Source organism: Acinetobacter sp. Tol 5 (assembly GCF_019702905.1).
Classification (GTDB): domain Bacteria; phylum Pseudomonadota; class Gammaproteobacteria; order Pseudomonadales; family Moraxellaceae; genus Acinetobacter; species Acinetobacter bereziniae.
In genome coordinates, this window is record NZ_AP024708.1 from 1,383,923 (window position 1) to 1,441,593 (window position 57,671).

At 37.3% G+C, this 57,671-nt stretch carries 46 protein-coding genes and 1 pseudogene (2 of these 47 running past the window's edge); 23 read left to right on the forward strand and 24 right to left on the reverse strand.

The window, feature by feature from the left end; all coding sequences use genetic code 11:
* The 3 genes from TOL5_RS06435 to TOL5_RS06445 all read right to left on the reverse strand — a co-directional run.
* On the reverse strand, nt 1-466 hold the 5' portion of the coding sequence (locus TOL5_RS06435; RefSeq protein WP_004829245.1) for an FKBP-type peptidyl-prolyl cis-trans isomerase. 17 nt of this gene lie to the left of the window's left edge; only the first 466 of its 483 coding nucleotides appear in the window; its start codon is at nt 464-466; its stop codon lies off the left edge, out of view.
* Between the two features lie 143 nt (nt 467-609).
* Nucleotides 610-1,896, reverse strand: coding sequence for an NAD(P)/FAD-dependent oxidoreductase (locus TOL5_RS06440; RefSeq protein WP_100885652.1), 1,287 nt, complete (start codon nt 1,894-1,896; stop codon nt 610-612).
* A gap of 125 nt (nt 1,897-2,021) precedes the next feature.
* On the reverse strand, nt 2,022-3,290 hold the full coding sequence (locus TOL5_RS06445) for a D-alanyl-D-alanine carboxypeptidase PBP6B (RefSeq protein WP_042087659.1): 1,269 nt from the start codon (nt 3,288-3,290) through the stop codon (nt 2,022-2,024).
* 178 nt (nt 3,291-3,468) lie between these two features.
* Here TOL5_RS06445 and TOL5_RS06450 point away from each other — a divergent pair, with 178 nt between their 5' ends.
* Nucleotides 3,469-5,172 (forward strand): M61 family metallopeptidase, encoded by a 1,704-nt coding sequence (locus tag TOL5_RS06450; protein ID WP_004829239.1) that lies wholly within the window; start codon nt 3,469-3,471, stop codon nt 5,170-5,172.
* Between the two features lie 79 nt (nt 5,173-5,251).
* Here TOL5_RS06450 and uraH read toward each other — a convergent pair whose 3' ends face one another.
* Entirely contained in the window at nt 5,252-5,653 is a 402-nt protein-coding gene (uraH, locus tag TOL5_RS06455) for a hydroxyisourate hydrolase (protein ID WP_100885649.1), read from the reverse strand.
* Between the two features lie 471 nt (nt 5,654-6,124).
* On the opposite strand from uraH, the gene TOL5_RS06460 reads away from it, so the two are divergent.
* Complete coding sequence (locus TOL5_RS06460) at nt 6,125-6,628, forward strand: hypothetical protein (RefSeq protein WP_004829234.1); 504 nt, start codon at nt 6,125-6,127, stop codon at nt 6,626-6,628.
* Between the two features lie 229 nt (nt 6,629-6,857).
* Complete coding sequence (locus TOL5_RS06465) at nt 6,858-7,277, forward strand: hypothetical protein (protein WP_004829233.1); 420 nt, start codon at nt 6,858-6,860, stop codon at nt 7,275-7,277.
* 63 nt (nt 7,278-7,340) lie between these two features.
* On the opposite strand, the gene lipA is transcribed toward TOL5_RS06465, so the two are convergent.
* On the reverse strand, nt 7,341-8,354 hold the full coding sequence (gene lipA / locus TOL5_RS06470) for a lipoyl synthase (RefSeq protein ID WP_221260681.1): 1,014 nt from the start codon (nt 8,352-8,354) through the stop codon (nt 7,341-7,343).
* 200 nt (nt 8,355-8,554) lie between these two features.
* Here lipA and sthA point away from each other — a divergent pair, with 200 nt between their 5' ends.
* On the forward strand, nt 8,555-9,970 hold the full coding sequence (gene sthA / locus TOL5_RS06475) for a Si-specific NAD(P)(+) transhydrogenase (RefSeq protein WP_004829228.1): 1,416 nt from the start codon (nt 8,555-8,557) through the stop codon (nt 9,968-9,970).
* Between the two features lie 104 nt (nt 9,971-10,074).
* On the opposite strand, the gene mgtA is transcribed toward sthA, so the two are convergent.
* Both mgtA and TOL5_RS06485 read right to left on the reverse strand, forming a co-directional pair.
* Nucleotides 10,075-12,831, reverse strand: coding sequence for a magnesium-translocating P-type ATPase (gene mgtA / locus TOL5_RS06480; RefSeq protein ID WP_221260682.1), 2,757 nt, complete (start codon nt 12,829-12,831; stop codon nt 10,075-10,077).
* 106 nt (nt 12,832-12,937) lie between these two features.
* Nucleotides 12,938-13,633 (reverse strand): hypothetical protein, encoded by a 696-nt coding sequence (locus TOL5_RS06485; protein ID WP_121774742.1) that lies wholly within the window; start codon nt 13,631-13,633, stop codon nt 12,938-12,940.
* A 555-nt stretch (nt 13,634-14,188) separates the two neighbouring features.
* Between TOL5_RS06485 and TOL5_RS06490 the strand changes: the two genes are divergently transcribed.
* The 3 genes from TOL5_RS06490 (at nt 14,189) to TOL5_RS06500 (ending at nt 17,623) form a co-directional block, all read left to right on the forward strand.
* A complete protein-coding gene (locus TOL5_RS06490) occupies nt 14,189-15,256 on the forward strand; it encodes a 4-phosphoerythronate dehydrogenase (RefSeq protein WP_121774743.1) in 1,068 nt (355 codons plus the stop codon).
* A complete protein-coding gene (gene epmA, locus TOL5_RS06495; RefSeq protein WP_058968814.1) occupies nt 15,253-16,227 on the forward strand; it encodes an EF-P lysine aminoacylase EpmA in 975 nt (324 codons plus the stop codon). The genes TOL5_RS06490 and epmA overlap by 4 nt, the downstream gene beginning before the upstream one ends.
* 88 nt (nt 16,228-16,315) lie before the next feature.
* Entirely contained in the window at nt 16,316-17,623 is a 1,308-nt protein-coding gene (locus tag TOL5_RS06500; protein ID WP_058968817.1) for a hypothetical protein, read from the forward strand.
* A 144-nt stretch (nt 17,624-17,767) separates the two neighbouring features.
* Here TOL5_RS06500 and TOL5_RS06505 read toward each other — a convergent pair whose 3' ends face one another.
* The 7 genes from TOL5_RS06505 to ahcY all read right to left on the reverse strand — a co-directional run bounded on the left by TOL5_RS06505 (nt 17,768) and on the right by ahcY (nt 28,125).
* The gene (locus TOL5_RS06505; protein WP_121774744.1) at nt 17,768-18,202 is read right to left on the reverse strand and encodes a hypothetical protein; all 435 of its coding nucleotides are present in this window, start codon (nt 18,200-18,202) and stop codon (nt 17,768-17,770) included.
* A gap of 70 nt (nt 18,203-18,272) precedes the next feature.
* On the reverse strand, nt 18,273-19,511 hold the full coding sequence (locus TOL5_RS06510) for a multifunctional CCA addition/repair protein (RefSeq protein WP_121774745.1): 1,239 nt from the start codon (nt 19,509-19,511) through the stop codon (nt 18,273-18,275).
* A gap of 108 nt (nt 19,512-19,619) precedes the next feature.
* Nucleotides 19,620-21,890 carry an NADP-dependent malic enzyme gene (locus TOL5_RS06515; RefSeq protein ID WP_009584199.1) on the reverse strand — a complete coding sequence of 757 codons (2,271 nt, stop codon included), beginning with the start codon at nt 21,888-21,890 and terminating at the stop codon, nt 19,620-19,622.
* Nucleotides 21,891-22,027: 137 nt separating this feature from the next.
* Nucleotides 22,028-24,886 carry an EAL and GGDEF domain-containing protein gene (locus TOL5_RS06520; RefSeq protein ID WP_121774746.1) on the reverse strand — a complete coding sequence of 953 codons (2,859 nt, stop codon included), beginning with the start codon at nt 24,884-24,886 and terminating at the stop codon, nt 22,028-22,030.
* A 143-nt stretch (nt 24,887-25,029) separates the two neighbouring features.
* On the reverse strand, nt 25,030-25,743 hold the full coding sequence (locus TOL5_RS06525; protein ID WP_121774747.1) for a 16S rRNA (uracil(1498)-N(3))-methyltransferase: 714 nt from the start codon (nt 25,741-25,743) through the stop codon (nt 25,030-25,032).
* 38 nt (nt 25,744-25,781) lie between these two features.
* Complete coding sequence (gene metF / locus TOL5_RS06530) at nt 25,782-26,618, reverse strand: methylenetetrahydrofolate reductase [NAD(P)H] (RefSeq protein WP_042087640.1); 837 nt, start codon at nt 26,616-26,618, stop codon at nt 25,782-25,784.
* 124 nt (nt 26,619-26,742) lie between these two features.
* Nucleotides 26,743-28,125 carry an adenosylhomocysteinase gene (gene ahcY, locus TOL5_RS06535; RefSeq protein ID WP_004829204.1) on the reverse strand — a complete coding sequence of 461 codons (1,383 nt, stop codon included), beginning with the start codon at nt 28,123-28,125 and terminating at the stop codon, nt 26,743-26,745.
* Between the two features lie 287 nt (nt 28,126-28,412).
* Here ahcY and TOL5_RS06540 point away from each other — a divergent pair, with 287 nt between their 5' ends.
* The 5 genes and pseudogenes from TOL5_RS06540 to TOL5_RS22405 form a co-directional block, all read left to right on the forward strand.
* Nucleotides 28,413-29,255: a hypothetical protein gene (locus tag TOL5_RS06540; RefSeq protein WP_121774749.1), complete on the forward strand. Its 843-nt coding sequence runs from the start codon at nt 28,413-28,415 to the stop codon at nt 29,253-29,255.
* Nucleotides 29,256-29,259: 4 nt separating this feature from the next.
* Nucleotides 29,260-29,820 (forward strand): hypothetical protein, encoded by a 561-nt coding sequence (locus TOL5_RS06545; protein ID WP_121774750.1) that lies wholly within the window; start codon nt 29,260-29,262, stop codon nt 29,818-29,820.
* Nucleotides 29,821-30,475: 655 nt separating this feature from the next.
* Nucleotides 30,476-30,658 (forward strand): hypothetical protein, encoded by a 183-nt coding sequence (locus TOL5_RS06550; RefSeq protein ID WP_005032729.1) that lies wholly within the window; start codon nt 30,476-30,478, stop codon nt 30,656-30,658.
* Nucleotides 30,648-32,066 carry an amidase gene (locus tag TOL5_RS06555; protein WP_121775827.1) on the forward strand — a complete coding sequence of 473 codons (1,419 nt, stop codon included), beginning with the start codon at nt 30,648-30,650 and terminating at the stop codon, nt 32,064-32,066. Before TOL5_RS06550 ends, TOL5_RS06555 begins: the two co-directional genes overlap by 11 nt.
* 78 nt (nt 32,067-32,144) lie before the next feature.
* A pseudogene (locus TOL5_RS22405) lies at nt 32,145-32,288 on the forward strand (DUF4424 family protein); the annotation flags it as partial.
* Between the two features lie 44 nt (nt 32,289-32,332).
* Here TOL5_RS22405 and TOL5_RS06560 read toward each other — a convergent pair.
* The 4 genes from TOL5_RS06560 to TOL5_RS06575 all read right to left on the reverse strand — a co-directional run bounded on the left by TOL5_RS06560 (nt 32,333) and on the right by TOL5_RS06575 (nt 35,372).
* Nucleotides 32,333-32,857, reverse strand: a complete 525-nt coding sequence (locus tag TOL5_RS06560) for a tetratricopeptide repeat protein (RefSeq protein ID WP_121775825.1) — start codon at nt 32,855-32,857, stop codon at nt 32,333-32,335.
* An 88-nt stretch (nt 32,858-32,945) separates the two neighbouring features.
* Nucleotides 32,946-33,284: a DUF3325 domain-containing protein gene (locus TOL5_RS06565; protein ID WP_121775824.1), complete on the reverse strand. Its 339-nt coding sequence runs from the start codon at nt 33,282-33,284 to the stop codon at nt 32,946-32,948.
* Nucleotides 33,281-35,017 carry a PepSY-associated TM helix domain-containing protein gene (locus TOL5_RS06570; protein WP_151780874.1) on the reverse strand — a complete coding sequence of 579 codons (1,737 nt, stop codon included), beginning with the start codon at nt 35,015-35,017 and terminating at the stop codon, nt 33,281-33,283. Before TOL5_RS06570 ends, TOL5_RS06565 begins: the two co-directional genes overlap by 4 nt.
* Nucleotide 35,018: 1 nt before the next feature.
* Nucleotides 35,019-35,372 (reverse strand): hypothetical protein, encoded by a 354-nt coding sequence (locus tag TOL5_RS06575; protein WP_042087625.1) that lies wholly within the window; start codon nt 35,370-35,372, stop codon nt 35,019-35,021.
* A gap of 294 nt (nt 35,373-35,666) precedes the next feature.
* On the opposite strand from TOL5_RS06575, the gene TOL5_RS06580 reads away from it, so the two are divergent.
* Nucleotides 35,667-35,921: a hypothetical protein gene (locus tag TOL5_RS06580; RefSeq protein ID WP_004829182.1), complete on the forward strand. Its 255-nt coding sequence runs from the start codon at nt 35,667-35,669 to the stop codon at nt 35,919-35,921.
* Between the two features lie 63 nt (nt 35,922-35,984).
* Here the strand turns inward: TOL5_RS06580 and TOL5_RS06585 are convergent, their stop codons facing one another.
* Together TOL5_RS06585 and TOL5_RS06590 are read right to left on the reverse strand one after the other, a co-directional pair.
* Nucleotides 35,985-36,374, reverse strand: a complete 390-nt coding sequence (locus tag TOL5_RS06585; protein WP_035300046.1) for a carboxymuconolactone decarboxylase family protein — start codon at nt 36,372-36,374, stop codon at nt 35,985-35,987.
* A gap of 151 nt (nt 36,375-36,525) precedes the next feature.
* Nucleotides 36,526-38,982 (reverse strand): acyl-CoA dehydrogenase, encoded by a 2,457-nt coding sequence (locus TOL5_RS06590; RefSeq protein ID WP_121775822.1) that lies wholly within the window; start codon nt 38,980-38,982, stop codon nt 36,526-36,528.
* Between the two features lie 598 nt (nt 38,983-39,580).
* On the opposite strand from TOL5_RS06590, the gene TOL5_RS06595 reads away from it, so the two are divergent.
* The gene (locus tag TOL5_RS06595) at nt 39,581-41,812 is read left to right on the forward strand and encodes an NADP-dependent isocitrate dehydrogenase (RefSeq protein ID WP_042087619.1); all 2,232 of its coding nucleotides are present in this window, start codon (nt 39,581-39,583) and stop codon (nt 41,810-41,812) included.
* Nucleotides 41,813-41,873: 61 nt separating this feature from the next.
* On the opposite strand, the gene TOL5_RS06600 is transcribed toward TOL5_RS06595, so the two are convergent.
* Both TOL5_RS06600 and TOL5_RS06605 read right to left on the reverse strand, forming a co-directional pair.
* Nucleotides 41,874-44,618 (reverse strand): SIR2 family protein, encoded by a 2,745-nt coding sequence (locus TOL5_RS06600; protein ID WP_221260683.1) that lies wholly within the window; start codon nt 44,616-44,618, stop codon nt 41,874-41,876.
* Between the two features lie 141 nt (nt 44,619-44,759).
* Complete coding sequence (locus TOL5_RS06605; RefSeq protein ID WP_004829176.1) at nt 44,760-45,548, reverse strand: rRNA large subunit pseudouridine synthase E; 789 nt, start codon at nt 45,546-45,548, stop codon at nt 44,760-44,762.
* 580 nt (nt 45,549-46,128) lie between these two features.
* On the opposite strand from TOL5_RS06605, the gene icd reads away from it, so the two are divergent.
* From icd to TOL5_RS06625, 4 genes are all read left to right on the forward strand, one after another.
* The gene (icd, locus tag TOL5_RS06610; RefSeq protein WP_005032709.1) at nt 46,129-47,385 is read left to right on the forward strand and encodes an NADP-dependent isocitrate dehydrogenase; all 1,257 of its coding nucleotides are present in this window, start codon (nt 46,129-46,131) and stop codon (nt 47,383-47,385) included.
* A 484-nt stretch (nt 47,386-47,869) separates the two neighbouring features.
* Complete coding sequence (locus TOL5_RS06615) at nt 47,870-48,352, forward strand: DUF2867 domain-containing protein (protein ID WP_005032707.1); 483 nt, start codon at nt 47,870-47,872, stop codon at nt 48,350-48,352.
* 173 nt (nt 48,353-48,525) lie between these two features.
* The gene (locus TOL5_RS06620) at nt 48,526-48,882 is read left to right on the forward strand and encodes a DUF4124 domain-containing protein (RefSeq protein WP_121775488.1); all 357 of its coding nucleotides are present in this window, start codon (nt 48,526-48,528) and stop codon (nt 48,880-48,882) included.
* A 202-nt stretch (nt 48,883-49,084) separates the two neighbouring features.
* Complete coding sequence (locus TOL5_RS06625) at nt 49,085-49,324, forward strand: hypothetical protein (RefSeq protein WP_121775489.1); 240 nt, start codon at nt 49,085-49,087, stop codon at nt 49,322-49,324.
* Between the two features lie 68 nt (nt 49,325-49,392).
* Here the strand turns inward: TOL5_RS06625 and argG are convergent, their stop codons facing one another.
* Nucleotides 49,393-50,736: an argininosuccinate synthase gene (gene argG / locus TOL5_RS06630; RefSeq protein ID WP_004829165.1), complete on the reverse strand. Its 1,344-nt coding sequence runs from the start codon at nt 50,734-50,736 to the stop codon at nt 49,393-49,395.
* A gap of 388 nt (nt 50,737-51,124) precedes the next feature.
* Nucleotides 51,125-51,976, reverse strand: coding sequence for a LysR family transcriptional regulator (locus TOL5_RS06635; protein WP_121775490.1), 852 nt, complete (start codon nt 51,974-51,976; stop codon nt 51,125-51,127).
* A gap of 150 nt (nt 51,977-52,126) precedes the next feature.
* Here TOL5_RS06635 and TOL5_RS06640 point away from each other — a divergent pair, with 150 nt between their 5' ends.
* The 5 genes from TOL5_RS06640 to dld all read left to right on the forward strand — a co-directional run.
* The gene (locus TOL5_RS06640; RefSeq protein ID WP_121775491.1) at nt 52,127-53,044 is read left to right on the forward strand and encodes a DMT family transporter; all 918 of its coding nucleotides are present in this window, start codon (nt 52,127-52,129) and stop codon (nt 53,042-53,044) included.
* A 519-nt stretch (nt 53,045-53,563) separates the two neighbouring features.
* The gene (gene lldP / locus TOL5_RS06645; RefSeq protein WP_171064853.1) at nt 53,564-55,234 is read left to right on the forward strand and encodes an L-lactate permease; all 1,671 of its coding nucleotides are present in this window, start codon (nt 53,564-53,566) and stop codon (nt 55,232-55,234) included.
* Between the two features lie 41 nt (nt 55,235-55,275).
* Nucleotides 55,276-56,019, forward strand: a complete 744-nt coding sequence (gene lldR, locus TOL5_RS06650) for a transcriptional regulator LldR (RefSeq protein WP_004829158.1) — start codon at nt 55,276-55,278, stop codon at nt 56,017-56,019.
* A 2-nt stretch (nt 56,020-56,021) separates the two neighbouring features.
* Complete coding sequence (gene lldD, locus TOL5_RS06655; RefSeq protein ID WP_121775492.1) at nt 56,022-57,176, forward strand: FMN-dependent L-lactate dehydrogenase LldD; 1,155 nt, start codon at nt 56,022-56,024, stop codon at nt 57,174-57,176.
* A gap of 285 nt (nt 57,177-57,461) precedes the next feature.
* On the forward strand, nt 57,462-57,671 hold the 5' portion of the coding sequence (gene dld / locus TOL5_RS06660; protein ID WP_121775493.1) for a D-lactate dehydrogenase. It continues 1,488 nt past the right edge of the window; the window shows 210 of its 1,698 coding nt (coding positions 1-210); the start codon lies at nt 57,462-57,464; the stop codon falls past the right edge of the window.

A 57,671-nucleotide genomic window follows, 5' to 3' on the forward strand; every position in this document is an offset into this window, starting at 1 on the left:
CTGCGCCATGTACATGACCGTGTTCTAATTCTTCAGGAGAAGCGTCACGTACTTCTACGATTTCTACTTCAAAAGTAAGATCTTGACCAGCCAATGGGAAGTTAGCATCAACGATTACGTTTTCGCCTTCAACTGCTTTAACTGTAACGATTTGAACGCCATCATCAGTTTGAGCTTGGAACTGCATACCCGCTTCAATGTTTTCAACGCCTTGGAACATTTGAGCAGGAACTTCTTGAACGAGGTCAGGATTATATTCACCATAACCTTCAGCAGCAGGGATAGTTACTGTAAATTTGTCACCTACAGTTTTACCTTCTAAAGCTTTTTCTAAACCAGGAATGATGTTACCTGCGCCATGTAAATATGCAAGTGGTTCACCTTGAGATTTATCAAGAGTTTCACCCTCAGCGTTAGTTAACGTATAGTGGAAAGAAACCACGTTGTTATTTGCAATAGCAGTCATGTTATTGATCCATTCGGTAATCGATAATTTTAAGGCTACATCATAAAGTGAAAAGCAATTTTTGTAGACTAAATTTAATAAAAAATTGCATTTTCAGCTGTATTTTGACCATTTTTTCATAGATTGGGACTAAAAATTAGATTTCAATGCAATTTAATTTTAGGTGCAATTTTTCGTGTAACAAAATCTTTGGCTGTTAATAGACCTGCATGTGCATAACCATAAATGGTGGCTTGATGGATACGGTATAAAGAGACATACATTGATTTTGCAACAAAGCCTTGCACATTGACTTGACCCAACAATTCACCCACAGCTTTATTTTCACTTAGAGAGACCAGTGAACCTTTGTCTGCAAATTGGAACATCGGCTGTTGGCGTCCTTTGATACGTGCATGCATGGCATCTACCAGAAAAGCGGCTTGTTGACTTGCTACTTGTGCACGTGGACCAAGCGGGGCTTCACGTGCATCTAAGATACAGTGTGCGCAATCTCCAAAAGCAAAGATATTTGGATCTGCTTGGGTTTGTAAGGTTGCATATACTTTCAAACGACCCATGCGGTCTTTTTCAAAACCTTCTAGGTTTGCAATTACTTTAGGTGTTTTGATACCCGCCGCCCAGACTTTTAATTGTGCTTCTACAGATGTACCATCATTGAAATAAACCGTTTCAGCATCGACTTTTTCAACACGCTTTCCAGTTAAGACATCAATTTTCATGCGTTTTAATTGCTGAGTTGCATGTTCAGCCATTTTTTCAGACAGTGCAGGCAAGATACGGTCAGCACCTTCAACCAAGGTGATTTTGACATTGTTAGGATTGATTTTATTCAAGCCGTATTTATAAAAGTTTTGTTTGGCTTGAACCAGCTCTGCGGAAAGTTCAACACCTGTTGCACCCGCACCAATGACAGCAATATGCAGTTCACGATCAATATTTTTATTTTGTGCGTCTAAGTACAAGTGGAGCAAGTCTTGTTGGAAAATTTCCGCTTGTTGTCGGCTATCCAAATAGTGACAAAACTCTTTAACGCCCGGTGTATTAAAATCATTGGAAACAGAACCAACAGCAAGAATCAAAGTGTCATAACTGAGCACTATTTTTTCTTGGTTGGATTCATACTTGCTGATTTGCGTCTTACTTAGCTCAATGGTTTTATGCTCACGATCGAGCTGTTCAAACCGCCCTAAAACAAACTCATAATGATGTTTAGCGGCATGTGCATAGTAGTTGGTTTCTTCATCGCTTGGATTCATGGTTCCTGCAGCGATTTCGTGGAGTAGCGGCTTCCAAATATGGGTAAGTTTTTGGTCAACAAGGGTGATTTTGGCTTTCTTACTTTTACCAAGCGTATCACCCAGTTGTGTCACCAGCTCTAAACCACCAGCACCACCACCAACAACCACAATATGATGTAGATTAGACATAAAAAACCTAAATAGTTGTTATAAAAAAGGATGGCTTAAATATGCCATCCTATTTAATTATTTAGGTTTTTTTTGTATTACAGGTTACATAATTACAATAAATCTAAGTGAATTGGTTGGTTTTATTAAATCCCAAAAATTGACTTGATCCACTCCATTAAACGTTCGAACCAAGAGGCTTGTTCAATATGAACCTCATCTTCAATGTCGAAGCTTTGGATAAGTTGATTGTCTTGATAAACATTCACTTTAGCCAAATGCATGATTTTTTCTAAAGGTGCGGTCAATGATGTTTCATTGAGTTGAACATTTAAACGCGTTTGTGTTGTTGTCAAAGGTTCTACAGCTGTTAATAATCCATTGCTGTCAGTTTTCATGACACGGCTATTGACTACATCAAAGGTGTTTAGATCAATTGGATTTACATCGTTATAAAGTGAGGTGGTAACCAACTGAGGCTTTCTTGCCTCAACTTTAAACATTTTTAATGTGGATTTGACCACAGGGAGTTCAGCAATTAATTGTTTGTCTTTGATTGCTACTTCGTCTCGTGTATAGGCATAGCCCAAATTTAACAGCTTATGGGCAATTTCAGCACGTTTAACGGCACTTTTAGCACCCATGACCACAACAATTAAACGACGGTCAGGAGACTCAGCAATAGCAGAAGGGCGGTGTGCTGTTAAAGCCAAATTATAACCTGCAGCTTTGGTAAAACCTGTTTTTAAACCATCAACACTTGGGTCTGTTTTTAAAACAAGATTGGTTGCGTGATGAAAATGTTGGTTATAACTGAAACTTGGCATGACTGAATAATGCATATATTCAGGGGTTTGTGAGGTTACAGCTTGACCCAAGATCGCCATGTCATGCGCAGAAGAAAAATGATCTGGCATGGTGATCCCTGGTGGATTGGCAAAATGAGTATCTTTCATTCCCAAAGCTTGTGCTTCTTGGTTCATACGCGCAACAAATGCGGGTACGCTACCAGAGATGCGCTCTGCCAAAGTCACTGCTGCATCATTGGCAGACATGACAATCAATCCAGCAAGAAGTTGATCAATCGAGATCTGCTCACCTTGTTTCAGGTACATCTGAGATTCATCCCACTGTACGACTTGAACCACAGGTGTCGCGGTAATAATCTCTTCTTTTTTAAGATGACCTGCTTTTATTTCTTTTAAGGCAATATATGCCACCATCATCTTGGTCATGGATGCAGGTGCACGCTGAACATGACTATTATATTCCGCAATGGTCTGACCTGATTGCGTATCTAATATTGTCCAAGCTTCAGCTTCAACAGATTGCGGGTTAATATTTAAGAGTGCGGCATTAACAAACGTGGAACAAACCAAGCCCGTTATTGCAATAAAAGAAGCAAGAATTTTCAACAGATTTACCTTTAAGCCAATCCAATGGCAAGAGTAGACAAACTGTGCGAATGCTATGCCTTTTTTGCATTCTACGCTAGTAAGAATTGCAGACAATTTCGACTAAAATCGCCCGACTTTGTAAAAAAATGCTAATCTAATTGGTAATTTCTCACTGTCTATTTTCGAATATATATTTATGTTGCATTATCAGATTGAATTTGACGATTATCGTCAACACCTCATCCATGTCACATTGCGCTTTCTTGCGAATCCAACTCAAGTGTTGTCACTGCCGACATGGATTCCAGGAAGTTATTTAATTCGCGAATTTTCAAAGCATATCGAATCGGTTAAAGCTTATGATGAAGCTGGTCGTCAACTTAAAATAAATAAATTTGAAAAAAATAAATGGCGTTTATATAACACAGATCATGAACTGATTACGGTTGAGTACGATGTTTATGCCTATGATCTTTCAGTGCGAGGTGCATATGTTGATCAAAGCCGTTTGTATGTGAATCCAGCTTGTGTATGTTTAGGGCTTCAAGATCAACAAGATTCTGCGATTGAAGTTGAAGTATTTTTACCCGAGGAGTTAAAGCATTTTCAACTTGCGACGGGTTTAGTATCGAAGAGTTTGGTGAAAGGTCGTTTTACCTTAAAAGCCGATCATTATGCTCAACTGATCGATGCACCATTTGAATTGGCAGAACAAACAAGATTTAGCTTCGAGGCGAATGGAATTCCACATGAGTTTGTGGTTTCTGGTCAACATGCAATGAATGCTGAACGTATGAAGCAAGATCTTGAAAAAATCTGTAGTACAGAAATTAGCATGTTTGGTTCAGCACCTTTCGAAGACTATACGTTCATGACAATGGCAACAGGCAATAGCTATGGCGGGTTAGAACACCCAAATAGCACGAGTCTGATTACTCCACGTAGTGACTTGCCAAAGTTGAACGAGCCTGAGGAACCATCGGCAGATTATCAACGATTCTTGGGGCTTTGCAGTCATGAGTATTTTCACTCATGGTTAGTTAAATTTATTCGACCAGAAAACTTTGCCAATTATGATTTAGATCAGGAAGGTTACACCTCTTTATTGTGGATTTTCGAAGGTTTCACTTCATATTATGATGATTTGATTTTGTACCGCAGCGGTGTGATTTCTCAAGCGTCATATTTGAGTTTGCTGAAAGGACAAATTGATCGTTATTTGCAAAATCCGGGACGTTTTATTCAGTCTGTTTCTGAATCAAGTTTTGATGCTTGGATTAAATTTTATCGTCAAGATGAAAACTCAAACAATGCTGGAACCAGTTACTATAACAAAGGCTGTTTAGTAGCACTAAGTTTGGATTTGGGATTACGTTTACGTGGCTCTAGTCTAGATGCTTTGATGCGCCGTTTGTATGAAAATACTCAAAAAGGTATTCAAGTCAATGAGCGCACAATTGTTGAATTATGTAATGAATTGACAGGCAGCAATTGGATTGAACAAATTAATCATTTGATCAATACCACTGATGAATTGCCACTGGATCAATTGTTCCCTGAATTTGGTTTGAGTTATCGTTTAAAAAATGAAAAGGCATTGCCATTTGGACTGAAATTGGTGGATAAACCTGAAGGGGTGCTTATTCAACAGGCGAGACGTGAAGGTACCGGTGCGATTGCAGGACTTTCAGCCAATGATGTCATAGTTGCGATTGATGGGTTAAAAGCCTCAGAAAAACTTTTATCCCAATATTCCAAACAACAAGATAGATTTACCGTGTATGCCTTCCGCCGAGATGAATTTATGCAGTTCGAGCTTCAAGGTGGGGAAATTGATTTAACTACAGTTGAATTGACTGTTTTAGATCAAGACAAAGCAGAAAAATGGCTCAACGTTTAAATTGGCTTGAACTGAAAACCGATGTTTGATACATCGGTTTTTTTAGGGCGGAATTTAAACTAGGGTTGATTATTTAAGTTTAATTACCACGATAAGTCGAATAACCATATGGGCTGATGAGTAATGGAATATGATAATGCTCAAGCGTACCATCGATTACAAAAACCACAGGGACTTCAGGAAAAAAGCTTCGTTGGTTCTTTTGTTTAAACCATTCACCTGTTTCAAAAGTAACTTTATAGACACCTTTGTCGAGCACTTTATTTTCAGGGTATAAGGCTAAAATTCTTCCATTGCTGTCAGTAGTGCCTTCATTAATTTTTATCCATTTATCTTTTTGCTGAGCTTCAAGAATGACTTTAACATTGCTTGATGGTAGACCACTTTCAAGATTTAGAACATGCACACTCAATGGATTTTGAGCAAAACAAAGCCCAGAAAAAAAAGTGGCGAACATTGATAAGGTTAGTTTTTTCATCATCATGTTTAGCTTAAATTAAAATCTCTATGTTAAAGTCAATGTACAATTGTGCCGCTAAAAAAATGTAAGATTATATTAACTGTTCAAATTTATTTTGCTTATTTTCTTTTATATCATTTATTAAACAATGATTTAGTTGAAGTTTTTTCATTTATTTAAAACTGTTCTTTTATTCATTTGATCTGCTGATTCAAGGCAAAGTACGATATTTTCTCAATACAAAGCAAATTTTCTCCTGTGTCTAATCATTACTTGGCATCATTTAGATTTTGTTTTGTATAGTAAAAAGAATGAGCAATTCGCTTTTTTGAATTTTCGATGGTATATTCAAATTTTATTGTTTAGTTTTATAAAAATAATATATTAATTAAATTTTACAGTAAATTATCAAACTTATATTGAGACAACGAGTTGGAAAAATAAAAAGTTGTTTGCAATATTTGATTAAATCAGAAAACAAGGAAATACAAAATGGGACAATTTCAGATGTATATTTTGCGTATCGTGCTGTGTTGCAGCCTTTTATTCACGGTATCAGTTACACGAGCAGATAATACCGGAAAACTACAGTTTTTATATACAGCATATTTGGATGTACCAGCACTCATTTCAAATGTGCTCAAGTCTTGCGAGCAATTCGATCCCTCGACCAGAAAAGAGTTGCAGAATATGTATGATGAATGGAATCAAAAACATGGGCGCTATCAAAATGAGTTACAACAACTTTTATTTAAATTTCTCAGTCAGCAGATGGGAACGGAGAAAGCACAGGAGTTGGTGACTTATCTCAAAGTAGAAGTTCAAAAAGAGCTAGGAAGTTTGCATTTTCCTCAGAATCATACATGGAAAGACAATTGGTACTGTACTCAAGGATTACCTGATGACTTAAGAGGTAAAGGTTTAATGCTGGATTATGCAGACTACGTAAAAGAGCTTAAGCAAAATTTGGATCAACTTAAACAGGAAGTAGAATAAGTTATTTTATTGATTTCAAATTTTAACTGATTTTGTCTTGGTGGCAATTCAGTCTTATTCATAAACATGTAAGCACAATTCAAATAAAAACAAATAGGTATTTTTGCTTACTTTTGATTAATAAATGACAACATATTTGTCATTCAACCCCTAAACGACATATTTTAAGATAGATAAATAATAAATTTAATTTTTAAATTTAAAATGAATAATTCACAGGGTTGTATCAATGAAAAAACTTTTCCTAAATACCATCATCATTTCATGTGGTTTAACGGCTGCGCAACTTGGATTTGCAGCAAATTGCACAGGTGCAATCAACAATAATGCGGTGTCGAATTTAACAGTACCCGCAGGTGCAACTTGTACCTTAAATAGTAGTTCTGTCGATGGTAATGTTAATGTACAAAATGGAGCCAGTTTGATTCTCAACAATTCTTCTGTTAGTGGTAGTGTCCAAGCCAATTCCGCCAAAGTGTTGAAGTTAGTCAACTCTTCAGTAGAGGGGGATGTGGCTGCATCTCAAGTTTCAACGACATTGAGCTTAAATAAGTCGATGGTTTCGGGAAATTTACATTGTTCAACATTAACAAAATTACAAAGCAATATGAGCAGTATCGAAGGTAAAACAATTGGAAAATGCCGTTAACAACTGCTGATACTAAAAAAGCACGCTTTAGAGCGTGCTTTTTGGTATATGTTTGAATCAGTTTTAAGCTTCGATCGCTTGGACTGCAATTTTCTTAGCAGGATCTACTTTACGACGAACTTGTGGAACAGGCTCTCCATAATATTGACGATCAGCAAAATAACTTGAACGAACCATCGGTGCTGCCCAAATATTTCTAAAACCTAGTTTTTGCCCATGCGCAGTATAACGTTCAAACTCTTCTGGCGTTACAAAACGATCAATTGGGGCATGTTCTTTTGATGGCTGTAAATATTGTCCAATAGTGACATAGTCAACACCATGAGCATGCAAGTCATCTAACAATGCAATCACTTCGTCTTCAGTTTCACCAATACCAACCATTAGACCACATTTGGTAGGGACATCAGGACAGTATTCTTTAAACATTTTCAATAGATTTAAAGAGTGCTGATAATCTGAACCTGGACGCATCGCCTTATATAAACGAGGTACTGTTTCAATGTTGTGGTTAAACACGTCAGGCGGACATTCAGTCATGATACGCAATGCAATGTCCATACGACCATGGAAGTCAGGCACTAAAATTTCCAGTAAAGTTTTTGGACTAAGCGCACGAGCTTCTTTAATACAGTCTACAAAATGCTGAGCTCCACCATCCAATAGATCATCACGGTCTACTGAAGTGATCACAGCATATTTCAAACCTAAGTTTGCAATCGTTTCAGCCATATGACGTGGTTCATCTGGGTCAAGCGCATTTGGTCGACCATGTGCAACATCACAGAAAGGGCAACGACGGGTACAGATATCACCCATAATCATAAAGGTTGCAGTACCACCACCAAAACACTCAGGAAGGTTTGGACAAGCAGCTTCTTCACAGACCGTATGTAATTTTTGCGCACGTAATGTGGTTTTGATACGTTGAACTTCATCAGGTGCAGCCATTTTCACACGAATCCAATCTGGCTTTCGTGGTGCTTCAACCGTGGGAATAACTTTTACAGGTATACGAGCAACTTTTTCCGCGCCACGTAATTTGACACCCTGTTCTGGTTTACGGTTCTCTGACATATTCAACTTTTCCACTGTTTTCTACGGGGGAGATAAACCATTATAGCGGAAATGCAAAACGATAGGGCAAAAACACTATTCATATACTAAATGTCGTTATCACAGAATATATGCATGTGAAATACAGAAAATTGTTTCGGTTTAGTTCATAATATCGCATGAGAAAAGATATAGACTGAATTTACTATAAGGAGCTTTGAATGCCACGTAAGAAAGAAGTCGTTAGTGGGAATTTTGTGAAATACGATGCAGTCGTACTTGGCTCTGGTCCTGCTGGTGAAGGCGCGGCAATGAAGCTTGCTAAATCGGGTAAGCGTGTTGCAATTGTAGATATTCGTGAGCAATTGGGTGGTAACTGTACGCATGTCGGTACTATTCCAAGTAAAGCTTTGCGTCAAACAGTTTCAAGTATTATCCGTTACCAACGTGATCCAATGTTTAAAAAAGTGGGGGATTGGAAACAATTCACCATGAAACAAGTATTGCGTAATGCACATAAAGTGATTCAACAGCAAGTTGATACACATTCACGTTTTTATGACCGTAATAATATTGATGTTTTTCATGGTCGTGCATATATCCAAGATAAAAATACCGTCATTATTTTTAGTGAAGATGGTATAAAAGAAACTTTGGGCTTCAAGCAACTCGTTGTTGCGACTGGTAGCCGACCGTATCATCCACAAGGTTTAGACTTTAATCATCCACGTGTATTTGATTCGGATAAAATTTTAGATCTCGATTTCACTATTCATAAAATTATTATCTATGGTGCAGGTGTTATCGGCTGTGAATATGCGTCTATTTTCATTGGCTTGGACCATAAAGTTGATTTGATTAATACTCAACATCAACTCTTAAGCTATTTAGATGACGAAATTGCAGATGCATTGTCATATCACTTACGTGAACAAGGGGTGTTGATCCGCCATAATGAACAAATTGATCATTTAGAGACTTTTGATGATCATGTTGTGCTTTATTTACAAAGTGGTAAGAAGATTAAAGCAGATGCCATTCTTTGGTGTAATGGTCGTTCAGGAAATACGGATGGCATGGGACTTGAAAACGTCGGTCTTACGCCAAACAGTCGCGGTCAACTTGCAGTCAACGATCAATATCAAACAGAAGTTGAAAATGTGTATGCTGCGGGTGATGTGGTAGGTTGGCCATCGCTTGCTTCGGCTGCATATGACCAAGGTCGTTGCGCAGGATCGAACATGGCTGGTGAAAAAGATGTCAAGCCTGTAAAAGATATCCCAACAGGAATCTACACGATTCCAGAAATTTCTTTCTTTGGTAAAACTGAAAGTCAGTTGACTGAGGAAAAAATTCCATATGAAGTGGGTCAAGCATCTTTCCGTCATTTGGCTCGTGCGCAAATTACGGGTGACACAGTGGGTGAACTTAAAATTTTATTCCATCGTGATACCTTGGAATTGTTAGGTGTCCATTGTTTCGGTAACAATGCTGCTGAAATTATTCATATTGGGCAAGCTGTGATGCAAAGCGGTAACAACACCATTAAGTATTTTGTTGAAACCACCTTCAACTATCCGACCATGGCGGAAGCTTATCGTGTTGCGACCTTGAATGGTATGAACCGATTATTTTAGTCAAAGCGGTTCATGTAAGTAAGTACTAGCACGATCATCGAATAAAAACGAAAGCCTTTCTCTTGAATAAGGGAAAGGCTTGTTAGTTTCAATGACGCTGGTTTTTATTGCCAACCATAACGGCGGATGTACATTGTTTTAACCCACTGTGTCAGACACATATAGGCAATTAAAATAAATGGCAAGTAGAAGAAATAACTCAGCGGTAATGCTTCCAGTTTTAAATAACTCGCCAATGGTCCCATAGGTAAGAATATACCAATACACATAATGATTGCGGTCATGACCAATAAAGGCGTTGCGGCACGGCTTTGAAAGAATGGTACTTTGGCTGTGCGAATCATATGTACGATCAGTGTTTGAGTGAGTAGTCCCACCACGAACCAGCCTGATTGGAATAAGGTTTGTTGTGCTGGCGTATTTGCTGAAAAAACAAACCACATTAAGGCAAAGGTTAAAATATCAAAAATTGAGCTGATTGGTCCAAACACAATCATAAAACGACCAACTTCACCCGGCTGCCAACGTTGTGGTTGAGCAATTAATTCTTCATCCACATGGTCAAATGGAATAGCGATCTGAGAAATATCGTAAAGTAGATTTTGAATCAATAGGTGAATGGGCAACATTGGTAAGAAAGGAATAAAGGCACTGGCAACCAATACTGAAAATACATTACCAAAATTGGAGCTTGCGGTCATTTTGATATACTTCAGCATATTGGCAAAAGTTCTACGACCTTCAATCACACCGTTTTCCAAGACCATCAAGCTTTTTTCGAGCAAAATTAAATCTGCGGATTCTTTGGCAATATCCACGGCTGTATCAACCGAAATCCCAATATCTGCAGCGCGAATTGCTACCGCATCGTTGATTCCATCGCCCAAGAAGCCGACCACATGCCCATTGGCTTTGAGTTGTTCAACAATACGTTCTTTATGAGCAGGACTAAGTTTTGCGAAGATACCATAGTGCTCAACGGCTTCTTTCAATTGTTTATCTGACAGTGTTTCAATAATTCCACCAAGTAAGATACGTTCACACTGAATACCAATTTCACGACATACTTTCTGTGTGACAAATTCATTATCTCCAGTCAGTACTTTGACAGTGACGCCATGCGCATGCAGGCTTTTTACAGCAGCCGTGGCTGATTCTTTCGGCGGATCTAAAAAGGCAACATAACCAATTAAAATCAAATCACTTTCATCGGCAACAGAAAAAACTTCTTGGTCAATTGAACATTCACGATAAGCCACAGCTACGACACGTAAACCATCTTGGTTATAACGTTGAGTCAGTGTTTCGATAGCCGTTTGCTTTTGTAGGGTTAAGGCTTCTACTTTGCCATCAATTTCAACATAACGGCAAACTTTGAGCATTTCCTCAACTGCGCCTTTGGTGATCATGCGGACTTTGTCTTGAGGGGTTTTGACTACCACTGACATGCGTCGACGATCAAAATCAAAAGGTACTTCATCTATTTTTTTATAACGTAACTTTTGTGTTTTGATCTCTGGGTCAACAGCGTCTAATACTGCAACATCAAGTAGATTTTTCAAACCAGTTTGATAATAACTGTTTAAAAATGCCTGCATTAAAACATAGTGTGAAGTTTGACCGTGTATATCGACATGTTGTGATAGAAAGATTTTGTCCTGAGTTAAGGTTCCGGTCTTATCCGTACATAACACATCCATTGCGCCAAAGTTCTGAATGGCGTCCAGACGTTTAACAATGACTTTCTTTTTAGATAAAAATACTGCACCTTTTGCTAAAGTTGAAGTGACAATCATCGGCAACATTTCTGGTGTTAAGCCGACAGCTACTGAAAGTGCGAATAAAAAAGCTTCTGTCCAATCACCTTTAGTGAATCCATTGATAAATAGCACAACAGGTACCATGACTAGCATAAAGCGAATCAGTAACCAGCTGACTTTGTTGACCCCCATTTGAAAAGCGGTTGTACCACGATCTGTTGCCGTTACACGATGAGCCAAAGCACCAAAATAAGTCTGTATTCCTGTGCTCACCACTATGGCATGTGCTGAACCTGAAACCACATTGGTTCCCATAAATACAATATTTTCTAGCTCCAAAGCATTGCTTTGCTCTAGATTTGACTGCACAGAGAATTTTTCTACAGGCATCGATTCGCCTGTCATGGCTGCTTGCGAGACAAATAGATCTTTAGCAGAAAGTATGCGGCAATCAGCAGGAATCATGTCTCCAGCGGAAAGTAGAATAATATCACCAGGAACCAGATATTGAATTGGCATTTCAAATTGGGAATTTTTTTGATGTTTAACATCAATTCCATAGCGTTGTTGCATCAGGACAAGATCGTCATAACTCAGCTGATCTCTTAAAACTGTTGCGGTATTACTCACCATCGCTTTTAAGGCATCGGCGGCTTGGCTGGATTTAGATTCCTGCCAGTAGCGAAGTAGGGTGGAAAGAATCACCATGACACTGATAATACATGTGCCTGTCAAATCATCCGTAAGAAATGCCACCAGCGCTAAAAGACTTAATAAAATATTGAAAGGATTGCGATAGCAATACCAAAGGTGTTGCCACCACATCAATGGCTTTTCATGGGAGACTTCATTTAAGCCGATAACCTTTTGTTGGGCATTTGCTTGTTGTTCGGTTAAGCCTGCTTCTAAACTGTTAAATTTGTGGAGCAGTTGCGCAGAGTCAAGTTTCGCAGCCTTCACTAATCGGGTAGATAATGTTTTGCTGATTTCTTGTGCATAACTGGATTGATGCAATTCTTTAAAAGATTGACTGCGCCCAAAGAAACGCATGAGGTGAAATCTTTTGAGAAAGGTTGTAAATAGCTTGTGCCAGAGTTTCATATCGAAGTCCTCTTTTTTTAGGCGTGCAAAGTCTCTGACCTTATTGTTAAAATAAAGCCGATTTAAAAAATATTTTATAAAATTAAGGGGTTAATTAAGCTTGTAATTAAGGTGTATAACTTAATCCAAGTCCAAACCATCGCTGTCGGAAAGCATTGAAACGATCACCGAAAGTAGCTTCAAGTGTTATGATATTTGGGATCAGGCTATAGTGCACAGCGGTCTGAAAGAAGGGCGCATCACGATCTTGATTATAAGTTTCTGCACTTAACGCCCAACGATCGTTAAGCGAATAATGCGTTGCAATTCCCCAACGAATTAAACGTGAATGATCAGGCGCATATTGGTAACCCAAGTTGGTATCAAGTTCTAAACGCGGAGCTAAATTAAAACTCATCGGTAGATTGAGAAACCAATCGAGATCAGAAGAATGCTGAGACTGTTCGTCTTGTGACAGCATCAGACTACTTGCAATTCCCCAGAACTGATTCATAGGTTTTAATACAGTTTTTGCTTGAGCTGAAAAACCATGGACATTATCAACATCTTTCGATGCATGATATCCTACTGAAATTTCTAGATTTTCAGAAAAGTTACATGCAGGAGTGACTTGGTATGACCATGTACCTGATGTAATATGTGAATAAGCACTTTCTAATTGGCAGCGGTGTGCTGCAGTAATGGATGCATCGTCAGTATTTAAAAGAGGATCAGCTTTACTCTTTTGAGCAAGCACAATAATCCCACAGAGTAAAAATACACTGATTGCACAATACCATTGAATGGAAGCATGTAAAAACATCGGCTTCTCCCCATTTTTAGGTGAGAAACTAAACGGGTTGTAGTCAACACATTAAATTTTTGCTGATATGTAAAAATTTTATAGGGGGGATTAAAGTATAATTTTTTCAAGGCTATCTCATTGCAAGATAGCCGACCTAATAGGCTATATTGCTCAGTATTCGCTTTGATTTAAAAGATAATTAAACCCGAACCTCGAACAACTTCCCATTTAGGATCTCCATTGAATAAACTCAACGGCATTATAGTGCAAGTGCTTAGATTAACAAGTCCTATTTGATGAATTTTTTATTATAAATTTAAAATTAACAATCAACGCTTTGTAAATAAAGGACTTGGCTGAGTTTTTTATTTTAAAATTGTGGGGCTTCATGATAATCCGATTTAATATTTAGATAATATTTGCATTTATAAGGGCTGAAAATTCTGAATAATGACACTGGATATGGCAGTTTGACTTAAGCGGCATACTTTTTAGAAAATTGATCTATGAACTACATAGTTTTAATAGGTTCAAAGGTTTATCATAGCGACAGCTTAATGTGTGGATAGTGTTATGAAAATTGTTGCAGATGAAAATCTAGCATTTACTGAATATTTCTTTTCAGAATTCGGAGAAATTCATCAAGCAGCAGGGCGCAATCTTAGCCACGACAATGTTAAAGATGCTGATGCTTTATTGATTCGATCGGTCACAAAGGTTAATCAACAATTAATCGCAAATACTGCATTAAAATTTGTAGGAAGTGCGACGATTGGTACAGATCACTTAGATATTGAAGCTTTAGAAAATCATCAAATTACATGGTCGAATGCAGCAGGATGTAATGCACAAGCTGTTGCAGAATACGTCATCACCGCTTTATTACATCTTCATCCAGAATTCTTGGACGCAGGAAAACAGTTTACTTTAGGCATTGTAGGTTTAGGTAATGTGGGAACACGTTTAGCTTACATGGCGCAATTATTGGGCTGGAATGTGATCGGTCATGATCCTTTTGTGCAACATGGCAGCATTAGACAAGTTGTACTTGAAGAATTACTTAAAAATTCCAACGCAGTGACCCTACATGTACCTTTAACACACACAGGGCAACATCCAACACATCATTTAATCAACGCTGAAACATTGTCGAAGATGCATCCAGAAACAATCCTCATTAATTCTGCACGTGGTGCAGTAATTGAAGAAGCGGCATTGATAGCAGATATTTTAACAACACGACGTCAAGTGGTGCTCGATGTATTTGAACATGAGCCTGAAATTTCGCAACGCTTACTTGATTTAATTACTCTCGTAACACCCCATATCGCAGGCTATAGTTTAGAGGGCAAGGCGAGAGGGACACAGATGATCTACGAGGCATTTTGCAAACGATTTGATTACTCAGCACACAAGAAATTTGAATCACAATTGCCTGCTTGTGAACAATATTTCTATGGCAATAGTATTAAACAGACACTGAAAAACTATTTGACTGAAATCTATAATATTCAGCGTGATGATGATAATTTGCGCGATTGTCTAAAAGATGGAAAGGTAGATCAAAAAGCGTTTGATTATCTCCGTAAAAGCTATCCTTTACGCCGTGAATGGTCTGCTCATGGAGGTCCAAAAGCATGATGACTAACTTTAAACCGACTTGTGATCTTCAGGCACTGAAAGTACGTGCAAAATTGTATCAGCAAATTCGTCAGTTTTTTGAACAACGGGATGTTTTGGAAGTTGAAACACCTATCTTGTCGCAAGCAGGTGTCACAGATGTTCATTTGGCTTCTATACAAGCTCAACGCCATCTACAAGGTAAAAAGCTGACGCATTATTTGCAGACTTCTCCTGAATTTGCGATGAAGCGTTTATTAGCAAGTGGCAGCGGGGCAATTTATCAAATATGTAAAGTATTCCGAGATGATGAGCATGGTCGCAAGCACAACAGTGAATTTACCATGTTGGAATGGTATCGTCCGCACTTTAGTTTAAAAGACTTGATGTTTGAAGTGACAGATCTATTAAATGTTGTTTTGGCTGAACGTTTTGGTGATGTTCGTCCAACAGTCTTGAGTTATAAACACGCATTTATTGATCGTTTAGATTTAAATCCGCTTAAGGCTACTTTGTCAGAACTTAAAGATGCAGCCCACCGAGTCGGGATAAATCTGGATTTGGGTGATGACCGTTTGGCATATATTGATTTGTTATTTTCACATATGGTTGAACCGAGTTTAGGCTTTGATACACCTGTATTTTTAACTGATTTCCCACCAGAATTGGCATCATTGGCGAAAACTAAAATTGATGAAGATGGTGAGTTAGTTGCTGCACGTTTTGAGCTTTATATCGAGGGACTTGAGCTTGCCAATGCCTATGATGAATTGATAGATGCAGCAGTTTTACGTAGTCGTTTTCAAGCGGATAATGCTGAGCGTGAAAAACTTGGTTTACATGTCATGCCTATCGATGAGTATTTATTGACGGCTTTGCCGAATATGTCGGAATGTGCAGGGATCGCTTTAGGAATCGATCGTCTATTGATGGTGGTGATGAACCAAATGAAGCTGGAAAAGGTGATTACATTTCCTGCGGATGTGTCTTAAAACATCATTTTCACCTATTATTCATATAGTCGGATAATAGGTGAATATATTGAATAAACATACTCGTTTTACGAGGAATAATAAGAATATGAATGATATAGAAATTTTATACAAATCCTTAAATGAGCGAAGACGACCAGAAGATATTGCTGAAATTATCAGAAAGTTGATTGGATCAGATTTAAATGCGCATGAACGTCAAATATTAGAAAGGGCGGCACGTTATGCACTCGTGCGTAAAAGTATTGCTTATACTTCAATGCCTGAACACTTTAGAGTTATCGTAGGCGCACAAAAGCAAGTAAATACGGCAAATACACTTTTTCATTTTCAGCCAATGGCTGAATTGGACTATTGTAAAACAGACGATATTAACCCTCTTTTACAGCAGATCGAAGCAACATTATTTAAAAAAGTCGGACACAATGATTTTGTTCAAGACAGGCTTAACAAAAATGAGCGCGATCATAGGCAGTTACAATTATCTAAGCGGCAATATAATAAAAAATGGCGTTTAGCTAAACGTATAGAAAAAAAGCAACAGACGATTCAAAAAGAACTGCAAAAGCTGGAATATGAGAAAATTGCTAAGCATGGTTTTGCACATCATTTAGGCTATAACGATTTTATTCAAGATCTCAATTCAGCATGTTTTATTGCATATTATACTGCTCGATGTAACTTACGTAGTGTTTTTACAAATACTTCACAAGAGCAACCATTTGATGAAATCTGTGAAATGCTTTTAACTCGCTGTAACGATTATCAAACTACCAATTGGTGGGCTATTGCTCAGGTATATATTACCCCTGAGGTGTTAGAAAAATTATCAGAAGTACAAAAAGGAAACTTGTTAGGGAAGTGGACCAGTGCTTTAGAAAATATCGCTCACTTTTTACGAGTACTTTGGCAAAATAATGATATTGACCGGCAAACCATGATCGTAAAGCGAGGCAATGATTCTTCAACTTGGAATCACGCAGCAGGTGCTTGGAATAAAGCACGAGATCAATGGATGCAATTGATTTATGCACTTGGGTTGGACTCAATTTTGGATGAGATCTGTTTTGGTAAAGTATTACGCCTTATGGCAGCAGATGTTGCTGCATGGCATTTTCAATCAGGTGGAAAGCTTGACCCAAATACACTGGTTTGGTCTCAATTGCCCTTACCTTGGGAGGTTATACAAGGACAAGCAGTATGTACCAAAACAAATGTGATCAAGCAATGTTTTGCGGTAAGTTTAGACCCCGAAAAATCGGGTTGGATTGCACCAAAGTTACATGGTATTGTAGCATTTAAGCCTACACCTGAATTGGTACATGGAGTAGCAATCAATCATCCTTTTTTAGCCAGTATTTTGAAAAGGTATAAATTTTTTTCTGGTAAATGGTAGGTTAGTTCAGTGGTAGAACGTTCGGCTCTAGGACCGAATGGACGCAGGTTCGAGCCCTGCACCTATCGTCCATTTTTAATGAATTGGTAATTAAATTGCAGCATTTACTTATATAGATAGTAAATAATTTAAGTATATGAAAATTTAATAAATTTTATATTTCTCTAATATGCTCAATAAAAAATTATCTTCTTGTTTCAAAAAAAGCTGGTTTTCAAAGTTGAATGAATACGCGATTAAAATATGATTTAAAGCAGATAAAACATGGTTTAGGGTTAAATATTTTGTTTGAATTAATATTGAAAATGCATTTGAAATTTCATTTAAACTAAACGAGTATTCGTTTTGTCCCATTTCGATATGATCTTTGATTCTGTTTTCAATTTGATCAATGCTGAACAATGGATTTTGAATAAAGTATTCTAAATAATCTGCAACCTCCTCTAAGATATCAAAGGGATAATTACGTTGATAGCGAATTGCATATTGAATCAATGGTTTGCGTAAAACTTCAAAATTTTTTCGTTGTGATGATGTAAGCAATTGAGCAGTTTTTGTTTTAATAATTAAATTCTGCAAGATCAATCCTTTCTTCTTTCTATATTTGAATAACAATCAAAACCTCTCAAATTTCTGAGAGGTTTTTTGCTTAAACCGTATGATGATGACCTAATTGATCTTTTAAATGCGCAATCGCCTCGATGCGTTTTTGAATCAGCATCTCACCAATATCAGCACCTTGAACTTCTGATGGTAAGTCTGAGGCTTTGATGCTACGTACAGTTTTCATCACCTCTAAAAGAAAATGAGCTTGAGGGTATTCACGATCTTCTAAACCTAAACGACCTTTTGCATCACATTCACAGGCTTGAACAAACGCTTCAACACGCTCTGGACGGCGCAATACGTCTAAACGTTGTAGTAAGCGCCATAATGTGCCTGCTTTTAAAGTAAAGGCTTGGTGGCATTTTAAATGCTCTTTACATACAGCAAGGGCAAGTTGTTTGGTTTGAGTTGGTACACGCAAACGATCACACACCGCCGTAACAGGTTGAATACCACGTTCTTCATGCATGATATGCCGTGGTAGCTCATCTTTTGGCGTAAGCGCTTTACCCAGATCATGTACCAGTACAGCAAAGCGCACATCTAAAGCATAATTGGCTTTACATGCTTGTTGCAGAGACATCAGGGTATGAATACCACAGTCAATTTCAGGATGATATTCAGGTCGTTGTGGTACACCAAACAGTGCATCAATTTCAGGGAATAAAACTTTTAAAGCACCACATTCACGTAATACTTCAAAATAAACATCAGCATGATCTTCCAATAATGCACGAGAAGTTTCTTTCCAAACTCGTTCTGGTGTTAAAGCTTGTAACTCACCAGACTCAGCCAATAGGTGCATTAAGCTGATGGTTTCATCAGCGATACGGAAACCATATTGGGCATAACGAGCAGCAAAACGTGCTACACGCAACACACGTAAAGGGTCTTCTGCAAAAGCACTAGAAACATGACGTAAAACTTTATGTTTAAGGTCATCTTGTCCGTGATAAGGGTCATAAACTTGACCAGCATCATCCATTGCCATGGCATTGATGGTGAGATCACGGCGAATCAAATCTTCTTCTAAAGTGACATCGGGATCAGTAAAAAACTCAAAGCCATGATACCCATGTCCTGACTTACGTTCAGTACGTGCGAGCGCATATTCTTCTTTTGTTTCTGGATGTAAAAACACAGGGAAATCTTTTCCCACAGGTTGATAACCTTGGGCAAGAAGTTGTTCTGGTGTAGCACCAACCACAACATAATCTTTTTCGTGATAGGGATGACCGAGTAAATGATCTCTAACGGCACCGCCTACTAAATAAACTTGCATGAAAAAACCTCTATTCTTGATGCCATCATGCAACAGAATAGAGGTTTTCTCAAGTACAGAACTTGAGTTGCTTGACTAAAGTTCTGCAGTATTTACAACTAAGCTGGGTTAGCCTTGAGCTTGTTGAATTTCAGCAACAGTTAAAGCAGTCATATTCACCAAACGACGTGTTGTTGCAGTTGGTGTTAAGATATGAACTGGCTTCGCAGCACCAAGCAAAATAGGACCAATCGTTACATTATTGCCTGATGTAGATTTTAACAAGTTGAATGAAATGTTTGCTGCATCAAGATTTGGCATGATCAACAAGTTTGCAGAACCTTTGAAGCGAGAATTTGGGAATGCAAAATGACGAATATTTTCGTCTAATGCCGCATCTGCGTGCATTTCGCCTTCCACTTCCAACTCTGGTGCAATCTCAGTCAAGATTTCAAACACTTTACGCATTTTCTGTGCGCTTGGATCGTTTTGGTCTGAACCAAAGCTTGAATGCGACAATAAAGCAACACGTGGCGTCATACCGAAACGACGGACTTCTTCAGCAGCTAAAATTGTCATTTCAGCAAGCTGTTCAGCCGTTGGGTTAGTGTTTACATAAGTATCGGCAATGAAAATATTGCGATCTTCAAGCATTAATGCGTTCAGAGTAAAGAATGTGCTACGACCATCTTTTAGACCAATCACATTTTTAACAAAGTCTAAATGAATGTCATAACTTGCATAAGTACCACATAACATACCGTCTGCTAAACCATGACGAACCAACATTGCAGCAATCAGCGTAGAACGACGACGTGACTCACGTTGAGCATACTCAGGCGTTACGCCTTTGCGTTGCATCAAGTTGTAATAGTCATCTGCAAACTTATCGTAATCAGGGTTTTTCTCTTGATCAACGATCGTGATGTTTACACCATGTTCTAGACGTAAGCCCAATTTCTTAATGTTGGTTTCGATGACAGAAGTACGACCCACAAGAATAGGTTGTGCTAAACCTTCATCAACTGCAATTTGTACTGCACGTAATACACGAAGATCTTCACCTTCAGCATAAGCAATACGTTTAGGTGCAGTTTTTGCTTGCGCAAAAATAGGTTTCATCATCAATGCTGAGTTATAGACAAACTCAGATAAACGTTGACGGTAAGCAGAGAAGTCAGCAATTGGACGACTCGCTACGCCTGAGTCCATCGCAGCTTGAGCGACAGCAGGTGCAATTTCCAAAATCAGACGTTGATCAAGTGGACGTGGAATTAAATAATCACGACCAAACGATGCAGATTTTTCACCATAAGATGCAGCATCTGCTTCAACATGTGCCATACGTGCAATTGCATGCACACAAGCAATTTTCATCTCTTCGTTAATTGTTGTTGCACCCACGTCAAGCGCACCACGGAAGATATAAGGGAAGCACAGCGCATTGTTGACTTGGTTTGGATAGTCTGAACGACCTGTCGCCATAATCACATCTGGACGTACTTCATGTGCATGTTCAGGCAAAATTTCAGGATCTGGGTTGGCTAAGGCAAAGATGATAGGATCTGCTGCCATCACTTTAACCATTTCTTTGGTCAAGATACCTGCTGCTGAAAGACCTAAGAACATATCAGCATCTGCAATCACATCTGCGATTTGAGAGCCTTCAATATCTTGTACATAACGCTTTTTCGACTCATCTAAGCCTTCACGTTTTGTGGTTAATAGACCACGTGAGTCTGCCACAATGATGTTTTCTTTTTTCGCACCAATCGCGCAAAGTAAATCTAAACATGAAAGTGCTGCAGCGCCAGCGCCAGAAGCGACAATTTTGATTTCATCAATTTTCTTACCGTTTAATTGTAAGGCATTGAGAAGTGCTGAACCAACAATGATAGAGGTACCGTGTTGATCATCATGGAACACAGGAATTTTCATGCGTTCACGAAGTTTTTGTTCAATATAGAAACATTCTGGTGCTTTAATGTCTTCGAGGTTGATTCCACCAAAAGTAGGTTCTAATGCTGCTACGATATCAACAATTTTATCAGGATCATTTTCAGCAATTTCGATATCGAAAACATCGACACCCGCGAATTTTTTAAATAATACGCCTTTACCTTCCATTACTGGCTTAGATGCCAATGGACCAATGTTACCCAGTCCTAAAACGGCTGTACCATTACTGACCACTGCGACCAAGTTACCACGCGCAGTATAAAGCGCAGCTTTAGAAGGGTCTTTTTCAATTTCTAAACAAGGTGCTGCGACGCCAGGAGAGTAGGCAAGTGCTAGATCATGTTGATTGACCAATTGCTTGCTTGGTGTAACGCTGATTTTTCCTGGTGTTGGAAATTCGTGATAGTAAAGGGCTTGCTGTTTTAAAGATTGATCATCCATCTGAATCTCGATTATTACATGTTCCAGCGAGGCTGGTGGTTTGACTAAATTTGATCGAATATAACATTTGTTGAACAATACCGACAGTCAAAAAGCAGTTATTTCCAACAAAGTTATAGATTTAAAGTCTAAAAAAATTAGCAAATCGTAATTAGCTTATGCTGTTCTAAATATTTTGTACTGTCTACTGAAGAAAGTGCTTTAGAAAAATAGAATCCTTGTAAAATATAGCATCCATGTTTTTCTAAAAATAATGCCTGTTCTTTGGTTTCTACACCTTCAGCAACAAGCGTAATCCCTATGGCATTTCCCATGGCAATAATTGCATTCACAATCGCTTCGTCTTTCTCTTGACCAATTTTTGAAATAAAGGCTTTATCTATTTTTAAAATATCAAATGGATAACTGGTAAGATAGGCGAGGGAAGAATAACCTGTACCGAAATCATCTAAAGAAATTGAAATATGGCGATCTTTCAGTTGTTTTAAAAGTAAATTGACTTGGTCTGATTTTTCAAATAAAGAAGATTCAGTTAATTCAAGTTCAAGCATATCACCAGAAATATTATATTTTTTAAGCGCATAATCAATATCTTCAATCAACTGACCACGATAGATTTGTTGGGCAACAATATTGATGGATACTCTAAAGTGATCAAAGCCAAGAGATTGCCAATACTGAATCTGTTTACAGGTTTCATGCAATACGATCAATCCAATATCAGAAATTAAACTGGTTTCTTCTGCCAGTGGAATAAAAATATCAGGCAAAATATAGCCAAGTGTAGGATGATGCCAACGCACTAAAGCTTCAAAACCATAAATACGTTGTGTTTTAACACAGATTTTAGGTTGATAGTGGACAGTCAACTCTTTATGTTTAATCGCTTTTCGAAGTTCGCTTTCTAAGTTTATACCTTGATTGAGTAAAGGTGTTTTCTTATCAGAATAAAAATAAACTGTATTGCCACCTAAGCGTTTGGCTTCTCTCAAAGCAGATTCTGCGTGACCATTTAAACTATCCAGTTGCAGCCCATGCTCTGGGTACAGGGCAATCCCAATTGAAAGCGTAATGGTTTGTTCTTGTGCATTGATTTCAAATGGCTGTTTAAATGCATCTAAGATGTTTTGTGCATGCTGATGAATATTGATATTACTGTTTAAATTATATATCACAGCAAAATCATCATTGTTCAAATAGGCAATAAGCGAGGCATTGCTACAACATAATCTTAAACGATGTGCCACTCGTTTGAGTAATTCATCACCTTCTTTATGGCTCATGAACTCATTAAACAGTTTAAAACGATCAATGTTAATGCGTAAAACCGCAAAGTTTTTAAATGTACTCGAATAATGGGTTAAATAATGATGAAGTCGTTGCTTGAAATAAAAGCGATTAGGCAGATCGGTGAGAATATCATAATGCTCTAGGTAAGAGAGTCGTTGTTCCTGCTTTTTGCGATCAGTTAAGTCCGTAATAATGCCCACATAGTTTGAAATTTTATTTTTTTCATCATAAATCGCATTAATATGTACCCAAAGCACCAACTTTTTCCCTGATGTGAAATCAATTTGTAATTCTGATTCAAATTCACCATGTTGGACTAAACTTTGGGTAATCACCGTATACATCTTTTGCGTACGTGCATTGTTGTTGAGTGTAATATCAAAGAGATGGCGACCAATCAAATCATTTTCGGTATATGCCAGAAGTTGTTCAAAATAGGGATTCACTTCTAAATAACACAAATTATTGTCTAAAATAAATACACCTTCAGCCACTTGTTCTAAAACATTCGCAGCCAGTTTTAATTTTTCTTGATCTGTTTTTTCTTTTTGAATATTGCGTTGAATACCCACCATTCTTAATGGTTTATTATTAAAGTTCTTTGAAACTACTTTACCAATATCCTGAATCCAGCACCATTGATCATCGCGCTTTACACGATAAATTGCTTCAAAACGTTCAGTCTTGCCTTTGAGATGTTGTTTAAGTAGCGTTTTATAATTTTCAATATCTTCAGGATGAATGAAATCATCTACACTGTTCTGTTTAAGATTTAATTGTCTAAATTCAGCATCACTCTTTGAGTCGGCGATTTCAAAGGTACGTTTCTCTATGTTCCAGACCCATGAATGAATTCCAGCGGTTTCATGTGCAAAGGTAAGATTGGCTTGATGATTCTCAAGACGATCATTCATTTGCTTAAAATCATATGTTCGCTCTTTAACTTTTTGTTCTAATAAATGATTATGCAGTTGCAACTCATTTTTCATGGTTTCAGTTTTGGAGATTTCATTTTTGAGTTGAAGCTGTAAACCTTTTGATTGTTCAAGTTGTTGCTGAGATTGTCTAATCAATACGCGATTTTTCAGATTTAAAATTTCCGAATTTAAGTAAATTTTATGTGAGATATACGCACTGAAAAATAACAATGCGAACCAAACAATAAATACTGTGCTATACACTTCATTGGTATTTTGTGGAAATAGTAATGGAATGCTGAAAACGGGAATCGAAGACGGAACAAACAAAGCGGTGAAATAACTGAATCGTTGATTCAGAAAGTTCATCGCCATGACATAAGAAAAACTCAACAAAAAACTGGATAAAAGAAAAGAATAAAAAGGGTTAAGTGTATCGGGTAATTTGGTCAATTCTAAATTGATAATATAGATGCCAATACCAAAGAGACTGCCTAAAATTAGACTAAAAAATTGAAAAAATACATGCATATGCTTAAAAGATTTTTTTTTCTTTTGATAAAGCATACAGGTTAGAAAAATACAGGTCGACAGGATAAATAAAACAGTGGCAGCAAACCAAGATGTCAGTAAATCGGTATGTGTCTTAAACAAATAAAGATAAATAAAGGCATCACAAATGCACGTAAATAATACCCAAATAAAAAAAATTCGGATATTTTTAACAGTCTTTCTGATGTTCGATGAATTCACATCATATGAAAGAAGCTCTTCCTGAACATCATTCATTAGCTGTTGCACCTCTGCTATTTTTAGAATGCGTAGGTTTAAGGGGAGCAACTATTGAAAATTTGTTAATTAATAGTCTCTTTGCTACTAAAATACTGTGAAATCACCAAATTTGCAATTGCTTTGTGTGATAGAAGTCACTTTTATGGGAAATAATAATTCAAAATAGACAGGGCAACGATAGGTGCAGTCTCGGTTCTTAATACACGTTGACCAATACACCAATTTTTAAAGCCATATTGGTTCGCTGTCAAGATTTCTGCTTCACTGAGTCCACCTTCTGGACCAATCAACAGTGCAAGATTTGAGGATGCATTTGCTAGAACATCGGTTTGCTCTTTTTCAGGAGCAAGAACAAAACGAGTCTCTGGTAATTTACTTTCCAGCCAGCTTTGTAAGCTCAAAGGAGCAAGAATTTCAGGCACAATATTCATCCCACACTGTTCACAAGCAGCAATCGCAATACCTTGCCAATGATCAAGCTTTTTTTGATCGCGGTCATATTTTAAACGCATTTCACAACGCTCAGAAGTCAGTAATTGAATTTTGGATACACCAAGTTCAACTGCTTTCTGTATGGCATAATCCATACGATCACCTTTACTCATGACTTGTCCTAGCAAAGCATTAAAAGCAGGCGTCCGATTATCGGAGTGAAATGATTGCACCGCAACAGAAGCTGACTTTTTAGCAACCTCTGTTAAGCGCACTTCATATTCTCCACCTTGTCCATTGAACAAAGTGGCTTGTTCACCGACTTGTGCACGTAATACCTTAACCCAATGATGAAATACGGTTTCAGTCAGTTCAACTGTCGTATCGACAGCCAGATACGTTTCAATATAAAAGCGAGGCATTCAGTTTAACTCACAAGTAAGGAATTCAATTTTTTGATTTAAGCTAAGCCAAGATCAAGGACAAGTTGACGGTTCGGTTCAGTGTGGTTCATTGTATAGAAGTGCAAACTCGGTGCACCACCTGCAATGAGGCGTTCACACAGCTTAATCACAACCTCATGACCAAAGGCTTTAATGCTGGCAGAGTCATCACCATAAGTGGCAAGTTGCTTACGAATCCATCGTGGGATTTCAGCACCCGTACCATCAGCAAAGCGAATTAAATTACTGGCATTGGTAATTGGCATAATGCCTGGTGCAACAGGAATATCAATTCCTGCTTTTTGGATACGATCTACAAAATAGAAATAGGCATCTGGATTAAAGAAAAATTGAGTAATGGCTGCATTTGCTCCAGCATTTACTTTTTCAATAAAGTGTTGAATATCTGCATCATAGCTTTCCGCTTGAGGATGCATTTCTGGGTATGCTGCGACTTCAATTTTAAAGTGGTCACCCGTATGTTCACGAATAAAACGAACCAAATCGGTCGCATAAGGGAGTTCACCTAGCCCAACTTGACCTGATGGTAAATCACCACGTAATGCAACGATACGATCAATACCCTGTGCCTTATAAATATCTAATAATTCAGCAATGCGTGCCTTATCATCGCCAATACATGAAAGATGTGGGGCAACAGGTGTACCTTTACCATTAAAATCATTAATTGCGGCTAAAGTACGTTCACGGGTAGAACCACCAGCACCATAAGTAATCGAAAAAAACTCTGGATTGAATTGTTGCAATTCTTGATGAACGATTTTAAGTTTTTCCGCACCTGCGTCGGTTTTGGTTGGGAAAAACTCAAACGAAATGGGAATACGTTTGCTCATGATTAAATCCTTTTTTATAAATGCTTTTTAATATCTTTCACTTTTACCCAATCCTCTCCCTAAAGAGAGGATATCCACTTTCAATATATAAACTTTAAAAGTGTAGGGTAGATAGGATGAAAACTTAGTATTTATAAGCTTCAGATTTAAACGGACCCTCAACTTGCACACCTAAGTAGTCTGCTTGTTCTTGAGTCAATTGTGTCAATACACCACCAAAACCAGCAACCATTGCAGCAGCAACTTCTTCATCCAGTTTTTTAGGAATTAATTCAACACGTATTTTTGCTGCTTTTTGATCTTCTGGAAGATCTGCAAATTTTTCAGCAAATAGATGCATTTGACCTAATACTTGGTTGGCAAAAGAACCATCCATTACACGAGAAGGGTGACCTGTTGCATTGCCTAAGTTAACCAAACGTCCTTCAGATAAAAGGATCAAATAATCGTTTTCATTTTCTGTACGATAAACTTGGTGTACTTGTGGTTTAACTTCAACCCATTTGTAGCCACGTAAATAGTTGGTATCAATTTCAGTATCGAAGTGACCGATGTTACACACCACTGATCCTGCTTTTAACGTATCCAACATTGCTGAGTCACACACGTGGTAGTTACCCGTTGTGGTCACAATGAGGTCAGTATTTTGAAGAAGGTCTAAGTTAATATCTTCTTTCTTGCCTGTTTGAACACCATTTTTGTATGGAGAAACGACTTCATAACCGTCCATACATGCTTGCATTGCACAGATTGGGTCAATTTCAGTTACGCGAACAATCATGCCTTCTTGACGAAGAGATTGAGCAGAACCTTTACCTACATCACCATAACCGATCACCAATGCACGACGTCCAGATAAAAGCATATCTGTACCACGTTTGATGGCATCATTCAGAGAATGGCGGCAACCGTATTTATTGTCATTTTTAGACTTGGTAATCGAGTCATTGACATTGATTGCTGGAACTTTCAATGTTCCATCACGGAACATTTCATGTAGACGTTGTACGCCTGTAGTTGTTTCTTCAGTGATACCATGAATTTTAGCGATGAGTTCAGGATATTTTTCATGAACAACAGCAGTTAAATCACCGCCATCATCTAAAATCATGTTGGCATCCCAAGGTTTGCCATTTACATTGATTTGCTGTTCAAGACACCACATGTATTCTTCTTCAGTCTCACCTTTCCAAGCAAATACTGGAATACCAGAAGCTGCAATAGCCGCAGCAGCATGATCTTGAGTCGAGAAGATGTTACATGAAGTCCAACGTACTTCTGCGCCAAGTTCAACCAATGTTTCAATCAAAACAGCGGTTTGAATGGTCATATGGATACAACCAAGAATTTTTGCACCAGCAAGTGGTTTTGCTGCTGAGTAACGCTTACGTAAACCCATCAATGCTGGCATTTCTGCTTCAGCAAGTTTGATTTCTTTACGACCGTAATCGGCTAGGGAAATATCAGCAACTTTATAATCTGTAAATGAAGCATTAACCGCGTTCATCACGATCTCCTTTATAAATAACAAATATTGATCATTCAGTTCGCGGATGCCGTTGTTGACCAGCACGAATGTCTGACCGAATCGTCGAGCCTAGCGATTTCACATTTATGTGCCTGTGAAAAAGTCGCAGCATCCCTCGACTGGCGACTATTGTACCTAGATTTTATTAGAGTTCAAATGTAGTTGGTTAATATTCAACTAAAAGATAAAATTAGTTTTTGGGCAAAATCTGTATGAAAAATAGTTCAGTATCAATAAAGCGATCAACATCATAATAAAGGCAAATAATGCATTTACATCAAATCAAACAATATTTAGGCGTTATATTTGTAGCTGTATTTGTGATTTTTGGCATATTTTTCTATTTTATTGCAGATGAAAATATTCACATTTTTCTCTATGTGTTCTTGTTCTATATCATTTTCTCTGTATTTCTAGGGCGCAAATTTTCTCTTTCCAAGCACAGCCATGTGCATGCTTTGGTGTTGATCTGTAGCTATTTTATTTTGCAGTGTGTTTATACCGCTTCACCACGTATACAATTTGAAGAATTTAAACTCTGGCATCCGACTTGGGAAAAAGTACAACACGTTCGTATCATTGATTACTCTGCTGAACAGTATCGAATCGGGCGCAGTACCAGTTTTGCTTATATGAATGTGATCTATGAGTATCGTTATCAACAAAAGATGTATACAGTCGAACAACCTGATATTGCTCGGCAGTATTATCTGTGGGTTACAGATCAATCTGATACTTTAAAGCAATCTTCACAGCAAAAGTTTGAACATTCAATAAACAAGCGTGAATTTGAGGTTTGGGTTAACCCAGCACAACCCCAAGACGCTTTTTTATTTTATTCTCAGAGGTGGTTTGATTTAAGAGGATCGTGGCTCGCTAAAATCTTTTTTATTGCCCAGTATTTTTTGGTTTTTGCCGTGGCTATTGCCGGTTCGATGTATGTAGTAGGACGATTAAGAAAGCATTTGTCAGGTTTTAGCCAAGCACTGAATCGTCAACCCGCTTGGTTGAGATATGTGCTGATCAGTGTGATATTTATTGTAAGTGTGATGACGTTACTTTTTCTTTGGATTGGTTTTATGGTTTTAAAAAGTCAGTATTGGGGCTGAAAAAATGATAGATATCGTTAAAATTATTGATTTACATACTTTTGCACTCAAACAAGCGATTGAACAAGCCTCAATTGAACAACGTAAAAGTTTGGTCAAAGCCCTTTTTAGTTTTTATGAGAAATTACCTCATTTTTATGTTTCTATTGAAAAAAATTATCAAATTACCATCAATAAATCCCAACTATTTAATGATATTGATCATGAGCTTTTGATTCACTATCAACAAAAGATTCAGCGCTCTAATGCGGCAATTGATGAATATGTAGATGATTATGAGGAACTGGATGAAATTGAAGTGATTTGTTTAGATGCTTTTGCAATGATGGTTTCAAAACAAGATAAATCTCAAGCATTGGTGGCTTTATTAAGTGGGGTCATCGAGCTACTAGACTACTATCAAAACTTTTCAGATCAACCTAAGTATTGGAACGCCATATTAGAAAAAGAAGTCCTTTTTCAAGAACAGATCATGAATGATATTTCGACTCACATTACTTTTGATGTCGATATTTACGCTCATCGTTATCAAAATATTGAATTTCCTGATTTGGATGGAATTTAATATTGTGATAAACAGAAATAGAATTATTCGTCAAAGTGGGTAGAACTGAGTGCTTAGATAGGGCAGATTATTTGTTTATAAACGATCCTTAATAGTTTTTTTTCATAAATAAAAAAATGATCATGTTGAACGAATCATATTAATATTGAAAGTTCGTTCTCCCAAAGGGATAAAACAAGGATGGGGAAGATTTTGTGTTGAATTATAATTTTTAAAATGCCTGATGCAAGAAACCTAATGTCGATATGAATAAAGATTAGTATTTTTAATGTAAATATGGGTTTAAAATTTATATATATTTTCTCCTATTTTATGAATATATTTTTTAACTTTTGATGTTTAAGTTTTTATAATTAATGACAAATATGCTGGTAATAAATGTATAAATTTATTTTATTAAGTGTGAGATGGTTTTATTTATAATAATTTTTTTATTTTAACTATATTGAGTGATCTTTTATAGTGGAGGTTTTATTTGTCAATACAACCTAGGTCTAATATTATATTTTTTATATCCAATTAAATTGGAGCTGATTGTCTATTAAATGATCTTTATAGGTGAAATTCAATAATTATAATTTTATTGAGGCGCCAGATTTATGGGAATCGAATGGTCAATCTGAAAATATAATTTTCCAAAAGGACGGTGATAATAATGGATATTAGTGCAACAAAAATATTGGGACAGTTGAATATACCTGTCAATCCGAAAACTCAAGCAGAATTAGAACAAAGATGGCAAGGAATAAAAGCGCTAAAAAAAACGGTTCAGACTCAAACTAAAAATGACCATGATATTTGTGTCACAAATACAGCTGGAGGCGATCATGTTAAATAAAGACCTCTTAAACCTTTCAGTTGTCGAGTTGGGTAAACGCATTCAAGACCGTAGTGTAAGTTCAGTAGATTTAACTCAACTCGTATTGAAACATGCTCAAGATTACAATGCAGAAATCAATGCATATATTTCATTTCGCGCAGATAAAGCCTTAGCAGAGGCTGCTCAAGCAGATGTAGAGATTGCGCAAGGAAACTATAAGGGCATATTCCACGGTATTCCAATGGGGATTAAGGACAATATTTATATTGGTGGTGAAGTGACCACTATGGCTTCTAAGATACATGCCAATTTCATTTCTAGTGATGATGCAACTGTGATTTCCAAACTCAAGGCTGCGGGCGCAATCATTATCGGTAAGTTAAATATGCATGAGTATGCATGGGGCATTACCAATAACAGTCCACATTTCGGTCCGTGCCGTAATCCATGGAATCTTGATAAGATTCCTGGAGGGTCAAGCGGTGGTTCAGGTGCAGCTGTTGCTTCAGGAATGTCGACCATTACATTAGGAACTGACACAGCAGGTTCAATTCGTATCCCATCTTCAGCATGTGGCTTAGTTGGGTTAAAACCAACTCATGGTTTAGTTGCAAAGTATGGTTGTTTTCCATTGGCATGGACTTTAGATCATATTGGACCAATGGCTAAAACTGTTGCAGACGCTGCTGCTATGTTAAAAGTAATAGCAGGATTTGATGAGCGAGATCCGACCTCTAAACACGTTGAAATTCCAGATTATATTGCCTTGCTCAATAGTGATGTCAAAGGTAAAGTCATTGGTATTAACGAAGACTATTTCTTTCATCAAGTCGATGCGCCGATTGAAAAATTAGTTCGTGAACAAATTGCTCAGCTTGAGCAGCGTGGTGCTATCATTAAGAAGGTCACAATCCCAGCATTGAAAAATGCTGAATATGTAGAATTAGTGACGAGTCTGTCAGAAGCCGCTACGATTCACCATGATGATTTACAGCAGCGTCCAAATGATTTTGGTGATGATATTCGTCTATTATTTGAATTGGGTGAGTTGCCAACGGCAGTAGAATATTTACAAGCTCAACAATTAAGAAGGGAACTAAAACAACAGTTTGCCCAAGCCTTCAAAGAAATTGATGTTTTGATTGCACCAACATTACCTATTTTGCCACCTGATATAGGCAGTTCAGTTGCAAAACTTAATGGTGAGCGTGTCGATCTATTAAATCATATTATTCGTTTTACGGGTCCGAGTAATTTAACAGGTTTACCTGCCTTAACTATCCCATGTGGTTTAATTGATGGGCAACCAGTAGGATTGCAAATCATAGGTCCTGCTTTTCAAGAACCAAAGGTATTTAATATCGCCTTAGCTATTGAAGAACAGGTAAAGTTTAATTATCAACAGCCAGTTTTAGACCGCATTTAAATCTTTTAACGTTTAAGTGCTAAGACAGGATGATAGAAATATGAGTCAAGGCTTGTATTTCTATTGGTTAAAATCATCATGCTGAGTTCAATTTTTGCAATGATACCCGTATTTGCCAATGATTCAACAGGTTATGTGAGGACAGGTGGAATTGAATACCTTAAAAATAAAAATATTGCGGTGTACAGTGAAGATTTATGGATCAGTAAGAAGTTAATTAAAGAAACTCAGCATCAAGCCTATATTATTAGGCTTGATGCACTGCTTTATTTTTCAGTATCTTCAATCGTTTTGACTTTATCTGCCCAGAAGTCTGCTTTTTCATCATCAATATCAACACCTAAGCCATGCTCATAAACACAGACCAAATCACGCATGGCTTGAATTTCACCTAATTTCGCGGATTGTTCTAGCAGTTCCACAGATTTAAGTAGATCTTTTTCAACCACATCACCACGACGATAAAAAATAGACAATTCTAATAATGCAGCAGGGTGTTGATGTTTTGCGGCTTGTTCTAACCAGCGATGTGCATGTTCGAAGTAGGTTTTGGATTCATCTGGATCTTCTTCTAAAATTTCTTTTGCATAATAAGTATAGCCTTCACCTAACCAGTACATGGCTTCTACATGTCCTAATTGTGCTGCTTTCAATGCCCATTCTTCGGCGAGTTGATTGTTATCTTCATCCTCACTTTGCATGTAAATTTCAGCAAGTTCAAATTGTGCAGCAGGATTTCCCATCGCAGCACGATTTAACAATTCTGAAGGGATTGAAAGTGGTTTAGACATAAAAATACCAATGTAAAGACAAAAGAGTTTTAATAAAAAAGCCAATCTAAGATTGGCTTAAGAGTATAACTGATTTTGACCAAACAATTTAGACCAGTAGGATGATACCTGTGATACAACTCACAATGAGGCAGATGATTGCTACAGTTTTTATTTTAGCGCTGTAATAGCTCAACAATGATCCTACGAATAATGCTGAAAAAGTGAGTATACCCACCCATAGGCTCAGCATACTACTCGGTTTTCCTGACATTAAGCAGATGATTAAAGAGATGAACAATAAGCCCCAACCTGATAGTGTCGCAAATAGGGTTGGTTTTTTTGCTAATTCATGACCATAAATTTGTTTTTGATGCTTTGACATAGCGCTGGCAAGTGCAATCATCGCTAAACTGAATATAGACCAAATCAATAAGAAGAAAATCATACAGCGATCTCCTTGGTTGCTGGTACATTTTTAGCTTTTTTGACTGGAAGCCCTTTATGTTTTTTGACTTTATAAAATGACAAGAAAAACAAAATTGCGATCGCCCATGTCATTAAATCAAAAGATGCAATCATCCATTGACCATTGGCAATACTGTTCCAAAGTGCTTGACCGCCTGTCATAAAATTAATGAGTGGTAACAGGGCATAGGTAACTGTTGCCAGCATTAAAAGTTCTAACCAAGCCTGACGATGTGGTCGGATTGCGGCATAAATTAAAGTTGCAAGCCATGCGATAAAGAAGGCACGAATTTCCCAGTTTAGACGTGCTTCTACTTCAAAAGGGATAAAACGATTGGCATAGAAATAAGCTGCACAAGCAATCGGTAATCCAATCACTGCAGCAATATTCATGACCTCTACAAAGCGATAGCCAAAAGATTTATAACCTTGTTTTTGCTGTTGAGGTGCTCTTTTTACACACCACAAGATCAAGCCCGTAGCCACCATTAAAGTGCCCAGAACACCAGAAAAGAACAATAACCAGCGGAAAGTCAAATCTAGTCCACGTGCTTCATGTAAGACAGTCACAACGTTGTAGATACCCATTGGAACAGAAGTATTTCTGGCTTGTAGATCATCAGAGATGTTTTTCCCCGTAACACCATCAAACTTTAAAACAGGATATACACCACGTTGTATTACACTTTTTGCATAAAGTGCTCGAAGTTCAATACTTGCATTGGTGGTGTTTGGTGCAATGATCTGAATTGACGCAATTGGATTGTCTTTCCACTGGATTTGTGCATTTGCAATAATTGGTGCTAAATCAGTGAGTGCTGCGGGCTGTCCAGCTTCTTGTTGATGTTTAGCACGTCTTTCACCACGTGAACGTTGTTCATTGCCCGCAGTTTGTTGAGCTTGACCAGTTTGCCCCTGAGCTGTGTTTGCAGTTCCGTTACGATTTTCTGTTGTTCGATTACGTGTATTATTCTGTTGAACACCACCACGCATTTCCTGAAAAAACTCTTGTCGATCTTCATAAACTTGGTTGATCCCCCAAGGCATAAACATAAACATGAGCAGTAACAGACCACTAAATGTGATCATGATATGAAAAGGGAGTGCAAAAACCGCTGTAGCATTATGTGCATCTAACCAAGAGCGTTGTCCTTTCCCAGAACGGAAAGTAAAGAAATCTTTAAAGATTTTTTTATGTGTAATGATGCCACTGATGATCGCAACAAACATTAACATGGTTGCTAGACCGACCAACCAGCGCGCCCAAATCCGATCTACGCCATAGAGTTCAAAGTGAAAGCGATAGAGAAAACCACCACCCCGAGTGTCTCGTGCTTCGATAACTTGACCGGTTGCACTGTCAATAGTAATGCGCTCACCACCACGGCGGGCTTGTAAATCTTCACCTTGTTTGCGGATGTTTAACTCAGTGGTGGTTTGTCTCGAATTTGGTAATTGGATGGTCCAACTGCCTGCATCGGGATAATTCTTCTGTAAATAATTTAAAGCAACTTGAGTTTGTTGTAATTGCGATGAGCTTGGAACAGATTGGTGAGTTTCAGGTTTCATCCAAACAGAAATTTCTGACTGAAAAAAGCTCAATGTTCCTGTTAAAAAAATCGCATAGAGTAACCAACCCAAAATTAGACTTGCCCATGTATGTAGCCAAGACATCGATTGGCGTGGACCTTCAACTTTTGCATCTACACGCATGTTAGTTCCCCATCATTTTTAAAATGATCAATAAAATGATGCATGGAACAACGATCCCTAAACTGGCTTTGAAGGTTTTGTTGACCATAAATACCCAAATGAAAGCAGCACAATGAATACAGAAAGCAAGCAGGGTAGATGCCATCGCAGCTGAGGCTCGATAATCTGCAAAAGTTTTGGCGATCACCATAGCGGACAAAGAGGCAAGTAAATAGCCACCTAAAATTGCTAAAGCAAATCGATAAAAAATCATGAAGCGGTATTTTAATAGGGAGGGTGTGGATTTAGCTCGTGCAGAGACAGTCGGAGTTGAAACTGATGCACTCAGCGCATCGAGTTCAGTCTGGCTATTCATAGGCAATCAAATCAATAAAGGTTAAAAATTAAGTAAATAATAACAATTATCATTTACTTTTTAAACATAAAAGTTAAATTTCATTCAAATAAAGCAGTGGATTTATTTTAAATTTTATGAATTGATCGTATATAAACCGCTCAGACCTGTTGAAAAAAATGTGTAAATTGATCGATCTAGCGAGCTTAGCCTTGATTTGAATTTTAAAGATATCTTAGCTAACACAAACCACACAGCGTATTTTTACTTTTATTTATATCTTGTATTGATCTTAATAAAAATATGGAAATAAAAATGTTTATTCATGCTGATGATGCCAAACAGCTGGCAGCAAACTCAAATCTCAATATTGAATTATACAAGATTCGCCTTGCTCAAATGATTGAAGAAAATGCAAAGCAGGGCAATACCGCAGTATTTACAGTTTTACCCAAGCATTTAGCCTTAGAAGATATACGAGCACTCTCTTCCGAGTTGACACAATTGGGTTATCACATTCGTTTTGAAGTCGATGAGTTTTTTTATACGTTCAATGTGTTTTGGAACTAATGATTCAATCGTAGATATATCTTGTAAATATCGACGATTGATCAAAAGCAAAGCTCTATAAAACTAAGACTGCTGGCTTTGATATTCGTTGATGACTTCAAGTGCAGCTCGAAAAGCTTCTTGAGTTGTTGGTGCGCCACAGTAAGGAAGGCTGTGTAATAGAACTTCCTGTATTTCTTCTACGCTTGCACCATTGTTTAAAGCACCACGAATATGACCTTTAAGTTCAGTTGGACTTTTTTGCGCGACCAAAAATGCGATGGTGATCAATGAGCGATATTTACGAGGCAATACACCTTCACGCTGCCAAGTTGAACCCCATGCGTGCTCATTAATCCAGTCTTGCAATGGTTCAGTAAATGACACGGTGTTGTCTTGAGCACGTTTGACAAAACTTTCACCCATCACTTCTGTACGGACTTTTAAACCATTCTCATAATCTTGTTTAGACATCATCGTTTTTCCTGTGCTGTTGTATTTTTGACACTATACTGAAATAGTTTAATGCCCCCATTGGCAATAGGTCTAAGAAAAAGCAGTGAAGGTGATTCACTGCTTTTGATAAAAGTTTATAGCATTGAGAATAGTGTATTCCCAAATATTTCTATGTTTGATGAAGATGGGGATTATCTAGTTCCAATACGCGTTCCAGTTTTTCGTCAAAAATATCGGTGAGCATACTGTCATAGCGTAACGCATTGTATTCCGCCAACTTATTTGCAAGATCTTGCTGAATTGCCCCACGACTGACTGCATCAGCCAAACGTTCCTCAAATGTAAGACCTTGATATTCACCTTTAGATTCCGCCTTTTTAAAGTGATTCCACTCATTTTCTACTGTTGTCAGTAGATTAAAGGTTGCTTCCATTCGACCAAAGGCATCCTGAGGATTAACCGAATAATAGACTTGAGTTTTTAGATAATCACGGAATGGATTGTTCTGCATGATCAATTCAGCAGCTTCACTCTTTTGACGATCACTCGGTTTTTTGAGCGGTCTACCGAATGGGAAGCAAACAAACTTCACCAGACCTGAGGCGATTGGAATCGGGAAATTATCAAACAAGCCGAAAAATGCTTCTTGTGCCAGATAAAGCGTTTCATCTAAAGCAAGTTGGGCATGTAATTGTTCGGCTTCACTTCTTTGACCATGTTCATAAAATTTGAGAATCGCCGTTGCAATGAACATATGTGAATGAATATCGGCTAATCGCCCTGAAAGCATTTCTTTACGTTTAATATCTCCAGCTAAAAGCCCTAAGCACATATCCGCAGTCAGTGCAAAGTCAGCACTGAAGCGATTGATGATTTTGTAATAAGGTTGAGTAAACTTGTCTGCGGAATCTGGTCGATGCTGGCTTGAACCAAACCAACCATATGTAAATGCTCGGGCAGCTCGGTTCAAGGTATAACCTAAATGCTGGTAGAGCATGGTATTAAAGGTTTCGAGAGCCGCATTTTTATCCTCAGCTTGTAAAAGTTGTAGCTCTTCAAACAAATAGGGGTGACAGCGCATAGAACCTTGCCCAAAGATCATGAGGGAGCGACTTAAAATATTTGCACCCTCGACCGTAATTGAAATCGGAATGGCTTGATACATGTTGGCAAGGAAGTTGCGTGGACCTTGTTGAATACCACGACCGCCTGTAATGTCCATACCATGATTGACCAGTTTACGCATGGTCTCAGTTGCATAGTATTTTGCCATTGCTGTCATCACAGCAGGCTTACCTCCTTGATTAAGCCCACAGGTGACTAAATAACGGAAAGCTTCAAGTTTATAAGTACCACTGACGATTTCACTGCTAACTTCTTGTACCCCTTCAAACTGACCTACCGAAAGCTTGAATTGTTGACGAATTTTTGCAAATGCACCGACAGATAAATAGGTCATTTCACTGGCTGCGGTTGACAGGGCAGGCAGTGAAATTCCACGTCCGACGGCAAGACATTCCATCAACATACGCCAACCTTTACCTGCATTTTCAGCACCACCAATGATCCAGTCGATTGGAATAAAAACATCTCGTCCCTCAACCGTACCATTCATAAAGGGTGAACCGCCCGGATGGTGGCGAGGTCCTACAATAACGCCTTCATGAGATGCAGGAATAAGCGCACAAGTGATGCCATATTCAGTTTTGCTTTTATCCCCCAATAGCCCTTCGGGATCATAAAGTTTAAAGGCTAAACCGACTACAGTGGCAACTGGTGCTAAGGTAATCCAGCGTTTGGAGAAATTCATCTTTAAACCGAGGGTTTGTTGTCCTTCAAAATCGCCATAACATACAACGCCTGTATCTGGAATTGCCCCAGCATCAGAACCAGCTTCTGGACTGGTCAAACCAAAGCATGGAATTTCTTCACCTTTGGCTAAGCCAGGAAGATAACGATTTTTTTGTTCGTCAGTTCCGTAGTTGAGCAATAACTCACCAGGTCCCAATGAATTTGGCACCATACACGTCACTGCCGCAGTCAATGAGCGAGATGCAATCTTGCTCATAATTCGGCTTTGAGCAAATGAAGTGAATTCACGTCCACCATATTCTTTGGGGATGATCAGTCCAAAAAAGCCTTTTTCTTTAATGAATTGCCAAGTTTGTTCATTTAAGTCTTTATTTTGATGGATTTCCCACTCATTCAATAATTGACACAGTTGTTCAACTTCGTTATCTAAAAATGATTGCTCTTCTTTTGAAAGTGTCGGATAAGGGTAATCATTGAATTTTTCCCAATCGGGTGCACCCATAAACAATTCTTTTTCCCACCAACTGGTACCTGCATCAAGCGCTTCACGTTCAGTGGTGCTCATACTTGGCATCGCATTGGCAAGCGTATTGTAGGCAGGCTTGGTCAATACTTGCATCCGCAGAGGTTCTATGACTAACACCAGACTGATCAGAATCAGTGGAAGACCAATGATCAGAGACCATGGGCTGATCAATGCAGCTAAGATTGAAACCACTATGGTGATCACAGCCCCTATGTTTCGAGACAGCGCGAAAAAGAAAATAGCCCAAAGTGTGATAATTTGAATAAGTATCGCAATGAGTAACAGCATAAACATATTACCTCTAGAGTTTTAATATTAGTTTTGAGAAATACGAAGACCTGATGACATTAGATTTATTCTTTCATTAAAAAATAAGGTGAAAAAATAAACATATTATTTATTAATAACGATTTTTTATCTAAACATTAAGGTAAAAGTATTGTTGTTTTGTGAGTATAAGTTAATCAATCTTGGTCACGATCTTACTCAAAGTCCATATAAGTGTGATAAGCAGAGTTTATTGGGTATTTATTCTATGAATACTTTTCAATTTTTTAGCAGCCTCAGTTTTGAACTGATTGAACGCAATCCAGCGTGGATCCTATATTTATTTTAAAAAATGAATCTGCTGATGTTATAAATTTGTGTTAATTTCCAGAATATTGATGATTTTTATTAAAAATGCTTATTTTTTGTGCAAATATTCGCTTTGATGCAATATTTGTGATGTACCATTTTTTTTCGAAATGTCGTTATCACAGATCTTGCGTTGACTCTCATAGCATGAAGGCTGATACTCTCAGGGTTAATTTTAAGCAAATCGGTTCGTAGGAGTCGGGTCACAAGCTCGGTTCTCAAAAACACAATCAACAGCAAGGGGCTATATATGGCTGGTGGAAAGTCAACAATCATTTACACACTGACTGACGAGGCGCCACTATTGGCGACTTATTCGCTACTGCCGATCATTGAGACCTTTACTAAGCCAGCTGGCGTAGAGATTGTCAAAACTGATATCTCTGTAGCTGCACGTGTCCTCGCTGAATTCGCGGACTATTTAAGCGATGAACAGAAGGTATCTGACAACCTTGCACAGTTAGGTCGTCTTACTCAAGATCCAGACACTAATATTATCAAACTCCCGAACATCAGTGCTTCTGTTGCTCAGTTAACAGCTTGCATTAAGGAACTTCAGTCTAAGGGTTATGCAATCCCTGATTATCCTGAAAATCCGACTACTGAAGAAGAAAAAGTAATCAAGACCCGTTATAGCAAATGTCTTGGTTCAGCAGTAAACCCAGTATTGCGTGAAGGTAACTCTGACCGCCGTGCGCCTGCTGCTGTTAAAAACTATGCGAAAAAACACCCCCACTCTATGGGTGAGTGGAAACAGTGGTCGCAAACTCATGTTTCTCACATGGATGAAGGTGATTTCTACCACGGTGAAAAGTCAATGACACTTGACCGTGCACGCAATGTGAAAATGGAATTAATTACAACAACAGGCGAAACCATTGTACTTAAGCCAAAAGTTGCACTTCAAGATGGTGAAGTGATTGATTCAATGTTCATGAGCAAGAAAGCACTGTGTGATTTCTATGAAAAAGAACTTGAAGATTGCCGTGAAGCAGGGATTTTGTTCTCTTTACACGTAAAAGCAACCATGATGAAAGTTTCACATCCGATCGTATTCGGTCACTGTGTGAAAATTTATTACAAAGATGCTTTTGAAAAACACGGTAAATTGTTTGATGAGCTCGGCATCAACGTGAATAACGGTATGGCGGGTCTATACGAAAAAATCGCGACTTTACCAACATCTCTACGTGAAGAAATCATTGAAGATCTTCATGCTTGCCAAGAACACCGTCCTGCATTAGCTATGGTTGATTCTGCAAAGGGCATCACAAACTTCCATTCACCAAATGATGTCATTGTTGATGCGTCAATGCCTGCCATGATCCGTGGTGGTGGTAAAATGTGGGGTGCTGATGGCAAACCTTATGACTGTAAAGCAGTAATGCCTGAATCTACTTTTGCCCGTATTTACCAAGAAATGATTAATTTCTGCAAATGGAATGGTAATTTTGACCCACGTACGATGGGTACTGTGCCAAACGTAGGTTTGATGGCGCAAAAAGCTGAAGAATACGGTTCTCATGACAAAACTTTTGAAGTTTCAGCTGCTGGTGTTGCAAACATCACTGACCTAGAAACTGGTGAAGTTTTGATGTCACAAAATGTTGAGGAAGGCGACATCTGGCGTATGTGTCAGGTGAAAGATGCACCAATTCGTGACTGGGTAAAACTTGCTGTAACTCGTGCGCGTAACTCTGGCATGCCTGCAATTTTCTGGCTTGACCCATACCGTCCACATGAAAACGAATTGATCAAGAAAGTACAAAAATACTTGAAAGAGCATGATACAACGGGTCTTGATATTCAAATCATGTCTCAAGTTCGTGCGATGCGTTATACACTTGAGCGTGTTGCACGTGGTCTAGATACAATTTCTGTAACCGGTAACATCTTACGTGATTACCTCACAGACTTATTCCCAATTATGGAATTGGGTACTTCTGCGAAAATGTTGTCTATCGTTCCGTTAATGGCGGGTGGTGGTATGTACGAAACAGGTGCGGGTGGTTCAGCGCCTAAACACGTACAACAACTTGTGGAAGAAAACCATTTGCGTTGGGATTCTCTTGGTGAGTTCTTGGCATTGGCTGTTTCTTTAGAAGAAATGGGTATTAAAGAAGACAATGCACGTGCAAAACTACTTGCCAAGACTTTAGACCAAGCGACTGGCAAGTTGCTCGACAATGACAAATCACCTTCACGTCGTACAGGTGAGTTGGATAACCGTGGTAGCCATTTCTATCTTGCGAAGTTCTGGGCTGAAGCTTTGACTGAACAAGAAGAAGATGCAGAATTAAAAGCAAAATTTGCACCTCTTGCACAAGCGTTAGCGGACAATGAGGAAAAAATCATTGCTGAACTTGCAGCAGTTCAAGGTAAACCAGCAGATATTGGCGGCTACTATGCTGTAGACACAGCCAAAGTTGAAGCTGTAATGCGCCCAAGTGCTACACTGAATGCAGTGCTAGAAAAAATCTAGTAAACCAATCAATTGATAGATAAAAAATCGGTGCTTAGGCACCGATTTTTTATCATACAAATCAAGCAATCTTAATTTTTACACCGTTAATAAGATCACTGTAAAACTGCTTGATATCACTTTTGATTTTTTGATTAATTCCAGGCCATTCTATAAATTCATAATATGATTTGTAATCTAAATTGATTTGTTCTTTTATATGGAATATTGCCTCAGAATTTTTTTCCAATAATGAGTTTACACAGATTAAAACTCTCTTATTATTAGAGTATTTAGATAAATAGTTTGATAAATTTGTTTTATCAGTTTCAGATATATTCCCTTCTTTTAATTTTTTTGCAACAATACAATTTATATCAATTATAACCTTATCGATTCTGCTTATATTCTTTAATATCGATTTTTTTTCATTCAAAAAAGTCTCAATTTCTTCATATTTTTTTGAAAGTAATAGTGCATAAGTATAAGAAATGATGTCATTACCTTCGAGTTCTTTATCGGAAGATTTATAACTTTTATCTAATAAATCTAAAGCAATATCATATTTAGAATCTGAGCTCTCAATTTCTGATAAACAAAAATAATAATCTTCAATTTTTAATTTATTTTTATTATCTATGACGAATTCTCTTAATCTGGAATTTATAGTTTCAATGCCAAATGTAGTGAATGTTGATGCAATAATATTCATATATTCTGTACATTCTTTAACTTTAAGTATTTCATCAAGATATTCTTCAAGGTTAGATAAGTTATGATTTTTTGAATAAATATATTTAAATCTATTTAATAAGAATTTTATATTTGTTTTTTTTAACAAATCATCTTCGAAGTTATTAAAGAAATTATTTATACTACGTAAGTCTAAATATTCTTTATTTTTGTGATTAGTAAGATCGATGGTTGTAATCTCTAAATATATTGATGAAATTGTTGCAGTAATTTTTTTTGCTTTCTCGTTATATACATTGTCTTTGATTTGAATTAAATCTTTAATAAAATCATTCATAAGTATTATATCTTTTTTGTCAAGAATATAAGATTTTCGTAGATTTATGGAAGAAATATTATGTTTATTTATTGTTGTTACAGTGTTTATTAGTTTAATTATTTCATTTGATATAAGTTCTTCTTTTTCATTTTTTAATTTTATGTTCCTTTCTTTTGGTAATTCTTTTGAAATTCTAATATTTAAAAGTTTGTATTTTATTTCATAAGCATCATTATCTAAACTTGAATCTAATGATAAGCTTTCATTAATTAGTTTCTCGCATTCATCAAAGTTCAATTTAAGCAGGTTTTCCTCATTTTCAATATTATAAATAAATAAATTGACTAAAATATTTTTAAAAAAATAATTATCATGTATTTTATTGTTAATCTCTAGTAAGAAGTCAACTTTATCTGTCAGGCTATCTATAAAAGATAATTTCCACTGATAAAATTTTGGATTGAATGGGTCTTCAGAAATTAAATTTTCTATGATTTCGATTGCTAAATTATTCTTCTTCATTAACTTATAAATTCTGATTTTCATTGATGTGTAACTTTCTTTTAAATCATCCTCTATTATATTTCGCAGTTCTCTATTGATTTTTTCAAGAGCTTCCTCAAAGTTGCACTTTTTAATCAATCTTTCTACTTCTAATAAATTTTTTAAATTCTCTTGAGAAATACTTGTATTTTTGTTTTCATTTAACTGCCGAATAAGATCAGAAATATCTTGATTATTTCTTGCTGTAGATACTTCTTCAATAAATTCTTTTATCAATATATTATTTTTATTTGAGTCTTCATAGTCTTGAATAAATTTTTTTATGCATTTTTCACGTTTTGAATCACTAGAAGAATCAATTAAGTTTGGTTTTATATTAACATGATGACAAAATTCTGTAAATAATTCATCGAATCCATCAATTTCTACACAATAAACTTTATCACGCCATAAAATTTTTCGAACTTCATGGCTAATTTCATCATCAGCTCTAAAACACCAATAAAGTCCATTTTTTAAATATTCTTCTTGTTGAAGTAAATAATTTAGTACATCTAAAATTGATCTATCTTGACCAGAGTAACCTACAACAATTAATCCATTATCTTTGGTAAATTCAATAAATTTTTCTTTGATATTTTGTTCTAATGATTCGGTTTCTTTAATTGTATTTTTAATATCATCATATAAATAATCACCATGCAATTTGATAATTTTAGGTCTTTTAGAAATAACTGATACACTACCAACAGCCGAATCATGTGCACAAATTAATGGTCTGGTATTCGAAAACTGATAGAATGCCTCATTTATTAAATCATCAAAATTAGTTGTAAATATCGTATTAAAATAATAATTGTTTATAAGTGTAATCAAATGCAAATAACCAATTGATGGTAGTTTTTCATCAACTAAATTTTCAACAAATCTTCTGCGTTGCGAAGGAAGGTCAAACTTTCTTTCGAATAATGAAGAATATTCATTTTGCGGATTATACCAATGGCCTTGTTCACTGATTAGATAATTTACCGCTCTGATTTTTGCTTCTTCTTCATATTTATTATTGTCTAAATTACATAGCCCTTCATAATAGTCACCATGATATTGCTCATATATTTCTTTGCGCCAATTATGAACAAGATGTCCACCGCTACTAATTCCCGAACTAACAGAAGCACCAGCTCCCAAAAAAATACTATAGTTAGGATGAGACACAGGACTTTTCCCAACATAATTTACAAGATCTTTTACTGATCTTTTTTTGTTTTGTAGTTCTTTTTCAACAAGTTCTTTAAATTTCATTGTAGCCATAATATACCCTTTAAATTTATAAATTATTATTTTTTATCATAGCTTTTTAGTTATTGAAATTCTAGCAATAACATTAAATTCTTTTATTATTTATTTTATATTAAAAAGCCCACCAAGGTGAGCTTTAAGCATCATTAAATTTTAACGACCATTACGTCCACGACCACGTGGAGCTTTGGTATTTGGACGTGTAGTTCCATTGGTTTTGCGACGCGGTTTTTCGCTGTCATCCATCTGCCAAATACGTTTGGTTCCAGATTTTTTAGTAGAACCATCTTTGTTCTTACGTACCATCGGTTTTCCGCCTGTACCGCCTGGCTTTTTGACATAAGAACGCGAACGATACGGTTCTTCCGCAGGTACATTTTGGAAATCAGGATAAAGCAATGGTTCGATTTCTTTTGTTTCGCCCGGTTGTAAACCCATCTGAACTAAATCAATTGCACCGATTTTGGTACGAATCAAACGTAAAGTTGGAAAACCAACAGCAGAGGTCATACGACGCACTTGACGATTACGCCCTTCACAAATCGAAATTTCTACCCATGAGGTAGGGATATTGGCACGGAAACGTACGGGTGGATCACGGTCCCACAACCATTCTGGTTGTTCCACTTTAGCGGCTTGAGCGGGTAAGGTTATACCGTCTTTTAACTCAACGCCTTTGCGCAACTGCTCAAGTGCTTCTTCAGTAATATCACCATCGACTTGAACCAAATAGGTCTTAAACTTTTTATTGGTTGGATTGGTAATATACTGATTTAGACCACCATGATCAGTTAAAAAAACTAAACCTTCAGAGTCCATATCAAGACGACCAGCTATACGCAAGCTAGGATCGTCAACGAAGTCAGATATGGTCATATGTGCTTCGTCTTTACGAAATTGGGAGAGGACGTCATAGGGTTTGTTCAGAATGACAATTTTCACTTTAAGCCACTAATATATATAAATAAAATTTTTGGGGTTTGATTTGTTACCCGATTGAATACCCGTTTTGATAAAAATGGGGTGGTTTAGGTTGCAAAAAGCCCAGTTGATTGTGGACTACTATAACAGATTCAGCTTTGTATTCTTCAACTTTATTTGTCATTCAACAGGAGGAGTAAAAGAGCACCTGACTTTGATTTTAGATTTTTGAATATTTACACGGGCGCTGGTTTTCCTTAAAAATACTGTCTACAGTCATTTAATTGGTTTTTTAATGCATTAAGATTCAAATGAAAGGAGCGTTCTGTGATCTTTATTGATTTATTTTAAGGATCAAAATTTATTGATTTTGTAGAAATAAAAGAAACCTATGATTTTTATAAAAAATACATTCTAGAAAAGCATTAAATCATGAAACAATGCGTTTTATTAAGTTGAGAAATGTTGTTATTCCTCGTATAAATCTCAAAAAATGATCGAATTCGATTACACTGATCTTGCTAAAAAAGTGGTCGCAAATATTGCTCATAGCGCAATTTTTTTGGATTTACTCACTATAAGAAAATGGAGATCCTGAACAATGGGTTATCAGAAGATCGTAGTACCTGCAGATGGTAGCAAAATTACTGTAAATGCAGATTTGTCACTGAATGTTCCAAACCATCCGATTATTCCTTTTATTGAAGGAGATGGTATTGGTGTGGATATTACACCTGCTATGAAGGCAGTGGTCGATGCCGCAATTCAAAAAGCTTATAGTGGCAAACGTTCGATCGAATGGATGGAAGTTTACTGTGGTGAAAAAGCCAATAAAATTTATGGCACTTATATGCCAGAAGAAACTTTTGAAGCACTCAGAGAATTTGTAGTTTCGATAAAAGGTCCACTCACAACGCCTGTAGGCGGTGGAATTCGCTCACTTAACGTTGCTCTACGTCAAGAATTAGATCTATATGTCTGTGTGCGACCTGTGCGTTGGTTTAAAGGTGTACCATCACCTGTCCAACATCCCGAACAGACAGATATGGTAATTTTCCGAGAAAATTCAGAAGATATTTATGCGGGTATTGAATGGAAAGCTGACTCCCCAGAAGCAAAAAAAGTGATTAAATTTCTTAAAGAAGAAATGGGTGTCACTAAAATCCGTTTTGAAGATAATTGTGGTATTGGGATTAAACCTGTTTCAAAAGAAGGTACCCAACGTTTGGTGCGCAAAGCGATTCAGTTTGCGATCGATAATGATAAGCCGAGTGTAACTTTAGTGCATAAAGGCAATATCATGAAATACACTGAAGGTGCTTTTAAAGAGTGGGGGTATGAACTTGCATTAGATCGCTTTGGTGGTGAACTAATTGATGGTGGACCTTGGGTCAAAATTAAAAATCCAAGAACAGGCAAAGACATTGTTATCAAAGACGTGATTGCCGATGCATTTTTACAGCAAATCTTAATGCGTCCTGCTGACTATTCCGTGATCGCTACTTTAAATTTAAACGGTGATTATATTTCTGACGCACTTGCAGCAGAAGTAGGTGGTATTGGTATTGCGCCAGGTGCAAATATTGGTGGTGCAATTTCTGTATATGAGGCAACACACGGAACAGCACCTAAATATGCAGGACAAGACAAGGTAAATCCGGGGTCTATTATTCTTTCAGCAGAGATGATGCTTCGAGATATGGGCTGGACTGAAGCTGCCGATTTAATTATCAAAGGCGTTTCAGGCGCGATTTCTGCAAAAACTGTTACTTACGATTTTGAGCGTTTAATGCCAGGAGCTACTCTACTTCGTTGTTCAGAGTTCGGGCAAGCGATCATTGAAAATATGGATAATTAATCTAAAGACAACATAATCTAAGGTCTGCCAAGTGCAGACCTTTTTTATCATGGTTCATTATTAACGATGCCCAGCTACAGCAAAATCAAAGCATGACTTTGTTTGCAATGTAAATATTGGCATTGTCTGAGAGGAACATTGCCTGTGTAAATCATTCGAAATTTTTTCAAAATATTAGGTAGTAGCAATAGCTTAATGAGGTAGATTTCCAAACAGGAGGTACGCTTTCTATCTCTTTAAAAAGCTGTACTTTTTTCAATATCTATTTATTTCAAATCGCATACTATAGATACCATGTATATCACTATCATTAAATAATTTATATTCATCTTAGAATACAGTTATTTATTTGAAAAATTGCCCAATCATTCATGATTTTATTCAACTTTAGGCGGCTTGTGATTGTACTTCATTTGGATTGCTGTAGACTGAATTTAGATTCTATTCATACGTTAAATTATTATATTTAAAAAGGTTTAGTTCCATGAATACAGAAATAGATCCGTATGTATTGGTTGCACCTGTTCATCAGCTTAATTTTATTCATCAAGACCAACAATGTATTGATAAAAATATCACAGCATCACAAGCTTATCACCTAATGACCAGTACACCACCAAAATGGTTAAAGATTGCTTTTAAAATTCGAGACTTTTTTAGTCTGCATCTGGGTGGTGTACAGCCTATACAAGGTTTTAACTCTCAATCTATGGCACTTGAGCAGGGTGGAAAAGCAGATTTTTTTGATGTTATTCAAGTTTCAGATCATGAACTTTTTTTACAATCAAGCGATAAGCATTTAACTGTATTGGTGGTATTAAAGATCGAAAACTATGATGAGCAGAAAAATCTGCTTAGAATTTTTACCAGTGTTGTCACTTATAATTTTTTTGGGAAAATTTATATGCTTCCCGTTTCTATGGTACATGGTGTGATTGTACGTCGCCTATTGAGAAATTTGAAATAGCATGAAATTTACCATAATGTGAACATGACAAAATGCTGTAAAGATTTGGCAAAAAAAGTCATATTTCACCCTTTATTGTGATACAAAAATCAGAAATTAAAAAAAACTCCTGTGTAAATAGCAATTTAGCTCATTTGTTGATATTTTGTTGAAACTTAAATGGAGTGCACGTTGTGAAAAAAGTCTTGTTGGTTGTTTTAGCTTTAGGGTTTTCTCATCACGTTTTAGCTAAAGAAGTACATAAGTGTGTGTTGAAGGGTTCAGTAACTTATCAGTCTCGACCATGTGTAGGAATGGCTGTACCAAATCCACAACAACAGCTTCAACAGAAGCTAACGCAGCGAACGGCTACACAAAACTCCCAACAAAACGTAAAGCCTCAACCTGAGATGCACAAATATTCTCAACAACAGCATCTTCAGCGTCATTCGAGTAATGGTACGAGCAATGAAATCCCAGATACCGTTGAAGGAAAGAAGAAGAGTTTAGCAATTGCGCAAGCTGCTTATCAGTCTGCTAAAGACCGATGATTTCTTTATATTGATGATGAATGCTTTGATGGCTAAAGTTTTGATTTTTAAGATGCTGGCTAAAAGCAAAGCTAAAGTTGTATCTTGAATAAGACTTTATTAACAAATGAGTCTTTGATCAATTTTCGATTTTTCATATATTGAATAGGTTTGTTCTGTTATATTATTACGCCTACTTAAATTTATTGAAAGATTTAAATGTATGTCACAGACAAGTTCGAAGAAGTTTCCTAAAGTTTATTTGCTTGCGGCATTGGGATTATTATTTCCAGTTTTTTTAGTGGGGATGGCATTTTTAGCTGCAAAAAGTGATGCAGAAACTCAGCGAGAGTATGATCGAATTCGTCAAGAGCATGCAGAACGGATTGAATTACAAAAACAACAGCAAAAATCGCAACAAGACACCACTCACACAAACCAGAATTCTAGTACTGTATCTTAATCAGATCACAGCAAAAAGTCTTGACCAATAAAAACCGCCATTTGGCGGTTTTTATTTTTTAAACTTAATTATTTGTTTTTGTCTTTTAGCTGAGGAACTGCAGATCCCGTACCTACAGCCAATAAGCCTGTATTTGTATAGATGCTGAGTTTTGCACGTGTATCGGTAATATCAAGATTACGCATGGTTAATTGACCAATACGATCGGCAGGGCTAAACATTGAATCACCTTTTTCCATCGTCAAACGCTCAGCTTCATAAGTGAGGTTTTCAGATTCAGTGTTCATGATGGTGTAGTCATTACCACGACGTAACTCTAAAGTTACTGTACCTGTAATGGCTTTTGCTACCCAACGCTGTGCTGTTTCACGAAGCATTAATGCTTGAGAATCAAACCAACGACCTTGATACAATAAACGTCCTAAACGTAAGCCGTTAATACGATATTGTTCGATAGTATCTTCATTGTGAATACCAGTAACAAGGCGTTCATATGCAATATGAAGTAGAGCCATACCTGGAGCTTCGTAAATACCACGAGATTTTGCCTCAATGATACGGTTTTCGATTTGGTCGGACATACCTAGACCATGACGTCCACCAATACGGTTTGCTTCAAGAATAAATTCAACAGGGTCTTCGATACGTTTGCCATTTAATGCAACAGGGAAGCCTTCTTCGAAAGTAACAGAAACTTCTTCGGCTTCAACTTTTACGTCATCTTTCCAGAACGCAACGCCCATAATTGGATCAACGATTTTGATACCCGCATTGAGATATTCAAGATCTTTAGCTTCATGTGTCGCACCTAACATATTTGAATCTGTTGAATAGGCTTTCTCTTTCGACATTTTGTAATCAAAACCATTGTCGATTAAGAATTGTGACATTTCAGCACGACCACCCAACTCATCAATAAACTGTTGGTCTAACCAAGGCTTATAGATTTTAAGTGCAGGATTAGTCAACAAACCATAACGGTAGAAACGTTCAATATCGTTTCCTTTGTAAGTTGAGCCATCACCCCAAATATTTACGTCATCTTCTTTCATTGCGGTAACAAGCATTGTCCCTGTTACTGCACGACCTAAAGGTGTAGTGTTGAAGTAAGGAACACCACCAGTACTGATATGAAATGCGCCACACTGAATCGCAGCAATACCTTCTAATGCAAGTTGTAAGCGGCAGTCCACTAAGCGTGCTTTAACAGCGCCGTAGTTTTCAGCTTTACGCGGAATTGCATCGTAGTCATCTTCATCAGGTTGCCCTAAGTTTGCTGTATAAGCATAAGGTTCTGCGCCTTTTTGCTTCATCCACAATAAAGCTGCTGAAGTATCTAGACCACCAGAAAAAGCGATACCCACTTTTTTGCCTACTGGTACATTCTGCAAGATCGTTGCATTGTCAGTCATTGCTCGTCCTAACTATTTCGAAAGAGGCACCACATACATGGGTGGCCATTGAGAATTTTATAAACGCGGTATTGTAGCACTTTTTCGGTCAATGTTTTATGGGATTTAAATGTTATCATTGAAAAAAATAGCAATTTATGCAGTTAAAGTAATCTACTTAAATTCCGGTTCGTGCCGCTTTTGAAATTATTGAGATAATTCAAAATTCAGATCAACTGGATTTTTAGATGTACTGTTTGCTTTGGCTTATATGGTTAATTTTTTGGAAAACTCATACAGTAAAATTAATTTTAATTAATTAATAAAATCAACAGAATATATCTATTTTTTTAATTTAACAAAAGTCAGAATCCATTCATGAAGCGAAAATAAGTCTGACTTATGATTTTTAAAGCTGATCATTCAAGCCGATAAATTGCTTTTCAATTGGGGTAAAGACATGCTCACTTCGAGTAATTAAGTAAAATCCTATATCTCGATATTGTTCAGGTGTTTCACGATAATACTCAATATTAAATTTTTTGATCAGTGATTTTGCGATCATTGAAATTCCCATACCCAATTGAGTGAAATTCACCAGCGCTTCATGATCATAAATATGGGTGAGCTCACCTTTTGTTAAGTTGTAGTCCGTATAAATATGATCTAAGGTTGTGGCATAACAACATTCTTCTGAAGCCAACAGAATATTTTGGTGATTGAGACAATCCTCAAGATTCTCATGGTTAATAACACTTTTACCAATGATGACCAGTTGATCTTCTGCCTTTTGAATATATTGTATGTTTTTCTGTTTGGGATGCCCAAGTACATAACCGATATCTAAATTGCCTGATAAAATTTCATCTTCGATGTAGCCTGTTGCACCGGTTTTCATCGTAATTGAAAGCTCTGGATAGGTTTCGTAAAGTTGGCTAAAAGACGGGTAGAAACGCATGCCTCCTAAGCTGGTATTGGTACCAAAACGAAGGTATTTTTCTTGCTGATAAATCTTATTTTCAGTCTCTTCCCAAGTAAAGATCATCTTTTTGTATTGTTGGTAAAGATTCATACCAGACTCAGTCAGTTCAACGCCTTTGGGTTTGCGGATAAATAACTGACGTTTGTAGTGGTTTTCAATTTTTTTTATTTTTGCGGTCATATTTGACTGCAAATAGTTAAGTTTGTGGGCAGCAGCAGAAATACTCTTCATTTCGGCAACCGTTACAAATGACTTAATATCTCCGATGTCGATATTCATGACAATTCCTCAAACCTATTCGCTTTTAATAACAATGTTGAATTTTCAAGTGTATTAAAAAAAATGATGGATGTATTAAAACATAGCATTATTCATGATGTCATTTATTTTTTAAACTAAGTCTACTTTCCATCTGTATGAGTACAGCAAATGAATCTTAGAGTAATGGGTGCAATCGTTTTGTTGTGTCTCGTTTGGGGATCATTGTGGGGGCTGGTCAAACACAGTTTGCAGGTTTTTCCTCCATTTTTATTTATTTCTACACGGTTGATTTTAGCTGCCTTGACTTTGATGTTGGTTCAACGTTTATTGCGTAAATCTATTTTTCCACAAAGAGGAGAATGGAAAAAACTGATGATTTCAAGCGTGATGATTTGTATTGGTTTTTATGCGACTCAAACTTTTGCCATGCAATTTGTAGATTCAGGCTTATCTGCGGTTTTGGTGTTTACGATGCCGATTTTTATTGGTGTACTGGCACATTATGTACTTAAAGAACGTTTAAATACCCAGAAAATGCTTGGACTGATTTTAGGTACTTTGGGGCTAGTCGCAATTCTTTGGCCACAATTGCATGATTTACATTTCGACTTATCTTTGATTGGACAGGCTTTCTTGATTTTATCGGGCTTCTTCTGGGCACTGACAACTGTTTATATCAAACAGAATTTTGCCACTTATGACAAAATGAAACTGACCATTTGGCAGTTGTTAATCGGTGGTTTTGTTATTCTGATTGGTGCTGTTATTTTTGAGCCTATTGATGTGCATGTATGGATAAACCCGCTCAATGACTCGATGTTATTTTACATTGCGGTAGTCGGAACAGGGTTTGCTTTTGCACTGTGGAATTGGATTGTGAGTCAGGTGAATACTTTTGTGGCATCCATTTCGATTATGTGTATTCCTATTTTAAGCTTATTTTTTGGCTATATGCTTTGGCATGAACCGATTACTTTGAATATCTTGATTGGTGCGGCATTTATTTGTACAGGTATTATGATGAGTTCTTTAAAGATTCAAATGAAAAAGAAGGTCGTTACACCTTTGAATTGTGAGCATCGCTAAAGTAGAGCAAATGAATTTATATTCATAATAATTTCTGTATCGTATCAATCCACAAAATCAGTAAAACTTTACTGATTTTGTTTTTTATATGATCTATAGCATGCATCAAAATTTTGAATTTTTAAAATGATCAGACCAATAATGAAAGTGTGTGATTAATATCGTAATAAAAATATGTTTTGATATTGGTTAAAATTTGCTTTTTAAATATCGTTTTAGACTAAAGTCGTATAAAAATAATAAAGCTTTAAAAAAAACCTTTAAAAACAAAAATTTTAAAAATCTGTCTGTCTAAGAAATGAGAAAATATGCAATTAAAATAATAAAAACACTCTTAAAATTGGTCATACCATTTTATGAATAATTGGGTAACTATTGATCTTTAAATCAGCAAAAATTACTATAAAGTAAAAATACACGTTATTTTTTTGTTTTTAACTTTATATTGGTCATACCAATTATTGAGAAATAAATGGGTGATTTTATCAAACTCGACGTTCTGGCAAGCATTTCAAGGAGATGACAATGCTTCAACATTGGCAACAGATTTATGATCCAATGGGTAATATCTGGGTATCCAGTGCCATTGCACTCATTCCAATTATATTTTTCTTTTTGGCCCTAGCTGTATTCCGCATGAAAGGAAGTGTTGCGGGGACAATTACAGTCATATTGGCATTATTGGTTTCTTTATTTGCTTATCAAATGCCTACCATGATGGCATTGGCATCTATGGTCTATGGCTTTTTCTATGGCTTGTGGCCAATTGCATGGATCATTATTGGTGCAGTATTCCTGTACAAAATTTCGGTTAAAACAGGGCAGTTCGATATTATTCGTTCTTCGATTCTATCGATTACAGAAGATCAGCGTTTACAAATGCTGTTTGTAGGTTTTGCTTTTGGTACTTTCTTAGAAGGGGCGGCTGGTTTTGGTGCACCTGTGGCAATTACCGCAGCATTGTTGGTCGGGCTTGGGTTTAAACCACTGTATGCTGCTGGTCTGTGTTTGATTGTAAACACTGCTCCTGTTGCATTTGGTGCTATGGGAATTCCAATTATTGTTGCTGGTCAAGTATCAGGTGTTGAAACACATGAAATCAGTCAGATGGTCGGACGCCAGTTGCCATTTATGGTGCCCATTGTACTGTTCTGGATTATGGCGATCATGGACGGATGGCGTGGTGTTAAAGAAACTTGGCCTGCGGTGATTGTTGGTGGTGGTGCATTTGCGATCGCTCAGTATTTAACCTCAAACTTTGTTGGTCCTGAATTGCCAGATATTACAGCATCTATTGCGTCTTTGATTTCACTTACGATTTTATTGAAGTATTGGCAGCCTAAACATATCTTCCGTTTTGCCAATGAAGATGCCAGCATGAATGAAAATCTGGCAGAGCAAAAACAGCAAAAATATACACTTGCTCAAATTGCGAAAGCTTGGTCGCCATTTGCCATTCTGACAGTCATGGTAACAATCTGGAGTGTAAAACCATTCAAAGACTTGTTTACCAAAGATGGTGCATTGCATGATTTGGTGATTTCAATCAAAGTGCCTTTCTTGCACCAAATGGTGCAAAAGATGCCGCCAGTGGTATCTGAAATCAAAGATTATGATGCGATTTATAAGTTTGATTGGTTTTCAGCAACAGGGACAGCCATTATTTTTGCTGCAATCATCACCATCATTTTCTTAAAAATGAAGCCTAAAGAAGCTGTAGTCACTTTTGGCGAAACAATCAATGAATTAAAAATTCCAATTTATTCGATTGGTATGGTATTGGCTTTTGCTTTTATCGCTAATTATTCAGGGATGTCTGCAACCTTGGCTTTGGCATTGGCACATACAGGGCAAGCATTTACTTTCTTCTCGCCATTCTTAGGCTGGTTAGGGGTGTTCCTGACGGGTTCGGATACTTCAGCCAACGCATTATTTGGTGCATTACAGGCAACCACGGCACAACAAATTGGAGTGCCAGAAGTATTGCTTGTCGCAGCGAATACCAGTGGTGGTGTGACAGGAAAAATGATCTCTCCTCAATCGATTGCAATTGCCTGCGCAGCGGTCGGGCTTGTTGGTAAAGAATCAGATTTGTTCCGTTTTACCGTGAAACACAGTATAACGTTTACAGTAATGATCGGTATTATTATTACCCTACAAGCTTATGTGTTCCCATGGATGATTCCATGAGACTCAGCGACATTTAACCAATGCAATATTAAGGAAAGCAGATGAAAGTCTCCGACAAAGTGGTCCACAGCCTACGCATGTTAATCGCAGAAAAAAACATGCAAGTCGGAGAACGATTGCCTGCTGAACGAAAGTTGTGTGAACAACTCGGTGTATCCCGTTCTTCTTTAAGAGAAGCGATTTCGCAATTGACCAGTATGGGTATGCTGGTCAGTAAAGTAGGTGCGGGAACGTATTTGCAACAAATCCCTGTGAACTGGTCGCAAAACCAGATTGTTAGCCCGTTAAGTAATTTAATTGATCAAGACCCTGCCTATCGTTTTGATGTGCAAGAAGCACGAACAATTCTTGAGGGTGGCTCGGCTTGGTATGCAGCACAACGTGCAACAACAGAAGATCTGGCTTTGATCCGTAAATATTATGACCAGATTTCATACTTTCAGTCATTAGGGGATGATGAACAAGCTTCATTGGCGGATGCTAAATTTCATTTGGCGATTGCTGAGGCATCGCACAATTTAGTCTTGATTCAGATGATGCGGGGCGTGTTCGATTTGTTGCAATTTAACGTATTACTGGGCAGACGTAAGGTTTACTCAGAAACACATCGATTTGATCAATTGCATGATCAGCATTTTAGAGTGATGGATGCAATTGAACGTCATGATCCAGATGCTGCAAGAGATGCAGTATGTGGACATATAGAATTTGTAGTGCAGCAAGTACGGATGATTGATGAAGAAGAAGCTCGTCGTCAACGTGCAAGCCGATTAAACAGGATATGAACATGATTATTTCTTCTGCAAATGACTATCGTGAAGCAGCGAGACGTCGTTTACCTCCATTTTTATTTCATTACATTGATGGCGGTGCATATGCTGAATATACACTGAAGCGCAATGTAGAAGATTTATCAAAAATCGCTTTGAGACAGCGTGTTTTAAATGATATGTCTCAGTTAAGTCTAGAAACAAAGTTATTTGATGAAACTTTATCAATGCCGGTTGCATTATCTCCTGTCGGCTTAACGGGGATGTATGCACGCCGTGGTGAAGTGCAGGCTGCAGTTGCAGCAGATAAAAAAGGTATTCCATTTACTTTATCTACAGTTTCAGTCTGCCCAATTGAAGAAGTTGCCCCAGCAATTGGTCGTCCGATGTGGTTTCAGCTTTATGTTTTGCGTGACCGTGGCTTTATGAAAAATGCCTTGGAACGTGCTAAAGCAGCAGGTTGCTCAACTTTAGTGTTTACTGTCGATATGCCTGTACCGGGTGCACGTTATCGCGATGCACATTCAGGGATGAGTGGTCCGAATGCAGCAATGCGTCGTTATATGCAGTCTTGTTTCCATCCACATTGGGCTTGGAACGTGGGCTTACTGGGTCGTCCGCATGATTTGGGGAATATTTCCAAATATTTAGGCAAACCGACTGGACTCGAAGACTACATCGGTTGGCTGGGCAATAACTTTGATCCCTCTATTTCGTGGAAAGATTTAGAATGGATTCGTGAGTTTTGGGATGGTCCGATGGTGATTAAGGGCATCCTTGATCCAGAAGACGCTAAAGATGCAGTACGTTTCGGCGCAGATGGTATTGTGGTTTCTAATCATGGTGGTCGTCAACTCGATGGTGTGTTGTCATCAGCACGTGCACTTCCTCCAATTGCGGATGCTGTGAAAGGCGATATTAAGATTCTGGCAGATTCGGGTATTCGTAATGGTTTAGATGTTGTGCGAATGCTCGCACTTGGCGCTGATACCTGTATGTTAGGACGTGCATTTGTCTATGCCTTAGGTGCCGCAGGTGGTGCTGGTGTATCAAACCTACTTGATTTAATTGATAAAGAAATGCGTGTTGCGATGACATTGACGGGTGCCAAAACCATTGCTGACATTACTTCTGATTGTTTAGTCAAACTAGATCAAGCACTGAATGATTAATATATTTTTGAGGTTGAGCAAATATCCATCAAACTATCGAATTTGCTTGCCTAAATATTAGCTGTGAGCGTTAAAGCCAAACGTTTTGAGCAGTTGATATTTCTAAAAGATGAAACTAAAAAATATTGATCAAGTTTTGCGGATGACTATGGTTTGAACTATCTTTTTAAATTGAGATACATTAAATCGAAAGCTTTCCATAGTCGCAATTACATTGAAATAATATCGCTGCAATGAATGCTGAACTTATTTGTTGAGTCAGCATTCATAGATAGGATAGGGAAAATGCAATCGAATTTTGATTCACAGCAAACCATTCAGCAATTGATTCAAATTGTTGGTCAACAGCATGTTTTGACCCAAGATCATGATACACGCCTCTACCGTCAAGGGCGTCGATACGGTTCAGGCAAAGTACTTGCTGTTGTTGTTCCAGGAACTTTATTCGAACAATGGCAAGTGTTACAAGCTGCTGTCAATGCCGATTGCATCGTG

Bases quoted from the DNA above. Each gene is read 5' to 3' on its own strand.
- TOL5_RS06585 (WP_035300046.1), bottom strand. From the start codon at position 36,374: ATGTCTAAACAAGATTATGAGAATGGTTTAAAAGTCCGTACAGAAGTG.
- TOL5_RS06635 (WP_121775490.1), bottom strand. From the start codon at position 51,976: ATGAATATCGACATCGGAGATATTAAGTCATTTGTAACGGTTGCCGAA.
- TOL5_RS06570 (WP_151780874.1), bottom strand. From the start codon at position 35,017: ATGCGTGTAGATGCAAAAGTTGAAGGTCCACGCCAATCGATGTCTTGG.
- TOL5_RS06560 (WP_121775825.1), bottom strand. From the start codon at position 32,857: ATGTCTAAACCACTTTCAATCCCTTCAGAATTGTTAAATCGTGCTGCG.
- sthA (WP_004829228.1), top strand. From the start codon at position 8,555: ATGCCACGTAAGAAAGAAGTCGTTAGTGGGAATTTTGTGAAATACGAT.
- TOL5_RS06600 (WP_221260683.1), bottom strand. From the start codon at position 44,618: ATGGCTACAATGAAATTTAAAGAACTTGTTGAAAAAGAACTACAAAAC.
- TOL5_RS06540 (WP_121774749.1), top strand. From the start codon at position 28,413: ATGCATTTACATCAAATCAAACAATATTTAGGCGTTATATTTGTAGCT.
- icd (WP_005032709.1), top strand. From the start codon at position 46,129: ATGGGTTATCAGAAGATCGTAGTACCTGCAGATGGTAGCAAAATTACT.
- mgtA (WP_221260682.1), bottom strand. From the start codon at position 12,831: ATGAAACTCTGGCACAAGCTATTTACAACCTTTCTCAAAAGATTTCAC.
- TOL5_RS06565 (WP_121775824.1), bottom strand. From the start codon at position 33,284: ATGATTTTCTTCTTATTGATTTGGTCTATATTCAGTTTAGCGATGATT.
- lldP (WP_171064853.1), top strand. From the start codon at position 53,564: ATGACAATGCTTCAACATTGGCAACAGATTTATGATCCAATGGGTAAT.
- TOL5_RS06490 (WP_121774743.1), top strand. From the start codon at position 14,189: ATGAAAATTGTTGCAGATGAAAATCTAGCATTTACTGAATATTTCTTT.
- TOL5_RS06595 (WP_042087619.1), top strand. From the start codon at position 39,581: ATGGCTGGTGGAAAGTCAACAATCATTTACACACTGACTGACGAGGCG.
- TOL5_RS06575 (WP_042087625.1), bottom strand. From the start codon at position 35,372: ATGAATAGCCAGACTGAACTCGATGCGCTGAGTGCATCAGTTTCAACT.
- lipA (WP_221260681.1), bottom strand. From the start codon at position 8,354: ATGTCAGAGAACCGTAAACCAGAACAGGGTGTCAAATTACGTGGCGCG.
- TOL5_RS06580 (WP_004829182.1), top strand. From the start codon at position 35,667: ATGTTTATTCATGCTGATGATGCCAAACAGCTGGCAGCAAACTCAAAT.
- lldR (WP_004829158.1), top strand. From the start codon at position 55,276: ATGAAAGTCTCCGACAAAGTGGTCCACAGCCTACGCATGTTAATCGCA.
- lldD (WP_121775492.1), top strand. From the start codon at position 56,022: ATGATTATTTCTTCTGCAAATGACTATCGTGAAGCAGCGAGACGTCGT.
- TOL5_RS06625 (WP_121775489.1), top strand. From the start codon at position 49,085: ATGTCACAGACAAGTTCGAAGAAGTTTCCTAAAGTTTATTTGCTTGCG.
- argG (WP_004829165.1), bottom strand. From the start codon at position 50,736: ATGACTGACAATGCAACGATCTTGCAGAATGTACCAGTAGGCAAAAAA.
- TOL5_RS06590 (WP_121775822.1), bottom strand. From the start codon at position 38,982: ATGCTGTTACTCATTGCGATACTTATTCAAATTATCACACTTTGGGCT.
- TOL5_RS06515 (WP_009584199.1), bottom strand. From the start codon at position 21,890: ATGGATGATCAATCTTTAAAACAGCAAGCCCTTTACTATCACGAATTT.
- TOL5_RS06460 (WP_004829234.1), top strand. From the start codon at position 6,125: ATGGGACAATTTCAGATGTATATTTTGCGTATCGTGCTGTGTTGCAGC.
- TOL5_RS06440 (WP_100885652.1), bottom strand. From the start codon at position 1,896: ATGTCTAATCTACATCATATTGTGGTTGTTGGTGGTGGTGCTGGTGGT.
- TOL5_RS06485 (WP_121774742.1), bottom strand. From the start codon at position 13,633: ATGTTTTTACATGCTTCCATTCAATGGTATTGTGCAATCAGTGTATTT.
- uraH (WP_100885649.1), bottom strand. From the start codon at position 5,653: ATGATGAAAAAACTAACCTTATCAATGTTCGCCACTTTTTTTTCTGGG.
- TOL5_RS06550 (WP_005032729.1), top strand. From the start codon at position 30,476: ATGGATATTAGTGCAACAAAAATATTGGGACAGTTGAATATACCTGTC.
- TOL5_RS06525 (WP_121774747.1), bottom strand. From the start codon at position 25,743: ATGCCTCGCTTTTATATTGAAACGTATCTGGCTGTCGATACGACAGTT.
- metF (WP_042087640.1), bottom strand. From the start codon at position 26,618: ATGAGCAAACGTATTCCCATTTCGTTTGAGTTTTTCCCAACCAAAACC.
- ahcY (WP_004829204.1), bottom strand. From the start codon at position 28,125: ATGAACGCGGTTAATGCTTCATTTACAGATTATAAAGTTGCTGATATT.
- TOL5_RS06500 (WP_058968817.1), top strand. From the start codon at position 16,316: ATGAATGATATAGAAATTTTATACAAATCCTTAAATGAGCGAAGACGA.
- epmA (WP_058968814.1), top strand. From the start codon at position 15,253: ATGATGACTAACTTTAAACCGACTTGTGATCTTCAGGCACTGAAAGTA.
- TOL5_RS06640 (WP_121775491.1), top strand. From the start codon at position 52,127: ATGAATCTTAGAGTAATGGGTGCAATCGTTTTGTTGTGTCTCGTTTGG.
- TOL5_RS06555 (WP_121775827.1), top strand. From the start codon at position 30,648: ATGTTAAATAAAGACCTCTTAAACCTTTCAGTTGTCGAGTTGGGTAAA.
- TOL5_RS06450 (WP_004829239.1), top strand. From the start codon at position 3,469: ATGTTGCATTATCAGATTGAATTTGACGATTATCGTCAACACCTCATC.
- TOL5_RS06545 (WP_121774750.1), top strand. From the start codon at position 29,260: ATGATAGATATCGTTAAAATTATTGATTTACATACTTTTGCACTCAAA.
- TOL5_RS06615 (WP_005032707.1), top strand. From the start codon at position 47,870: ATGAATACAGAAATAGATCCGTATGTATTGGTTGCACCTGTTCATCAG.
- TOL5_RS06465 (WP_004829233.1), top strand. From the start codon at position 6,858: ATGAAAAAACTTTTCCTAAATACCATCATCATTTCATGTGGTTTAACG.
- TOL5_RS06510 (WP_121774745.1), bottom strand. From the start codon at position 19,511: ATGCAAGTTTATTTAGTAGGCGGTGCCGTTAGAGATCATTTACTCGGT.
- TOL5_RS06520 (WP_121774746.1), bottom strand. From the start codon at position 24,886: ATGAATGATGTTCAGGAAGAGCTTCTTTCATATGATGTGAATTCATCG.